This is a genomic window from Mediterraneibacter sp. ICN-202921 (assembly GCF_037890075.1).
GTDB classification, from domain to species: Bacteria; Bacillota; Clostridia; order Lachnospirales; family Lachnospiraceae; genus Mediterraneibacter; species Mediterraneibacter massiliensis.
Genome location: NZ_JBBKBE010000001.1, coordinates 1 through 57,671, shown reverse-complemented (window position 1 = coordinate 57,671; position 57,671 = coordinate 1). Strand labels below are relative to the sequence as shown.

The following is a 57,671-nucleotide window of genomic DNA, read 5'->3' as shown; positions in this document are numbered from 1 at the left end:
CCTCTGCAAGTGCCTGTCTGACAGAATCGTCATGACTGAACAGCAATGTGAATTCTGCTTTTACGCCATCTTTTTCCCGTATACCATCTTTACTTTCCTTCCAGCCAGCTTCTTCCAGTATTTCTTTTGCTTTCTCCGGGTCATACTCTATCTGCGCTGCTTCATTATACCAAGGAAGCTTGTCACATACACTATAGGCAGGTGTGCCATATCCGTTTAATACATTTGTGATCATTTCCTCTCTGTCGATTCCTATATTGATTGCCTTTCTGATCGCCGCATCACTTGTCACATTATTTCCCTTTTTCATCCCGTCATCTTCATAAGCCGGTACTGCCGGAAGATTAAATCCTCTATTATCTACCGTTTCAACCTCCAGTAGTCCATATCCTTCTACTTCCTGTTCTGCATAGGAGGCAGAGGTATATGCGACGTCTACCTGTCCGCTCATTGCCGCCGCGAGAGAAGCATCCTCTTCCATAAAGAGTATGGTGACTTTTTTTATCTTAACTTCGCTGCCATAATACTCTGGGTTTGCCTCTAAGATCACTTGCTGTCCTTTATCCCACTGTTTTAGGATATAGCGTCCTGAACCAATGGGATTCTCTCCATAAGTTTCATCATAGGCATGCTCTGGTACGATACCTACCGTTGCCATCGTATAAGGCCAGATCGAATAGGGCGTATTCATATAGAATTTGACCGTATCCTCATCCACTGCTTCTGCTCTGTTGAGCATAGTAAAATCATTGACACTGCTTTTCTCTTTGCATAAATTATAAGTAAAAGCAACATCTCCTGCCGTCAGCGCTTCCCCATCTGTAAAAAACACATCTTGTTTAATGTCCACAGTCCAGGTCAGTCCATCCTCACTGACAGAATATCCCTCTGCCAGATCATTTTCCACTTCCAAGTCTTCTGTTGTCACCGTAAGCGTACTCTGTATCAAAGGCTCATGCACATGCTCGCCGGCTCCCCAGCCATAGGCAGGATCAAACCCGGCTTCCGGTTCTGATGTAACAGGCATGGTCACGATAACCTCATTTTCTCTTCTCGTTTCTTTTTCCTGATTGGCCGTATCTGCTTTTTCCCCTCCCGCACATCCTGTCAACATCATAAAGGCTGCGAGAATGCAGGCTGTGGCTATATTCCTTCTTTTCACTCTGTCTTCCTGCCTTTCCATGTACATATATTCTTCCATAAGATATTTTTATCTGTTTCCTGTTGCTTCTATTGTATCATCTGTATAGATATGTACAAGCCCTGGGTGGGGATACGTATACGGCTGTATCGATATAACTGAAGGAAAGTTTAGGGTTTTTCTACTCTCAATTTTACAAGACTGTTGGCCTTCTTTTTCAGATTTTCTCTGTATCCTATTGCCCGGTAACGATGGATCTGCTGTGTGGTACGCCCCATCTGATCTGCCGTCTGTTCTTTCGTTGCGCCATACGCGAACAAATTGTATGCGCAAGTATTTCGCACATCCTGCGCACTATAAGACGGGAGTCCTGCCAACTGTGTATACTTTTTCATCATACGACTTATATACATGCTGTTCAGTCTGCGCTTGCTTCGGTTATAAAAAAGACTCTGGCATCGTTCTCTGCCCTCCATATATATTGCCAGAATCTCCCACGCATCCTCTGGAATATAACAGGGGTCTTCTCTCCCCTGCAGCAGCGAATAGACACCATCCTCATATATTAAAAAATCTTCTTCCCCGTTTAAAGAAATAATCTCACTGGAAGAAAGTCCCGCCCGGTACAAAAGTGTCAAGATTGTATATGCCATTCTGTCTTCTCTTGCCGCGTCCAACAATGCATCCATATGCTCTACAGGAACAAATCGGGCAAATTTCTCTTCTTTAGCCATCTCTTTTAAATATGGATAAAAGTAATCTTGGAATGTCTCGTTTGCCGTCTCATCCTTTTCTTCTGTAAATACTGCAAATGAATGTAGTTCCCGGAATTTTTTCGTGGCAGTAAGCGCGCTGATCTTCCTTTCTTTTATATTTTTTTTCAGGAACAAAAAATAGGATTCCACATCTTCTGCCTCAGTCTTTACAAAAGGCTTTTTTGTATAACGACAAAATTCTTGTATATCTGACCAATAGGAAAAAGAAGTCGTATGGCTTTTAAAGTGCATACAGAATAAATCCCATATTTTCATATTGACAAATTCCTCTTGAACGTTTTGGATCATTAGCTGCGCCCTCCCAGCCTTGTTTATATTTTTTATATGTTATTTATATTATTCATACTATAACATTTTTATGTTTTTCTATCAACCTCTTATTTACTTTTCTTTTATAATTACTCTCCTTTGTCTTTTTAAATATGCTATAATGTTAAAAATAAATAAGAAAATATAGCGAGGATTTTATATGGAATTTCAAAAGATCAGCTCTCCTTCTCTTAAGGAGCTTTTTATAGAACAATTAGAGCATATGATACTCTCCGGCAAGTTGAAGATTGGAGAAAAACTGCCGCCGGAACGCCAACTCTCAGAAATGATGCAGGTCAGCCGTGCCGTTGTGAACAGCGGTATAACGGATCTTGAAAAGAAAGGGTTTCTTATCGTAAAACCAAGAAGTGGAACTTACGTGGCAGATTATCGCAGAAAAGGAACGCTTGATACATTGATGTCTATTATGAAATATAATGGCGGAAAGATCCGCAATGAGGAAATACGTTCCATTTTTGAAGTCCGCACTGCCCTGGATACGCTGGCTGCAAGACTGTGCATTGATCGGATCACGGATGAAGAAGTGCAAAGTCTGTTTCAGATCGTAGAACATATCCGCACTTCCCAAACAGTATCTGAAGCAATCCAGTATGCCTTTGACTTCCAGCATGAATTTGCCCTTCTCTCCAAAAATACGCTCATCCCTTTGATATTTCAGTCTTTCCGCGCCCCAGTATTTACTATGTGGGAACGATTCTGTGATCTATACGGTATAGAAACGCTCTATGAAAGTAATCTTACGATGTGGACCTATATACGTGATCGGGATACAGAAGGCGCAGTCAACTGGATCGAACAGTCTATGCAGCAATGCATTGATGGAAACTGGAAAATCTATTATGACTAAACTTGTTTTCTAAATACAGACTGCCGCATCTAATTTTTTACTCTTAGATGCGGCAGTTTTTAGTATGTCTACTCCGGCAAACTTACCTGTATTTATTTCATTACTTCAGCTCTTGCTATCGCCAGCTTAAAGTCTCTTTGATCTGTAAATATTTCATTTTTATATGGATTCTTTCTCTGCTCTTTCGCCCGTTTGATGATCACCGCCAGAACGATCACATTTGCCGCAAGGGCAAGGATCGCGATGATTCCCTGCATAGTCGGATCCGCAGATGTCGGTCTTACAGCGGCATCCATCACACCATCCGTATATACAGAAGAGATTGTCGTAAATTTACTGTTGTCCTGGAACAATGGAAATACCTGGGCAAACATACACCATAACGCCAGCGTATTCGCACGGTTTTGGATCCAGCCGCCTTTATTCCACAAGGCATTGGCAAAGGTTGGCGCCAGAAGAAGCGCAAGCCCACAATACCACGCATGCGTAGGTAGATTGTTATACGTGTATTCAAAATTCCACAGATCATAGGCAATAATAAAGCAGAATGTCATATCCGGCCACAGCATATCCTTTTTATCTTTTGAAGAATAGATTCCCCACCAGCCAGTCATACATAAAATATTTAAGATACCTGCAATTCCATTTACCCAGTTCCACCATCCGCCGTAAAGCCATACATTTTCTGAGGAAAGCCACCAACGGTCCCCATGTTCTGCAAGCGCCATAGCGCCTCGGATCCCCGACTCAAAATCACTGGCTACCGCAATTAGAATATTGATTGCTACGATCAAAAAAGGAAAGATTTTAAACCACTCCTTTTTCCCTATGCTCCATTTATATTTCAGCATCATAAATCCGATACATCCCGCTGTAGCCGCATATAATTTTGCATAATGGAACCAACTGTTCATATGCGTATACGTAGGATTATTCAGCGCCCACTCTGCTCCTCCTGCCGCGCCCACATAAATCGCGATGAAATATATCGTCAAAGCCGCCGGCAAGATCAAAAAACAGAAGATTCCACCTGCTTTTGTGCGTCTGGCAATTTCATTTGCCAAGATCAATCCCGCAAACACCAACAGCCAGCCTAAAAGCTGCCAGCCTGCATTATCCCCATAAATCTGAAATAACATCTTTCATTCCTCCTTCTTTTTTGCTCTCATGCCCGTTTTCTTGCTTTTAGCGGGCTTCTATTTCCTTGATATTAAACTCATTTCCCACTGCCAGATACGTATGCCCACTCTGACAGTATGGGCAGATCTTACCATATTTCACAGTACTGTATGTACTGCCGCAGTCTTCGCAGAAAGTCACCGCTTCTATTGTCTCTGTAATAAGTTCCGCCTTTTTTAATAAATCGGACTTTCGAACTGCCCATTTCCAGCAATCTTTTAAATAGGCATCTACGACCCCTGACACCTCGCCAATCTCCAATGTCACATTTGCGATCTCACTTAATTGATTTTCCTTGCCAATCTTCTCCAGACTGTCCATAATATGAAATACGATTCCCAACTCATGCATTTTATTTTTCCTTATCTTTCCTGCCGAACCTGATCTTTACTTCTCGCTTCAGCATATAAGGCAGGATTGCTTTCATCTTATCTTCTGCCTTGTACATCTTACTGCACTCTGGATGCTCTCTGTACAGATGGATCGCATCAAATTCACATTTTGTCGTACAGACTCCGCAGCCGATACATTTATTTTCGTCTACAACCGATGCGCCACAGCTTAAACATCTTGCAGTCTCTGCTTTCACCTGCTCTTCCGTAAATGTTTTCCGTATATCTCTAAAAGAATGTCTGCTGTCGGTATCTGTGTCTTTTCCGGGTATCTGCCTGGAAGAAGTATCATAAGTATCCAAAAGAATATTTTCTTTATCCAGTTCCTTGAATTTTCTGCGGTTTCTTCCTATCGTCAGACTGCTGTTAGGCTGTACAAAACGATGGATAGAAACTGCTCCTTCTTTTCCTGCAGCGATCGCGTCAATGGCAAATTTAGGTCCCGTATAGACATCGCCGCCCACAAAAATATCCGATTCTGCAGTCTGATAGGTAAGTTCATCAGCTATCACTTTATTTCCTCTTCCCAGTTCTACTTTGGAATCTTTCAGAAGATCTCCCCAGACGATACTCTGTCCGATACTCAAAAATACATGCTCACATTTCACTGTGATCGTTTCCTTTTCATCATATGTAGGTGCAAAGCGCCCATTCTCATCAAACACAGAAACACATCTTTTTAAAACGATCCCACAGACTTTTCCGTTTTCCTGCAAAATCTCTTTCGGTCCCCATCCACAGTTTACTTCCACACCGTCTTCTTTTGCTTCACCTATTTCCTCGTCAGACGCCGGCATTTCTTCTTTGCTCTCCAGGCTAAACATTTGCACCTGGTCAGAACCACAGCGGACACTGGTCCTCGCCACATCCACCGCTACATTGCCGCCTCCAATGACAACCGTTCTGCCTTTGACTTCCATTGGCTGTTCTGCAACTGTTTTCAGGAAATCCACTGCCGTCATGACACCTTCTGCATCTTCACCCGGTATCCCGGCCATACGGCCACCCTGGCAGCCGACAGCGATATAAAACGCCTTATATCCCTGTTTTCTAAGTTCTTCTAACGTGACGTCTCTGCCAACTTCTACACCGCAGCGGATCTCCACACCCATCTTACGTATCACATCGATCTCTGCCTCTACGACATCTTTCTCTAATTTAAAAGATGGTATTCCATATACCAACATACCGCCGGGACGTTGATTTTTCTCAAACACAGTCGGTTTATATCCTTTTTCGGCCAAATAAAATGCACAGCTTAATCCCGCAGGTCCTGCTCCGATGATCGCGATCTTCTCCGTAAACAACCTTCCTGTTGTAGGCGGTACGATAGGAGGGATATAGCGTTCTTTTTCATCCAGGTCTTTTCTTGCGATGAATTTCTTCACTTCGTCGATCGCCACCGCTTCATCCACCGTACCTCTTGTACAGGCATCCTCGCACCTTCGATTACAAACATGCCCGCATACCGCCGGAAATGGATTTTCCTTTTTGATCAATGCAAGTGCATCTGTATATCTTCCTTGGGCAGCCATTTTCAAATAGCCCTGCACGGCAATGTGCGCAGGACAGGCTGTCTTGCAGGGAGCTGTTCCGGTATCGTAACAGTTGATCCGGTTGTTGTCCCGGTAGTCTTCATCCCATTTTTCCGGTCCCCATTTTACGCGATCCGGCAATTCCTGTTTCGGATAAATCACAGGTCCATCCTTTGTGCACAGCTTCTGCCCCAACTTGACCGCTCCCGCCGGACAATATTCCACACAGCGTCCGCATGCCACACAATCCTCTGCCGTTACCCGTGCCACATAAGCAGAACGAGAAAGATTTGGCGTATTAAAAAGCTGCGAGGTCCGCAGTGCATAACATACATTCACGTTACAATTACAGATGGCAAATATCTTGTTTTCTCCGTCAATATTGGTGATCTGATGTACAAAGCCATTGTCTTCTGCCCTCTTTAAGATTTCCATTACCTCGTCATATGTAATGTAGCGGCCGCCCTTATTCGTCTCTACCACATAATCCGCCATATCGCCTACAGCAATGCACCAGTCCGCCGGATCATCGGCGCATCCTTCATCAAATGTCTGGCGGGACATTCTACAGGAACAGGGGCTTGCAGCATATTTTCCTTCATACTTTTTCAGCCAGTGTGAAATATGCTCAATATCCACAGACTGATTTTCCATCTCGATCGCCTTTTCCACGGGAATAACATGCATACCGATCCCGGCTCCGCCCGGCGGCACCATAGGCGTTACTTTTTCAAGCGGCAGACGAGACATACGCTCAAAGAAACGGCCCAATTCCGGATGCTTTTCCAGCTGCTCTTTATTCATATTGGTAAACTCTGCGCTTCCCGGCACAAACATAGGCAGTACATACTGCTTTTCATGTGCCGGATTTTCCCAATTATATTCCAAAAGTCCCACAACACACATTTCATGCAGCAGTTTTTCTAGCTCTTTTTCCTCTTTTTTTGTTGCCTTCAATAATTGCCGGAAAGTCATAGGCTTACGGACTTTCATCTTCAGCGCCACTTCTGCCATCTCGTCTGTCACTACACTGGCAAGTCCCCAATATTCCGGATCCTCTACCGTCACCTTATGTCCGATCCGGTCCGTAATCTTCTGCCCTAATTTCAAAATCAGTGTCCGTTCTTCACTCATCCCTCTGCTCCCTCCTGAAACATTCTTACTTCTCTTTCAAGCCATTCACACCATTTATCTATTCCCTCTTTCGTCTTTGCAGAAATGGGAATAATCTCTGCCTCCGGGTTTCTCATCCTGATATTTTCTTTACATTTTTCCATATCAAAATCAAAATACGGCATCACATCCGTCTTATTGATCAGCACTACATCACAGACAGAAAACATAAGCGGATACTTTAACGGTTTATCGTCACCTTCTGGTACACTTAAGATCATCACGTTTTTTATCGCTCCGGTGTCAAACTCCGCAGGACAGACCAGATTTCCCACATTTTCCAAAATCACCAGATCCGTTTCCTTCGTTGTAAGTCCCTCTAACCCCTGCATTGTCATATCTGCATCCAGATGACACATACCTCCCGTATGCAGCTGGATTGTTCTGACCCCCATACTAGCAACTGCCTGAGCATCTACATCTGAATCTATATCTGCCTCCATAATACCGATACGCATCTTTTCTTTCAATTGTTCGATCGTACGGAGCAGTGTCGTTGTTTTACCAGCGCCCGGCGACGCCATCAAATTCAAAAGAAATACTTTTTCTTCTTTTAATGTATTTCTGACTTCTTCCGCCCGTCTGTCATTATCCGCAAAAACACTCTGTTTGATCTCCAGGACTCTAAATTCTTCCATTTTCTCATCCCTCCTCTTCATAATTGGTCATACCAGATTTTGTTACTTTTTTATCATTATACTATTCCGTATAAATTATGTCAATTATACAGATAAATATTGTGCAATTATACAAACAAATATTGTGTAATTATATTGAATATTAAACTTTTATAAGTACTATTATAAAATTATCAGCTTGGTATCTGGTATATCCAATTCCATTTATTGTAAACCAATACTATGTCTTCATACTTTTCATATCAAAAAATTTGGTAGCGTATGATACAACACCTCTGTTGGAAATAAAAAACACCGTATTACTACGATGTTTTTCTGTCTTTCATATAGATTTTCGCATTCCACAAACTGGCAATTTTCGAGTTCGTTTACTTAAAAATATCTTTATAATTGGGATGGTAATACACCTATAAGGTATCCGGTATCGCTGTTATCTCCAACATATTTCAACATTATACAACAAATTAACTACCTGAACGGGCTCTTAATTGGCTTAGAAATGAAATAGAAAAAATAAAATAGAATGTAATCTGTGTTTTTAGATGTAGACTTGTGGGTGTAGACTTAGTGTAGGAATAATGTAGGAGTGGTCTGTATTTCCATACATCGAACCACTCCTTACTGCTCTTAAAACTCTTTATTTTACGCTGTTTCTTAGAATTTACCTTCCTTTGCTGCTTCCTCGATACTTACAGCTACTGCAACAGTCATACCAACCATCGGGTTGTTTCCTGCTCCGATCAGACCCATCATCTCTACGTGAGCCGGTACGGAAGAAGAGCCTGCGAACTGCGCATCAGAATGCATACGTCCTAAAGTATCTGTCATACCATAGGAAGCCGGACCAGCAGCCATGTTGTCCGGATGCAGTGTACGTCCTGTACCACCGCCGGATGCAACGGAGAAATATTTCTTTCCTGCTTCAATACATTCTTTCTTATATGTTCCTGCAACCGGATGCTGGAAACGTGTCGGATTTGTTGAGTTTCCTGTAATAGAAACATCCACGCCCTCTTTCCACATGATTGCTACGCCTTCACGGACATCATTTGCTCCATAGCAGTTTACTTTGGAACGAAGTCCGTCTGAATAAGCCGTTCTGGATACTTCTTTAAGATCTCCTGTATAATAATCATATTCTGTCTGTACATAAGTAAAACCATTGATTCTAGAAATGATCTTTGCGGCATCTTTGCCAAGACCATTCAGGATAACACGAAGTGGTTTCTTACGTACTTTATTCGCCTTCTCTGCGATACCAATCGCACCTTCTGCTGCCGCAAAGGATTCATGCCCTGCCAGGAATGCGAAACAGTCTGTTTCTTCTTCCAAAAGCATTTTTCCAAGATTTCCATGTCCCAGACCTACTTTTCTCTGATCTGCAACAGAACCAGGAATACAGAATGCCTGCAGTCCTTCACCAATAGCTGCTGCTGCGTCTGCTGCTCTTGTACAGCCTTTCTTGATCGCGATCGCAGCGCCTACGATATATGCCCAGCATGCGTTTTCAAAACAGATCGGCTGAATCCCTTTGATCTGATTGTAAACATCCAGTCCAGCATCTTTTGTGATCTTCTCCGCTTCCTCCAGAGAAGCAATGCCGTAACTGTTCAATACTTCATTGATTTTATCAATTCTTCTTTCATATGATTCAAATAAAGCCATTTACTTGTCCTCCTCGTTATGAACACTTAGCATGTGTATTTTCCATGCTTACGTGCAATACATGTCGCCGCTGTCAGCAAACTCTTGTACAGGTTTGCATAACGACGCTGTCATTTTTATTGATACTGCCTGTATGTAATTACTCTTTACGCGGATCAATGATCTTCACTGCGTCATCTACACGGCCATACTGTCCCTTTGCTTTCTCCCATGCATCGTTCGGTGTATCGCCTGCTTTAATAAAATCAGTGAATTTTCCAAGGCTTACGAACTGGTATCCGATGATCTCATCTTTATCATCCAGTGCAATACCTGTTACATATCCCTCTGCCATTTCCAGGTAACGAGGACCTTTTGCCAATGTTCCATACATTGTTCCCACCTGAGAACGCAGTCCTTTTCCGAGGTCTTCCAAGCCGGCACCTATCGGAAGTCCATCCTCAGAGAATGCACTCTGTGTTCTTCCGTATACGATCTGTAAAAACAATTCTCTCATTGCTGTATTGATCGCATCACAGACAAGGTCTGTATTCAACGCCTCTAAAATAGTTTTTCCCGGAAGGATCTCAGATGCCATAGCAGCAGAATGTGTCATTCCAGAACATCCAATCGTCTCTACCAGAGCTTCCTGGATGATACCATCTTTTACATTCAGAGTCAGTTTACATGTTCCCTGCTGCGGAGCACACCAGCCGACACCATGTGTCAGACCGGAAATATCTTTGATTTCCTTTGCCTGTACCCATTTTGCTTCTTCCGGAATCGGAGCTGGTCCGTGATTAGCACCTTGAGCCACCGGACACATCATTTCTACTTCATGTGAATAAATCATGTTAAAACTCCTTTCAAATATGTATACTTTTCTACCTATACGGTACGTTGCATTTTCCGCGCAAAAACGGACGACCTTACGCCTTCTGTCGCGAAAGGTCAGCCCTGCACCATATAAAGGTATTTTCGCACAATTTTCGACATTCGTCAATCGGTACTTTATACAAGTTTGCCCTCTATCCAGGCACTTTCTCTAACATTTCAAGCAGCATTTCCAAGGCAGCCTGCACCGTTCTTTTTCGGTTTTCCATACGATCCCCTTTGAAATGACACTCCTTCACTGCTGTTTCGCCATTTACGAAACAGCCTATATAGACGAGCCCTACTGGCTTTTCTTTACTCCCGCCTCCCGGCCCTGCGATCCCTGTTGCGCTCAGCGCCGCATCTGCACCTGCCGCCTTTGCCGCTCCGCATGCCATTTCTTCTGCTGTCTGTGCGCTCACGGCGCCATAGACTGCTAATGTGTCATGCCGAACTCCTACCAGACGCTCTTTTGCCTCATTAGAATACGTCACATACCCTTCGTTTAAAACTTCTGACGCGCCTGCCGCATTGACCAATGTCCCTGCGATAAGTCCTCCGGTACAAGACTCTGCCGCAGTCACCGTCATATGCCGCCGTGCAAGTACTTCTACTACGCGTTCTTCCAGCTGCACTTTACATTCCTCCCTGGGTCAATACCTGTTTATTTTTCACAATATAATCAATCAAGGAGATCACCGTCAGCGCTAATGCTGCCCAGATAAGAACTTCCCCGATCACGTCAAATACGCCGCCGAAATCTGCGATCAAGACAATGATCATCATCATCTGAAATACCGTTTTAAATTTTCCCCAGTAACTTGCAGCGATCACAATCCCATTGTCGGACGCCACCAGGCGAAAACCACTGATGATAAATTCTCTTGCAATGATCACAATAACAATCCAAGCAGATAGTTTTTTCTGTGGGATCAGACAGATCATAGCGGAACACACAAGCAGCTTATCCGCAAGCGGATCCATAAATTTTCCGAAATTTGTCACTAGATTATACTTTCTCGCAATCTTCCCATCCAACATATCCGTAAGACTGGCGATGGCAAAAAGCGCAAGAGCAATCCATTTATTTGCATCTCCCCCTACGTCCGTCAGCATAAAAAACACAAAAAAAGGAACCATGATCACTCTCAATACTGTTAATTTATTTGGTAGATTCATTCTACTAATCCTCCTATCAAATCATACTCTACAGCGCCTGTCACCTTCACTTTCGCAAAGTCTCCGGAGAGCATTATCTCCTCTGTGTTAATAAAGATCAGACCGTCCACATTCGGAGCGTCCCGATATGTACGTCCCACATAGGCATTTTCATCTGCTACTTTGCCTTCTATCATGACCAGCACTTCTTTTCCTATCATCGCTTCTTCATTTTCAAAAGCAATTTCCTGCTGCAGCTCCATCAGCTGTGCCTGCCTTTCTTCCTTGATCTCCTCTGGGATCTGATCTGGCATAGAAGCAGCAGGTGTATCTTCTTCGGCAGAATACGTAAAGACTCCCAATCTGTCGAATTCCATCTCATCCACAAACTCCATCAGTTCTTCATGCTGTTCTTCTGTCTCCCCCGGAAAGCCTGTGATCAGCGTTGTGCGCAGACAAATATCCGGGATCTCTTTACGAAGTTTTCCAATGATTTCTTTGAGTTCTGCCTTTGTGGTTCTTCTTCCCATGCGCTTTAGCACCGCATCACTGGCATGCTGTATAGGCAGATCCAAATAGTGACAGATCTTCTTTTCTTTCTTGATCACCTGGATCAACTCATCCGTGATTTCCTCCGGGTAACAATATAACAGACGTATCCACCGTATCCCCTTGATCTCACATAATTTCTTTAAAAGCAAAGGAAGCGTTTTCTGCCCATACAGATCTTTTCCGTAAAGTGTCGTCTCCTGCGCCACTAAAATGAGTTCCCTCACTCCTTGCTCTGCCAGATATTCTGCCTCTCTTATCAGACGTTCCATCGGGATACTCCTGAAATTACCGCGTATTTTAGGAATGATGCAGTAAGTACAGTGTTTATCACACCCTTCCGCGATCTTCAAATAAGCAAAATGTCCGCCTGTAGTAACCAGACGCTTTGTGTCGACCAGAGGCAATGCGTCTTTATCTTCTAGGATCAGCTCACTTTTCCCTTGCAGAGCCTCCTCCACAGCCTCTAATATTTTATCATATGCAGTAACACCGAGTACCACATCTACTTCAGGTATCTCTTCTAAGATTTCCTGACGATATCTCTGCGCCAAACATCCTGTCACGATCAGCGCCTTTAATCTACCTTCTTTTTTGTACCTTGCCATATCCAAAATATTCTGGATGCTTTCTTCCTTCGCGTCATGGATAAAGCAGCAGGTATTGACCACGATCACATCCGCCTCTGTCTCATCATCGGTCATCTGGTACCCTTTTTCATGCAAAAGTCCAAGCATAACCTCTGTATCTACTAGATTTTTATCGCAGCCAAGAGAAATAAATAACAGCTTCATCTTCTTCTCCTTCATAGTGGAAAGGACAGATACCACATGTGCATCTGCCCTTTCTTTTTATTCTTCTGCATTTTCAGCGATAATCTTCAACTTTCCTTCATTCAGTTCTTCAATTGCTATGGAAAGCGGTTTTTCTCCGTCTTTTGCATGAACAAGCGGAAGCTCTCCGTCTATCAGTTGTCTTGCCCGTTTTGATGTCGCAAGGACGATCGAGTAACGGCTGTTTACGATCTTTGTCTCTCCTTCTTCAACATCTTTATTTACCACTTTCATCAAATCTGTATAAGATGGGTGCAGCATATTTTGTCTCCTTTCTTACTTCTTCTCAAATTTCATTCAATTCAGCTTTAATTTCCTGTATAAATTCCATGTTACGGTCACTGCGCAAATGCTCTCCCTGTATGATAGAGTGCATCTTCTCGGCACATGCTCTTAAGTTGTCATTGATGATCAAATAATCATAACACTCCATTTTTTCCGCTTCCTGTGCGGCACGCTTCATACGAGATTCTATAATCTCCATAGATTCTGTTCCTCTGCCGATCAGACGTCGTTTCAATTCTTCTATAGACGGAGGTGTAACAAATAAAAGCAATGTGTCCGGGAACTTTTCTTTCACCTTCAGAGCGCCCTGGATCTCTATCTCCAAGATCACGTCTTTTCCGGCGTCCAACATTTTTTCTACGTATGCTCTTGGTGTACCGTAATAATTTTCCACATACTTAGCATACTCTATCAGTTCTTCTTTCGCAATCATTTTTTCAAATTCATCTTTTGTTTTGAAGAAATATTCTCTGCCCTCCTGTTCGCCCGCTCTTGGTTTACGGGTCGTTGCAGACACAGACAGCGCATAGGTTTCACTGTAATTTGAAAGCAATTCCTTCATAAGTGTCCCTTTTCCAGAACCGGAAAATCCAGAAACAACGATCAAAATTCCTCTTTTTCTCATATCTTTCTCCAACTTATCTATTCTATATTTTGTATCTGCTCTCTGATTTTCTCAATCTCTGTCTTTAATCCGATCGCATAATTAGATACTTCCAGATCATTTGCCTTCGACAAGATCGTGTTTGCCTCACGGTTCATCTCCTGTGCAAGGAAATCTAACTTTCTGCCGATCCCCTCTTTTTCCTCCAGTGTATTTTTCATGTGTGAAACATGGCTTCTTAATCTGACTACTTCTTCATCCGTACAGATCTTATCCGCAAATAAAACAACTTCTGCCGCGATTCGGCTTTCCTCTATCTGTGTATCGGCAAGAAGTTCTTTGACTTTATTTTCCAATTTTTCGCGATATTCTGACACAATCTCAGGCGACCTTTCCTCAACAGATGAGAGGAGGCTCTCCATACCGACCAGTTTTTCCAATATATCTTTTTTTAAATGACGTCCTTCTGCCTCTCTTGTCTCCACCAACTGTGCAAAAGCACCGGTAAGCGCCTCTTTTAAGCCTTCCCACAATTCCTCTTCATCTTCACACTGTTCTTCCAAAGTCAATACTTCTGGATACCGCGACAATGCAGATACCTTTATATCATTTTCCAGAGAAAAATCTGTCTCCATCTGTTTTAAATACTTCAAGTATTCACCCGCAAGAGCCTGGTTATACTTTAAAGCGCCTTCTCCTTCTGACAGATTTTCATAAGAAATAAATATATCTACTTTTCCCCGGTTCGCATACTGCTTCAGCAGATTCCGGATAGCCGTCTCAAAAAAGTTCAGTTTCTTAGGCATACGGATATTGACATCCAGATAGCGATGATTCACGCTTTTTAATTCTACCGTATATTTTCTGGAGTCTTTTTGTATCTCACATCTTCCATAACCAGTCATGCTTTTTATCATATATATATCCTCTGTTTTCCTATTTTAAATTTGCGTAAAACCCCTTTCTACACTTACGATATTATACCCCCTGTAATAGGATACGGTCAACCTTCTAAAAATCTTTTTTAGTATTTTCAAAAAATATGGCTGTACACAGATAAATTTTATGCTTTTCTGATGAAAATCCAAATTTCTTATGGTATCATTTGTAGGTATAATATGAAACCTTAACCCAAAAGGCAGCCTGTAACTCTTATGAGGCCCGGCATTGTCTAATACTATATGAATTGAGGATACTATATGGCTTTTGATGGAATCGTCGTGGCAAACCTTGTCCACGAATTAAAAACAGAATTACTTAATGGAAGGATCGCGAAAATAGCACAGCCGGAAACCGATGAACTGCTTCTGACGATAAAATCTCTTGCAGGGCAAAAACGGCTTTATATCTCTGCAAGCGCCTCCCTTCCATTGATCTATCTTACTGAAACAACAAAAACAAGTCCCATGACAGCGCCCAACTTCTGTATGCTCTTGAGAAAGCATATAAACGGAGGCAGAATTGTAGATATACGACAGCCCAATCTGGAGCGTATCATCTGTTTCACAATCGAGCACTTAGACGAATTAGGCGATCTGTGCCGAAAAGATCTGATCGTAGAGATCATGGGAAAACACAGCAATATCATTTTTTGTGACGGAGACGGCAGGATCATCGACAGTATCAAGCACGTTCCTGCCCAGATGAGTTCTGTCCGTGAAGTTCTGCCCGGAAGGACCTATTTCATTCCCGATACAATGCAAAAAGCAGATCCTTTGCATATAGCAGAAAAGGAATTTATCTGTCTGCTGGCAGAAAAGCCTATGCCTCTTTCCAAAGCAATATATACTAGTTTTACAGGCATCAGCCCCGTAACAGCAGAAGAGATTGCTTTTTTATCCGGCATAGATTCCAGACTTCCTGCCAAGGATCTTTCTACGGACATCCTGCATCATTTATACACCCAGTTTTCCATTTATTTTTCTGATGTAAAAAATAAGAGTTTCACTCCCGCGATCTATTACGACGGGGAAGAGCCAAAGGAATTCTCCGCACTGCCGCTGACACATTTTTCTGCCTTAAACCGAAAAGAGTTTTCCTCTGTTTCTGCTGTATTAGAAACCTACTACGCTCTGCGCAACACACGTACCCGTATACGCCAGAAATCTGCCGATCTGCGCCATATCGTGCAGACTGCTCTGGAAAGGAACCGCAAAAAATATGACTTGCAGCTCAAGCAATTGAAAGATACGCAAAACCGTGATAAATACAAAGTATACGGAGAACTCATCCACACATATGGATACGGTCTGAAAGAAGGCGCGGAAAAATTGGATGCCCTAAATTACTATACGAATAAAATGGTATCCATTCCTCTCGACACTCAAAAAACGCCCGCTGAAAACGCACAACACTATTTTGATAAATATAACAAACAGAAACGCACCTTTGAAGCGCTCTCTCACTTGCTTAAGGAAACAAAAGAGGAGATTTTATATCTAGAGTCTATCCAGACTGCACTGGATATTGCCCTTACCGAAGAAGATTTAGCTGAGATCAAAGAAGAATTGATCCGTTCCGGTTATATGCGTCGTAAATTTACAAAGAAAAAAGTAAAGATCAAAAATCTGCCGCTCCACTATATATCCTCCGATGGTTTTCACATGTATGTGGGAAAAAACAATCTGCAAAACGACTGGCTGACCTTTGACTTTGCCGTTGGAAATGACTGGTGGTTCCATACAAAGAACGCGCCCGGTTCCCATGTGATCGTCAAATCAGAAGGACAGGAACTGCCAGATTCTACTTTTGAGGACGCAGGCCGTCTCGCCGCTTATTATTCCAGTATGAAAGGCGGAGAAAAAGTAGAAATCGACTATGTTGAGAAAAAACATGTGAAGAAACCCAAAGGCGGAAAACCCGGCTTCGTTGTCTATTACACAAATTATTCCCTCGTAATCGACAGCGACATACGAAACATTAAAAGGGCGGAGTAACATTTACTCCGCCGCTTCTTTCACTTCCACAGGCACCTGTATTTTTTCGATTTCTCCATACTTTCTGAAGACAAGTTCAATCGTAAAATCTTTTACATTTTCCCCCTGCCCATAGGAGTCATACAGACCATCCACCGCTTCTTTCATGTCTACGATCATCCTTGCCGGAAGCATTTCTTTTTTATATACATCAAAAGTCACAGGAATTTCCATATTTTCTATTGTTTCCATGTCCGGCAGTTCCAAAAGTCCAAACGCATAGATCATTTCTTTCCCCAAAAAATCTGTCAATTCTTTGCATGGAATATTTCCATACATCTGATAGCACTCTTGTCCCTCCACCTCCACAGTCTCTCCAGACAGATGAAATTCTTCCATGTGTTCTTTTGCAGACTGAAAAAAACTTTCATTGACTCCGATCTGCGCAGAAGTATCTGCTTCTTCTTTCATCCACTCTCCATAAATACTGCTGTATGTTACGTGTTTTTCTCCTTCTGTCACCTGATAAATTTCTATATCGCTGGCAACCTCCGCGCCTTTTACATGCACTTTTGCGGTTCCCTTTGCATGTCCCGCTTTTGGACGGGCAGTGGACTCCATATCCATCTCCATGGATATCCCCCTGCTGTCTACTACAGTTTCCACTCCTATATCCAGCTTCACCGTATTTGCAAAAGATTCCTCTTTCTCCATGTTTTTTGCCGCGCTGTCTACCAGCTTTTTCGATGTTTCCTGCCTGCAGCCTGTCAGGATTGTCACTCCTGTGCATAATAAAACGATCATACAAAGGACTGAAGCAATGTGTTTTTTCTTTCTATTTTGCTTCATATACTCTCTCTTTTCTAATTTCTGACAGTTTCTTGTTCCTGTCCAAGCAGATAATCAATAAACTGCTGGGCTGTCCTGCCTGTCATTCCTCCATGGGATAATTCCCACTTATTCGCTTCTAGAAGAAGCTTTTCCTCCGCCATAGTGATATTATTTGTCTTCGCCAGTTCTTTTACGATCCTCTGAAATTCTTTTTTATCCGGAGAACCAAAATAAATCGTTACGCCAAACCTTGCCACTAAAGACAGCTTTTCCTGTACTGTATCATTCGTGTGAAGTTCTTCATCTCTGTCTGCTTTATCTCTGAAAGTCTCTCTTACAAGATGCCTGCGGTTCGAGGTGGCATAGATCAAGACATTTTCCGGTTTTCGCTCCAATCCGCCTTCGATCACAGCCTTCAGGTATTTGTATTCGATTTCAAATTCTTCAAAAGACAGATCATCCATATAGATGATAAATTTATAATTTCTGTTTTTAATCTGCGCGATCACATCGTTTAAGTCTTGAAACTGATGTTTATAAACTTCGATCATACGCAGTCCCTGATCATAATATTGATTTAAAATTGCTTTGATAGAAGAAGATTTCCCAGTCCCCGCATCGCCGTAGAGGAGACAATTATTTGCGCGGCGCCCCTCCACAAACGCTTTCGTATTATCGATCAGCTTTTTCTTGGCAATCTCATAACCGACCAGATTGTCCAGATGTACATGTGCAATATTCGTGATCGGAACGATCGATGGCTTTTCTCCTTCTTCATGTTCTATCCGAAACGCCTTGTGAAGTCCTAATTTTCCTACACCGAATTCTTTGTAAAACTCCGTCAGTTTATCCTGAAATGCTTCTATTGACTCTGCTTTTCCAAGAGATCGGCTAAGGTCGCAGATCCTGTCCCGGATACGGCGGTTAAAAATCTTGCCTCCGTTATTTCCATTTTGATAAGAAAACAATACTGACAGGCACTCTGCCTTCAGCGCATTCTCCATGGGCTGAAAATCATAATCAAATAATTCTTTAAAAATAGCGAAGTCATGTTCCGCGATCGTATTGATACTGCCCTTAACTTTACCGACAATTTCGCATGAAGTGCTGTAGGCATTCTCATCATTTGCCAGCAGAAAAGTAAGATATGTATGCCATAAGTTACCCTCAAATCCATGACTTGTAGAAATTTCTAAGATTTCATTCATGCAGTCAAAAAGAAGCCCTCGCAGATCCTCTATATTATAATAACTGTTATGATAATTCTCCATTAAAAAAGTCATATCTTTTAAGACTTTTTCATAATCCATATGCTTGTACAGCATTAGTTCGTTTGTTCTCATTGTTCTTCCTCACCTGTTAATAATTCCCCAAAATTTTTAGATTTCTTGCTTCCTCTCTGAGTCCCCGGATCGCGTTCTTCACAGCCGGTTCTGCCATATTTCCCTCAAAATCAACAAAAAAACGGTATTCCCAGTTTCTCCCTTCCATAGGACGAGATTCGATCTTTGTCATATTTAAATCGTTATATATAAAATGAGAAAGGATCGTATACAGCGACCCGCTTTCATGGGGCAATTCAAAACAAATACTGATCTTATTCGCTTCTTTTAAGAATATTTTCTGATTTGTGACCACGATAAAACGCGTCGAATTATTTGGTTCGTTATTTATTTCCTCTATCAAAGATGACAGACCGTATATCTTAGCCGCATATGCGCTGCATACAGCCGCCTGTGTTTTATCCCGATCCTCCAATATCTTTTTCGCTGCGATCGCCGTATTGACCACACTGATCTGCTGCCAGTCTGCATGTTTATCCAGAAATCTGGAAGTCTGCATCAAAGCCTCTGCCTTAGAATATACTCTCTTTATATCTGTAAGAGAAGCGCCCGGCACTCCTGCAAGAGTATTGGTAATGGGGATGACCGTCTCTGCCACAATATAATTTTCAAATTCATCCAACAGATCATACATCTCGTTTACTGCTCCCGCGGAAGAATTCTCAATAGGTAACACTGCATAGTCTGCGGCACCTTCCTCTATCGCCTCCATTGCATCACGAAATGTCCGCACATGAAAACTATTTACGTTTTTCCCGAAATATTTCTGCATTGCTGCCTGTCCATAAGCCCCTTCCACCCCTTGAAAAACAACTCTGGCAGAATCTTTTTCAAGGGAATCCACCTGAATAAACGGCAATCTTCCAAGTGCCCCTGCCGAAACAAGCTGCTGATACTGCAGTTTTCTGCTCATGGACATAAGCTGTTGATACAGCTCCTGGATTCCTTTTTTATTAAATTCCCCGGATACTTTGGACGCCACATCTGTTAGTTTATTTTTCTCCCTTGTACGGTCAAATACCTTTCGTCCAGACTGGATCTTAAATTCCCCGACTTCACTGCAGACCTGCATCCGTTTTTCATATAATTGAACGATCTCATCGTCGATCTTATCTAATTGATCTCTTAATTCCTCAAGTGTTGCCATCCTTTTTCTCCTTTTTCAAAAACTAAATCACATTATAATACATTTCAGGCATAAAATCTACGTTTCTAACTCATACTTTTTCTTATGAAGAATAAATTTATCTTATGCGGCACCCTTGGATGGTGCATGGAAATCCTTTTTACAGGGCTTCATTCCCTGCAAAACAAAGAGCATACCCTTACGGCGCATACTTCTATCTGGATGTTCCCAATCTATGGCATGGCATGTCTTTTAGCGCCTGTCTGTCGTCTGTTAAAAGGGAGAAATCCCCTCCTGCGCGGAAGTATATATGCCTGCTGTATTTTCGCCGGAGAGTATACGACCGGTATGATCTTGAAAAAGCATCACGCCTGTCCCTGGGATTACACAGACTCTCGTTTTAATGTAAACGGCGTGATACGCTTCGACTATGCCCCGCTTTGGTTTGGAGCCGGTCTTATTTTCGAGAAATTCCTGTCCTAGATCTTGTAAATCCCCTGTTCTGAAGCTTGAAAATTTCCAGTTGAAAATCTTTTATAGATAGTATATTATTAGAGGAAGGAAATTTTCCCGCAGGTCTTTCTTCTAAGACTTGTGTTTTCAGACAGGGAGGTTACATATATGAATATCACGGAATGTATTAAAACTCGAAGAAGTATCCGCAGATACAAACCGGATCAGATCGATCATTCTATTATGGATTCTATTATTTCAACTGTTTCTTATTCCCCTTCTTGGAAAAATACCCAAATCACCCGTTATATTTTAATTGAAGACACTTCTATTTTAAAGCAGATTGCTGATCAGTATATGCCTGCATATAATTCTAAAATCATCAGCCAGGTCCCTATGCTGGTCGCACTGACTTTTATAAAAGGGCGTTGTGGTTATGAACGGGATGGTTCTTTTTCTACCCAAAAAGGAGACCGCTGGCAGATGTTCGACGCAGGTATATGCGCGCAGTCCTTCTGTCTCGCCGCAAAAGAACAGGGTCTGGGAACTGTGATCATGGGAATTTTCGATGAAGATGGGATTGCAAGCCTTCTTGACATTCCTAAAGAACAGGAGCTGGCTGCTCTGATCGCAGTCGGATATCCAGCCATAGAACCTGAAGCTCCTCAACGCAGATCCCTGGAAGAATTGCGCACATACAGATAAAAAACTACCGGCTGTTACCGGCAAAAATAGGAGGATATTTTATTTATGAGACATTTAATGAGTCCATTGGATTTTTCTGTGGAAGAACTGGACAAACTGTTGAATCTGGCACAGGATATTGAAAAACATCCTGAAAAATACGCACATGCCTGCGCCGGAAAGAAACTTGCCACACTGTTTTATGAACCGAGTACACGTACTCGTTTGAGCCACGAGGCGGCTATGCTGAACTTAGGCGGCAGTATCATGGGTTTTTCTTCTGCTGACTCCAGTTCTGCCGCAAAAGGGGAAAGTGTGTCTGATACGATCCGCACAATTTCCTGCTATGCAGATATATGTGCTATGCGTCATCCTAAAGAAGGTGCCCCAATGGTAGCCAGCCAACATTCCTCGATCCCAGTCATCAATGCCGGGGATGGCGGACATCAGCATCCTACGCAGACCCTGACTGACCTCTTGACAATCTTAAACGTCAAAGGACGGCTTGACAATATGACCATCGGTCTGTGCGGCGACTTAAAATTCGGACGTACCGTTCATTCTCTCATCCATGCTCTTGTGCGCTATCCCGGCATCCGTTTTATTCTTATTTCACCAGAAGAGTTGCGCCTGCCTGGATATATGCGTCACGATGTATTGGATAAACTGAACATTCCTTATAAAGAGGTTGTCCGTCTGGAAGAAGCTATGCCTGAACTTGATATTTTATATATGACACGAGTCCAAAGAGAGCGCTTTTTCAACGAAGAAGATTATGTTCGCATGAAAGATTTCTATATATTGGATCAAAAGAAAATGCGCCTGGCTCCTTCTGACATGTATGTTCTCCATCCGCTTCCGCGTGTCAATGAAATAAGCGTTGAAGTGGATGACGATCCCAGAGCAGCATATTTTAAGCAGGTGCAGTACGGCGTTTATGTGCGCATGGCTTTGATCCTCACTCTGCTTGACATTCATGTAGACTAACGTAAAGGAGATAATTATGGTTAAAAATACTTTAAATGTAGGACGTATTTCTGAAGGTTTTGTACTCGACCATATTGAGGCCGGCAAAAGTATGGAAATCTACAAATATTTGCATTTGGATAAATTAGACTGTTGTGTCGCGATCATTAAAAATGCAAAAAGCACAAAAATGGGAAAAAAGGATATTATGAAGATCGAATGCCCCATTGACTTCATGGATCTGGATATACTTGGATTCATCGATCATAACATCACAGTAAACATCATTGAGAATGAAGAGATCGTGTCTAAAAAAGAACTTCATCTTCCAAAAGAGATCACCAATGTCATCCGCTGTAAAAACCCGAGATGCATCACTTCCATTGAACAAGGCCTAGATCATGTTTTCGTCCTGACAGATGAAGAAAAACAGACATACCGTTGTAAATACTGCGAAGAAAAATATAGTTTGTAATTATATATTTAACGAAGCAACAAGAAGTGAGAAAAGAACAGCTCATACCCTGTTTACATGCAAGCATGACACAGGGTATGAGCTGTTCTTTTTCATTCGGCGATAGCCGATAGCAAAATGAAGCGTAAGCGGAATTGAGCTAACACTACGGAAGTATTCGAAAGAATGATTGTGTGATAACTGTATATTAAGCAAGACGATAAGCCGGGTTATGTCGTTGGACAATCATCTATCTAGGCCCAGCGTCGCCGCGGGGCTCAAGCGACTTACCTGAAGCGTGACGGGCCGCCACATCGCTTCTGTCTAGTCTTGCTTCGGATGGGGTTTACATATGCCCTTCCTGTTACCAGCAAGGCGGTAGTCTCTTACACTGCCTTTCCACCCTTACCAGCTGACAGTTCCCAGGTATACCCTGAAAACGCTCACTGGCGGTTTATTTCTGTTGCACTTTCCTTGGAGTCACCTCCACCGGACGTTATCCGGCATCCCGCCCTATGAAGCCCGGACTTTCCTCGTCTGCTGCCTGCGCAGTCAGCCGCGATTGTCTGTCTTACTTAACACAATTTCAAATTATACTATAACTTCCTCTGCATGTCTACCCCTTCATCCACGATCAATGCTGTTCCGTCCGCCGCTGTCGTCGCCAGTGTATCACAGCGTTCATTCTGTGGATGTCCGTCATGCCCCTTTACCCAGCAAAAACGCACCTGATGCTTCTCCTTAGCAGACAGCAGCCTCTTCCACAGATCTATATTTTTTACCGGTTCATTTTTTCCTCGTTTCCAGCCCTTTTTCAGCCAACTGTCCACCCAGTGCTGATTAAAAGCATCTACCACATATTTTGAATCCGAATATACCTCCACTTCACACGCACGGTTCAGTGCCTCCAGTCCGGCGATCACCGCCATCAGTTCCATCCGGTTATTGGTCGTGCGGACATACCCCTGCGATAACTCTTTTATATGCAATTCTCCTTTTGTATCTACATACTCCAGTACGGTTCCATATCCCCCCGGTCCATCTGGGTTCCCCCGTGCAGCGCCATCTGTATATATTTTCACAAGCATACGCTTTATTCCTTTCTTTTCACTGATTCATTCTACAGTTCATTCTCTATTCTAAAGAAAATGTCTGTCCTTCTTTTTCTATGATCTGGATCTTATCCAAATACTCCTTTGTGCACTGCTCAAGAGACAGCCTGTGAAAAATATCATACTCTTCCCAAAAATGCATCGGGAATACCACTTTTGTATCTGTTCTTTTCATAAAGCAGTCCAATCCTAAACAATACTGTTCTCCTAGTCTGGGATCCACTGGTACAAAGGCAACATCTATTTTCTCTTTCTGCAGTTTATTAATCTCCTGCTGATAAGATCTTCTCATCTGTGTGTTATACTTCTGGGTTTCTCCTTCCCAATGCCACCAGTTTAAATCCCCTGCATGATAGATCGTTTTCCCCGCATAATGGAGCAGAAAAGCCACCCCTTCATCTGTAGAACGCAGTGTCTCTATCCTAAGTCTTCCTATCCTTCTTTGCTCTCCCGGACTTACAAAGAGAATGTTGCCTTTCTCATTTACCTGTATATCGGCAGAAAGAATATACTGGATCTTCGGAATCGTTTCCTGCAGTATAAAAATCTCTTTCTGAAAATGATCGTAATGCGCATGGCTTGCAAATACATAGAACTCCTTTTTCGTATCGATCTTCGGAAGCTCCCCCTTATAATAATCAAACAGGAAATACGCTGTTTCCATTTCAACAAGAAAACCACTGTGTGCTAAATATAGTACTTTCATCATATCTTCATTGTCTCCACTATCTGCACCAATTCCGGAAGGATATATTCCAATCCTTCTTTTGCTGCTTTTGCACTGTCCGGAAGGTTCACGATCAGCGTCTTTTTTCTGATGCCGGCAGCACTGCGATCTAACAGCGCTTTTTTGGAATATCGGATCATATATGCCCGTACCGCTTCCGGTATTCCGGGGAGCAGCCTGTCCGCAGCCTCTGCCAGGGCATCCGGCGCACAATCTGAAGCCCTGTATCCGCAGGCTCCCGTTGTCAGTATCAGATCTACGGCTCCTGTGTCCGCAAGCTTGCGCAGGACAGATGACACTAACGCTTTTTCCTGTGGAAGGGCTCCCACTGCTTTTACTTCAAACCCCACCTGAACAAGCATTCTCTTCATCGCTGCTGCTGCCGCACTTTCTGCCTTTGCTTTATACATACCTGTATCCACTATAAATATTGCTGCTTTCATCTTTTTGTACCCCTTTCTATACTTTTGTTCTCCCCGTTTGTCTGTCTTCACTCTCCCAAGATCCGTCTGACCGTCTTTTCTGCCTCTCTGTATATTTCATCCCTCGATGAGTCCAGATAAAACTCTCCGTCTCGATACAGTACTTTTCCCGCGATCATTGTCATCTTTACATTCTGCTTGCTGCCGCTGTATACCAAATTTTTCTCGATGTGCTGCATAGGCTGCATGTTCGGCTGTTTTAGATCGATCAAGATCATATCTGCCTTTTTCCCGACTTCCAGTGTATCACATTCCGTCAGCCCCATAGCATGTGCTCCATTTACAGTCGCCATTTTAAGCACTTCCAACGCAGGCACCGCCTCTGGATCCTCACAGACAACTTTCTGCAGCCCCGTTACCAAAAACATCTCCCGGAACATATCCAGGCAATTGTTGCTTGCCGGTCCGTCTGTCCCGATAGCAATAGGAATCTGCATATCAAGATACTTTTTGATCGGGGCAATACCGCTTGCCAGCTTTAAATTAGATGCCGGATTGGTCACGATATAGAGCCCTCTGTTTTTTACAACATCAAAATCCGCATCTTCCATATGCACGCCATGAAAAAGTCCGCCACCGTACTGGAACAAGCCTAAAGAATCCATATAAACAGGAGGGGTCATCCCCGTTCTGTTTTTACAGTCCTCGACTTCCTGCTTTGTCTCCGAACAATGAACATAAACAGGCGCTTTATACTTAGCGGCAAGGGCTGCGATTCCTTCCATCTTCTCCCTGGAGGTCGTATACTCTGCGTGAAAACCTAACTGATAAGAGATGAGCCTGGACTTGTCCTGATTATATGTCAGATAGTCTGCTTCCACCTGCTCTATTGTCCCGCCAAAATCATTAATGCTTTCGCAGAATACATTTCGAAAACCTGCATCCTGCGCTGCGCGTGCACCGTCTGCCCGGTACATGTACATATCGAACATGGCGGTTATCCCGCTTGTCAGATATTCCAGGATTGCCAGTTTAGTAAGCCAGTATACATCTTCCCCCGTAAGGCACGCCTCCGCCGGAAAAACCTTCTTATGTAGCCAGTCATCCAGCTTCATATCATCTGCATGCGATCTTAAAAAAGTCATCGCAGAATGTGTATGTGCATTTTTGAATCCCGGCATCAATAGATTCTGCTCCCCATCGATCTCCAGATCCCATTTTCTGTTTTCTTCGTTCCTAGGCTGTCCTACATAAACGATTCTATCGTCTTCTATCCAGACTTCTCCGACTATCCTCTTCCTGCCTTCCTCCATCGTCAAAATCTGCACATTATAAATTCTTGTGTTCATCTTCATTTTCTCCCTCATGCAGCTTTATAATAATCTTTGTCACGAGCCGTTCAAATTCCTCTGCTCGCTTATCCGCCACTGCCTGTACATCCAGATGACTCAATTCTTCTGTCGAAATCCCGCTCGCCATATTGGATATGCAGGATATGCCGCACACACATATACCTGCATGCCGTGCCGCCAGCGCCTCGCATGCAGTACTCATTCCCACAGCATCCGCACCAACGGCAGCATACATTTTGATTTCCGCCGGACTCTCAAAATTAGGGCCGCTCGTCTGTACATACACTCCTTTTTGAAGTGGAATCTTTTCTTCTTTTGCTGTCCTTGCGATCACTTCCTGTAATTCTTTATCATAAATCTGTGTCATATCCGGGAAACGCTCGCCTAATTCTTCTATATTTGCTCCAATCAAGGGAGACGGTACAAAGCTAGATATCTGATCTGTTATCATCATGAAATCGCCGACTGAAAAGTTCTGATTGATCCCGCCTGCGGCATTTGTCAGAAATAAAGCTTTTATGCCCATCATCTTCATCAGGCGTACAGGCAAGACAACTTCCTCCATGGAATACCCTTCATAATAATGTACTCTGCCTTTCATCACCATAGCCGGAGTATCTCCTATGTAGCCCAAAAGGAATCTTCCGTCATGTCCCTGCACTGTAGAAACTGGGAACTCCGGGATATCTCCATATGGTATCTCGCATTCTACTTTCATATTTTTTGCATATCCACCAAGTCCGGAACCGAGTATCAGCCCCACTTCCGGTTTAAAATCTGTCACTGACCTACAGTATTCATAGCAACGTTTTATCCGTTTATATTGTCTGCTCATGTGCTTTCACTCCTTTTTTCAGCTTATAAGTATTGTACTACATAATGATCATTTTCACCATAAAAGTTTTTGTTTTCCTTTTCCTGGACACCTCATATGATGATACACACAAGCCCTCCATTGCTGTCATTGACGATCTTCTGCATGGAATCTTGTAATTTCACTTGACTTTCCTCGTTGATCATCGTGATTTTGTTTCTCATCCCGTCCATAACAAGTTCTTCGATCGACTTACCAAAAATATTTGTTCCCCATATTCCTTGTGGTGTCTCACTCTCCGTTTTAATATATTCGACCAGATCTTCGGCTTGTTTTTCATTGCCGACGATCGGTGCGATCTCCGTCTCTATGACTGCACGGATCATATGAATAGAGGGCGCTTCTGAATGAATCTTTACACCGTACTTACTTCCCTGTTTTATAATAACCGGTTCATCCAATATAATATCTTCCTTTTTCGGGCTTACAACCCCATATCCCTTCCGCTTCACATCTGCAAACGCATCTTTGATCTGCGTATATTCTTCCTTCATCGCTGAAAGTTCTTTCATCGCCGCGATCAATTCATATTCTCCTTTGATCTGGGCACCTGTCAGTTCACTCAGCACTTCATAATAGTACTGTTGTTTGAAATCAATCCGTATGCGGATACAGCCTGTATCCATTTCTACTTTCTCTATCGCGGCTTTCTCTATGTATGCACTCTCCTTAAGTTCCGGCTGGCTAAGAGCACTTCGTATATCCTTCATACCTTGCATAAATGCCTGCGCATTTTCCAAGACATCTTTCTTGATCTTATGTTCTCTGGAGAGCATCTCTACCCATTTAGGGATAAAAAATTCTACTTCCGAGATTGGAAATTCATAGAGCACCTGCTGCATGATATCATGAATATCCTCTGCTTTTAGCTGTTCACAATTTACCGGTACAACTGTAACTCCATACTTCTGGCTTAATTCTTCTTTTAACTCCTTTGCTTCCTGGGTATAGGGCTTTAAACAATTCAGCAAAATAACAAAAGGCTTCCCAATACTTTTCAATTCCCGGACTGTCTGTTCTTCTGCGTCTATATAATTTTCTCTGGGAATCTCCCCAATACTGCCATCCGTAGTCACCACGAATCCTATCGTCGCATGGTCATGGATCACCTTTTGAGTGCCGATCGCCGCCGCCTTAGTAAACGGGATCTCATACTCAAACCAAGGTGTCTTAACCTGACGTTCTTCACCTTTTTCAGTATGTCCCGACGCTCCCTCTACCATATATCCCACACAGTCTATAAGACGGATCTTCACTTGTACGTCTTCCGAAAGATCTACGGTGGCCGCCTCTTTAGGCACAAACTTAGGTTCTGTCGTCATGATCGTCGCACCGGAAGCTGACTGCGGCAGTTCATCCTGTGTTCTTTCCTTTGCGTGTTCATCCGTCATATTGGGGAGCACCAAAAGATCCATAAACCTTTTAATAAAGGTAGATTTTCCTGTCCTTACCGGCCCTACTACCCCAATATAGATTTCTCCGTTTGTCCGTGCTTTCATATCTTTGTATACTTGAAATGAATCCATAAAAATACCCCCTTATTCTGCTGATAACAATCTATGCTTACAAGGGGGTATTTATTCTGCTTTTTTATTCTTTACAAAATTCTTTCTTTATTCTTCCCAGGGTAATTCTTCATGTTCGCTCTTTGATGCTCTCTGCATCAATTCATCTACTGCCTGTGCAGGATCTTTTCCTTCAAATAACACGGCATTGACCTGCTCTACGATCGGCATGGACACTTCGTATCGTTCCGCCAGTTTTTTTGCCGCTTTTGCGGAATAAACACCTTCCACGACCATCTTAACTTCCTCACATGCCTCCTGCATAGTTCTTCCCTGCCCGATCAAATATCCTGCCTTTCTGTTTCTGCTGTGTACACTGGCACAGGTCACAATGAGATCTCCTATTCCGGTCAGACCAGTGAAACTTTCTATCTTACCGCCCATCCTGACACCTAGTCTTGCAATCTCTGCAATTCCTCTTGTGATCAAAGCCGCCTTTGTATTGTCTCCGTATCCCAGTCCGTCCGCAATGCCGGCCGCAAGAGCAATGACATTTTTCAGTGATCCACCCAGCTCAATTCCTAAAATATCCGGACTTATATATACCCGGAATACCCTGCTGATAAACATAGACTGTAAATACAGCGCTGTCTGCTTTGACTTTGCGCCGATCACACAGGTCGTCGGGAGCTTTCTCCCTACTTCCTCCGCATGGCTGGGTCCTGACAATACAGCGACATCCGCCTGCGGTATTTCCTGTTCAATCTGTCGGGACAAAGTCAACAATGTAGTTTCTTCAATTCCTTTTGCTACATCTACGATGATCTGATCTTCTTTGACATATGGGCACATCTTCTTTGCAGTTGCCCGCGTAAAAGGAGAAGGCACGGCAAGGACGAGAAAATCTTTGCCAATGATCCCTTCTTCCAGACTATTTGTAATGCGCATGCTTTCCGGAAGCTTGACACCTGGCAGCTTTGCTTTATGTTCCCGCTCTTGCTGCAGCATCTTTACTTCTTCTTTATCAATAGACCAAACAGTGACCTGATGTCCATTGTCACTTAAAAGTACCGATAAGGCTGTCCCCCAGCTTCCTGCTCCAAGAATTCCTACATTTGCCATCTTTTTACTCCTTTTTCTTTGAACCAAATTTATTCTCTGTCCCTGCCAGCAGTCTTTTGATATTATCCTTATGCCTGTACCAGGCGAGAACCATCAGCGCAAACACAAGTATATACAATTCATACAAATACATAGCTTCCATGTCAAAGCATCCCAGTTGTCCGCAGACTACAACCTCTAAAAAAAACATGGACGATGCCAGAAGGGAACCTAGAGATATGTATCTTGTGAAAAGCACGGCGATCAAAAATGCAGCCAGTGGGATCAAAGCCATCCAAACTTTCGTAGAAATGACAAGTCCTGCCAGCACAGCGATCCCTTTTCCACCTTTAAATTTTAAATAAAAAGGAAAATTGTGCCCCAACGTTGCTCCAACCCCTGCATACATTGCCAAAAGTGGAAGGCACTCGCTTCCTCTGTATAGATAACGCACGAGCAAGATTGCTATCACACATTTTAGTACATCCCCTGCAAAAGTCATAAGCCCTGCTTTCCACCCCAGAACCCGCAGGGCGTTGGTAGAGCCGGCGTTTCCACTTCCTTTCTGCCGGATGTCGATATGGTTCATTTTTCCTACTAAATATCCTGTCTGCAAAAGTCCGCACAGGTATCCAATCACAAGACAAATTAACCGCTCCATTCTCTACTGCTCCTTTTCCTTTCTTTCTCTGATAAAAAATTTTAAGGAAGTACCTCTGAAACCAAAGGCCTCTCGAATTTTATTTTCCAGATACCTTGTATAAGAAAAATGCATCAGTTCCTTATCATTTACAAAAATAACAAAAGTAGGCGGTTTTACGGAAACCTGTGTAATATAGTACAATTTTAGACGTTTTCCTTTGTCTGAAGGCGGCTGCTGCATTGCCACTGCTTCTGTCATGATCTCATTTAATACTCCTGTAGCGATCCTAAGGGTCTGATTCTGTATCACCATATCGATCGTATCAAAAAGTTTATGCAGACGCTGTCCTGTTTTGGCAGACACATACAAGATTTCTGCATAGGACAGATAAGATAATGTCTGTCTGACACGAGCCTCAAATTCCCGCATTGTTCTGTCATTTTTCTCGATAGCGTCCCACTTATTGACAACTATGATGATCCCCTTTCCTCTTTCATGTGCGATTCCGGCAATTTTTGCATCCTGCTCGGTCACTCCTTCTGAAGCGTCGATCACCACAAGGACCACATCTGCTCGCTCCACAGCGGTCACAGTCCGTATGATACTATATCTTTCTAATTCTTCTTTGATCTTATTCTTACGGCGCAGCCCGGCAGTATCTATAAAAACGTACTCCTGTCCGTCATGTATGACCTCTGTGTCCACGGCATCTCTTGTCGTACCTGCTATGTCGGATACGATCACGCGGTTTTCCCCTATAAGCTTATTGATAATAGAGGATTTCCCCACATTTGGCTTTCCTACAATCGCAATACGCGGACGATCATCTTCTGTTTCTTCTTTCACATCATCTAAAAAATGGGAAACCACTGCATCTAGCATATCGCCGATCCCCAGACGTGATGCTGCTGAGATCGGAATCGGATCTCCGATCCCAAGGTTATAAAATTCATATACATCTGGCATATATTTTTCAAAGTTATCTACTTTATTTACACAAAGAAGTACCGGCTTGCCTGAACGGCGCAGCATATCTGCCACTTTAGAATCTGCGTCTACAACTCCCTGTCTCACATCTGTAATAAAGATGATGACATCCGCCGTATCGATCGCGATCTGTGCCTGCTCCCGCATCTGTGAAAGGATGATATCCTTACTGTCCGGTTCTATTCCTCCTGTATCAATCATTGTAAATTCCCAATCCAGCCAGGATACGTCTGCATAAATCCTGTCTCTTGTAACACCGGGAGTATCTTTTACAATAGAGATCATTTCCCCTGCCAGGGCATTAAATAATGTAGATTTTCCTACATTTGGTCTGCCTACAATCGCAACTACTGGTTTACTCATGATTATTTATTACCTTCCTGATCCAAATTATCTCTTCACCTGTTCTCTCTTTCTTGTGCAGCCTCATTCTTACAGAGTACTGCGGCAAGTAAATCCTGTCCGCTTGATTTTACAATATATACCGGAACTTGTAAAGCATCAGCCACTTCTTCTACTGTAAAATCATCTAAAAAGGTATTTTCCTGCACCCGCAGCATATTACAGGGCAGAAGCAGCCTTTCTCCCAACCTTTTTCCCTTTAGCTGCGCCACCAGATCCTGACCTGTTATAAGACCTGATACCGTGATGCGCTCCCCAAAGAAATCATTGCGTATAGGATAAATATGGATATCTTTATTAGGAAATTTTTCCTTTACTTTTTCCATCATTGCTTCCAGATACGGCGCCATCAATTTTCCTGTCGCGATAGAAAGTTCCCCTGTCTCTTCATCTCCTTCTATATATGCCAGCTCCTTGTCAAACTCATTTAGAAGAAGCCTGACCATCCCCACTCCGTTTTCCAGCTGCGGATAGCCGTCATAGCGTTCTTCCTCCGGTAATTCCTTTTCCGCAAGAAGATACCATTCATCTCCTGCATGGATAAAGTGTGTGCCGTATTCCTCATATAGCTTTTTCTGCCAGCAGTGAATGAGCTCCAGTACCTGTCTGGCATCCTCCTTTTGAAATGGTTCCAAAGGATACAGACCCTCTCTGTATTTCGTGAGCCCTACGGGTACGACAGATACACTCTTAAGCTGCGGCATATATCCCGTCAAATCCCGGATCGTGCGTTCTAATTCTGCCCCGTCATTGATGCCTTTACACAGTACGATCTGTCCGTTCATCTCGATATCCCCTCTGCAAAGTATATCGACCTTTTTCAATGCCTCCCCGGCAAATCGGTTGTGCAGCATCTTACACCTCAGCTGTGGATTCGTCGTATGAAATGAAATATTAACCGGACCCAACCTGTATCTGACAATCCTCTCTACATCTTCTTCACTCATATTTGTAAGTGTAATGTAATTTCCCTGCAAAAAGGAAAGTCTGGCATCATCATCTTTAAAATATAATGTTTCCCTCATCCCTTTTGGCATCTGGTCGATAAAACAAAACATACACTTATTTCTGCAGGATCGGTATTCATCCATCAGCCCCTGCTCAAACTCAATCCCCAGTTCTTCGTCTGCTTCCTTTTCAATTTCCAGTTCCCATTGTTCTCCATTCATCTTTTCGATCAAGAGAACGATATTTTCTTCTCCTGTCAGAAAATAATAATCAAATACATCCCGGATCTCTTGTCCATCTATTGCGAGCAGTTTATCTCCTGATCCAATCTGCATCTCCTCTGCGATACTGCCCGGACGTACGGCTTTTATTCTATGTTCGTGTTTCTCTTTTTTCAATTTCTAACGTTCCTTTCCCGTCACCTGTGCTGCTGTCTAACCTTTCCATTTATACAGCCGGCTTTTCAAAAGTACTATATAGCATAGTATGCCCTTTCTTTATACGTTAAACAGTATAACATAATTCCTCTTCCATTCAAAGCAATGCTTGAATTTACCGTAAAAAAATGATATAAACATATATGATATGTAAAATATATAAACATAGGAGAAGATCATGCCAAATATAGAATTATTAGAAAAAACCCTTCCTATCGCTCCCTTAAAGATCGTAGCAATGGAAAGCTGCAGAGCATTAGGTCAGAAAGTCAATGATTATATTGTCTCTTTCCGGGCAGATACCATCAATGAAGTATCCGAGTCCCCTTTGTATGTCAATTACAGATCCAATAATTATCTCGTAGACTGCTCCTGTCCTCGTTTCGGAACCGGAGAAGCAAAGGGAATGATCAAAGAAACAATCCGCGGTACAGATTTATTTATCATGACAGATGTCTGCAACTACAGTCTGACTTATACCGTCAATGGTCATGTAAATCATATGTCCCCGGACGATCATTTTCAAGATTTAAAAAGAGTCATCTCTGCCGCAAATGGAAAAGCTCGCCGTATTAACGTCATTATGCCTTTCATGTATGAAAGCCGCCAGCACAAACGTACAAAGCGGGAATCTCTGGACTGCGCGATCGCGCTGGAAGAGCTGACTGCTATGGGTGTGACAAATATTATCACTTTCGATGCTCATGACCCACGTGTACAAAATGCAATTCCTTTAAAGGGATTTGACAGTTTCAATCCTCCGTACCAATTCATGAAAGCACTGTTTCGTGATGTACCAGATTTTATTGCAGATAAAGAACATTTGATGATCATCAGTCCTGATGAAGGAGCAATGCACCGCGCCGTTTATTTTTCCAACGTACTTGGCGTAGATATGGGAATGTTCTACAAACGCCGTGATTACTCCACTGTAATAAACGGGAAAAATCCAATCGTAGCTCATGAATTTTTAGGAGACGACGTAACCGGAAAAGATGTGCTCATCATTGACGATATGATCTCATCAGGAGAAAGCATGCTTGATGTGGCAAAGCAGCTTAAAGAACGTAAAGCGGCACGTGTATTTGTCTGCTCGACATTCGGACTCTTTACCGATGGTCTGAAGAAATTTGACGAATATTACGAAAAAGGATATATCTCAAAGGTGATCACGACCAATCTCACCTATCTGCCACCGGAATTGTATGAAAAACCTTATTTCATTAAGGCCGACATGAGTAAATTCCTCGCCTTGATCATTGACTCCTTAAATCACGACGTCTCCATCGGAGCAGTCTTAAATCCAACCGATAAAATACACACGCTGCTCGAAAAACGTGCCAAAGGAGAAATATAACTCCAACTGATGAACTGCCTGTTATAGAGAAAGTAAAATTTATCGTAAAAGGTACGTAAACAACGAAAGCGTATGTGTGAAATATGCGCTCATCAGAGCATACCGCAACACACATTTCATACGTCCTTTTCTAATAAATTTAGCGAAACAACAAACAGCGTGAAAAGAACAGATCACACCATGTTTACATGTAAACATGGTGTGATCTGTTCTTCTTCATTCAGCGATTGCCGAAATTCCCCGCTTTTGCAGCATACCGTTATCACACTTACGTTTATATTTACGGGATCAGCATAATCTGTGCTGCTTTTTTTATTCCTTTCCACATCGCGAATCCCCATGCAGGAGTGGTTTCCATATATTCTATCTGTCTTTTACTTAAATCCACGACGATCGGAAGCTCAAAGGCCGCATAGTGCTTATTGGGTTTTTTCTTTGTATAGGCAACTGCGTTTGGATCTGCTTTTGTCTGACACATCACTGCATAGATGCCGACACCTTTTTGAAGTCCTCGCGGCAGTCCCTTATAATTATCCAGCGCATACTGCACACAGGCTTTTGTATAGTTTTCCATAATTTGATAATCGGCGTTATCATTTTGTGTAATGAAAAAATATTGATGCATATTTACAAGCGCTGCCGACATTCTTTTTGATATATACAGATAACTGTGCAAAGAAGATACAAATTCAGCCTGTTCTTCAAATCTTGTATTTAATGTGTTTAAATATCCGGTTAATGCCGGGAAATACATATTTTGACTGTTTTCTGTATTGCTCACTGCCGTCTGATATAGTGCGGCGGATTGGTTATTTTCCGGAATATCAAACGCTTTCTTTCCACAAGACGGGCAAAAGACATAACCGTCTTCCAGTTTTTTTCCACAATTCCCACAAAACATACTCTTTTTCCTCTTTTTATTCTTGAATTTTTTACGTGTATTTTACCGTAATCTGCTTCTTTCATACTTTATTTTCGTTTTTAAAAACTTAAGCATATCTTGATAGCGTTCTTCCAATGTACCTTTTTTCTCCACATATTCCAAGCTTTCTGCTGCCGCGGTCAGAAACGTATCGTTCAGTTTTCGTTTATTCCTCTGGAGGAATTCTATCCTTTCCTCATTTCTGTCAAGTTCCAAAAATACAGGAAGAAGATGCGGACCACTTGCTTCTGTTATATCCTTCTTTTCCTCCTTAACAAGTTCAAACCGGTATTTCTGTCTTGCCTCCGGATACTTTTCTAGGTCTACCGGACTTAGAAACATATCTAATGGCCTAGCATAGATCCCCCTGTTTCCATACAGCGCCTGATACACGACCAGTTCTTCTTCCGTCTCGGTATGCATGGCAATGCAAATGATCTGATACTGTTTCCCCTTAAAATGTATATAGACATCGCCCTTTTGCGGTCTTTTTCTATCCATATCGTCGCCTCTCTATTTGTTTCTTTTCACTGCTGTCTGTATATATCCGGTTATGCCCCTGTGCAAATCCATTAATACAATTTTGCGCTGATCAACTTAGGACGGAATCCTTTCTTTTCCAAGGCATCCAATATTTTCTTCTTATGCTCTGTTCCAAAAGCTTCCATTGTAATACGTAGTTCTACTGCTGCATTACGGTTTGTGCTTACAAACTGATTGTGTTCCAGTTTGATCACATTGCCCTTTGCCTCTGCGATCGTCGCCGCCACACTCACCAGTTCACCTGGCTTGTCCGGCAAAAGTACGGATACAGAAAAGATCCTGTCTCGCTGGATCAATCCATGCTGCACGATAGATGCCATTGTGATCACATCCATATTACCGCCACTCAAAATACACACTACTTTTTTTCCTTTTAAATCCATCTGCTTTAGTGCAGCTATAGAAAGCAGACCAGAATTTTCCACGATCATCTTATGGTTTTCCACAAGATCTAAAAAGGCTCCGATAAGCTCATCATCCTCTACAAGCAGAACATCATCTACATTTTCCTTTACGTAGGGAAATATCTTCTCTCCTACTTTCTTCACCGCGGTTCCGTCTGCGATCGTATCCGCACTGTCTAATTCTACGACCTCGCCTGCTGCAAGCGCTGCCGTCATGCTTGCCGCCTCGGCAGGTTCTACACCGATCACTTTAATTTTGGGATTGAGCATTTTTGCCAATGTGGAAATCCCTGTCACAAGTCCGCCCCCTCCGATCGGAACAAAGATATAATCTACTGTGGGTAACTCCTGGACAATCTCCATAGCGATCGTCCCCTGTCCGGTCGCTACATCCAGATCATCAAACGGATGAACAAATGTATACCCGTTCTTTTCTGCCAATTCCATGGCATACGCACATGCATCATCATAGACGTCTCCATATAAGATGACTTCTGCCCCATAATTTTTTGTTCTGTTTACTTTGATAAGAGGTGTTACAGTCGGCATAACGATCGTTGCCTTGCATCCATATTTCTGCGCCGCATAGGCAACTCCCTGGGCATGGTTGCCTGCGGAAGCTGTGATCAGTCCTCTTTCTCTTTCTTCCTCTGTCAGTGTACTGATCTTGTAGTAGGCGCCTCTCACTTTATAGGCCCCTGTATACTGCATATTCTCCGGTTTTAAGTAGACTTTTCCTCCAGTCTGCGCACTTAGATAGTCACTGTACACCAATTTTGTAGGATTCGTCACCTGTTTTACGATATCACTTGCTTTTTCAAATTTTTCCAATGTCAGCATTTTTCACCCTTCTTTCTCGTCTGCCGTATAAAATAGCGCGTTTACAAACTCGTCTGCATCAAATTTCTGGAGATCTTCTATCTTTTCTCCCACTCCGATATATTTTACAGGAATACCAAGTTCTGCCTGAATTGCAACAGCGATCCCGCCTTTGGCCGTTCCGTCCATCTTTGTCAAGATCACTCCTGTAATCTCTGCCGCCTCGTTGAATTCTTTTGCCTGTGCAAGTGCATTCTGCCCTGTAGTCGCATCTAATACGACCAATGTCTCCCGGTAAGCTTCTGGGTATTCCCGATTGAGCACGCGGTCAATCTTTTTAAGTTCTTCCATCAGATTCTTCTTATTATGAAGTCTTCCTGCTGTATCACAGAGCAATACATCTGCCTTTCTTGCTTTTGCAGCTGCTACTGCATCATAGACGATCGAGGCGGGATCGGATCCTTCTTGTCCGCCGATCAGTTCTGCGTTGGACCGATTTGCCCATTCTGTTAGCTGTTCTTTTGCCGCGGCACGAAATGTATCTGCTGCCGCTAGGATCACTTTTTTCCCCTGAGCGTGCAGTTTTCCTGCCAGTTTTCCGATAGTCGTCGTTTTCCCGACACCATTTACTCCTATCACAAACACCACAGAAGTTTTCTCTTCAAATTCGTATGCAGTCTCACCCACATACATCTGTTCCCGGATACTGTCTATCAACAGTTGTCTGCACTGTACAGGCTCTTTTATATGTTCGCTGCGCACTTTCTCCTTCAGATTGTCTATGATCTCCATCGTTGTCCGCACACCTAGGTCTCCCATGATCAAAGTTTCTTCCAATTCTTCGTAAAAATCATCATCTATCTGGGAGAATCCGTGAAATATGCCGTCTATACCAGAGACAATATGATCTCTCGTTTTTCCAAGTCCCTCGACGAGCCGTTTAAAAAAGCCTTGTTTTTCTTCCATTTTCTGCCTCCTTCTATTGTTCCAGTTCTTTTTCCAATAAATCTACAGATACAAGAGTAGAAACCCCCTTCTCCTGCATCGTGATCCCATACAGTCTGTCCGCAGATGTCATCGTCCCTCTCCGGTGCGTGATCACAATAAACTGTGTACTCTTTGTCAGCTTGTGCAGATACTGTGCAAAACGTTCTACATTGTTATCATCTAACGCCGCTTCTATCTCATCTAAGAGACAGAATGGGGACGGCTTCAAATTCTGGATAGCAAATAGCAAAGCGATTGCTGTCAGAGCCTTTTCCCCGCCGGAAAGCTGCATCATATTCTGTAATTTTTTTCCCGGAGGCTGTGCAATGATGCGGATCCCTGCTTCCAGTATATCTTCATCCTCCATCAGTTCCAGTGTCCCTTTTCCGCCCCCGAACAACTGCTTAAAGACATGATCGAATTCCTCTGAAATACGCGCGAACTGTTCTTCAAACTGCTTTCGCATAGCAACGTCCAATTCCCCGATGATCTGCTGCAAAGATTTTTCTGCTTCTACCAGGTCATCGTGCTGATTTTTCAGAAAAGAATATCTCTCCAGCAGATTTTTATAATCTTCGATAGCATTGACATTAACACTGCCTAATTTGCGTATGTCGTTTTTCAGCGATTGGATCTGCCGTTTCATATGCGCCAGATCTGTCAGGTTCTCATTTCGAAGTTCTATTGCGTGATTATATGTGATCTCATATTCTTCCCACATATAATTCATCAATTTTTCCGAGGCCTCTTCATAAGATTCTTTCTGGCTGTTCAAGCGGAAACATTCTTTATCCAAGTCTGCCATATGTTTCGATAGTTCCTCTCGTTTTTCCAAAAAATCTTTATGCTTTTGGTTTAATTCTTCCCGCTTTTTCACCTGCACCCGGATCTCTGTTTCTATCTCAGCAAATAAATCCTTGGAATTTTCAATCGTATCTTTCAGTTCTTTTATTTCCTTCTCTTTCTTCTCTATATCTTCCGCTGCGTTTCCCTTATTTACATCTAATTCCTTTAATTCTGCGGAAAACTTCTCTATTTCTTCTTCGATACGGCTTACATTTTCTAAAATAAATGCATTTTGCTGTTCCAGGCCTGCAAGAGATAAGTGTACTTCCTCCACTGTACGTATCTGTGCCGCTTCCAACTCTTTATCTTCGGAAAGTGCAGCATTTAATTTTTCAATCACCGCATTTAATTCTTGTTCCAGATCTTCAGAAGTCTCTAATTCCACTTGAATAGAATCTTCATTTTCCACAATTTCCGCCAGATCATTTTCCAAATTTTCCTGTTCTTTCGCATAAGAGAGCACGCGGTTTGCTATCTCTTCCTGCCGGCTTTTGATCTGCTCGATGTACATTTTTACCGTATTTTCAATGACCGATGCTTTCCTGAGTTTTTCCTGTATTTCATCAATCTCGTTATAACATACTGTACGCTTTTGTTTCACACTGTTGACAGATTGTTCCATCTCGTCCATATCTGCTTTGAGCATGGAGACGGTTTTCTCAAACTCCTCGATTTCTCTTCGCCTGCTTAACAAATTGCTCGAATTCTTGAAAGCGCCGCCTGTCATAGCGCCGCCCGGATTGATCAATTCTCCTTCCAGCGTCACAATACGCAGAGACTGCCGATACTTCTTAGCAAGCTGTATTCCATGGTCGATCTTCTCTACCACGATCGTTCGTCCCAAAAGCTGATCTGCCAGGGCTAAAAACTTTTGATCCACCTGCACCAATGTATTGGCAAGTCCGATCACGCCCTTCTCTTTTAAGGCTTCCGGCGTGCGTATCCCACTTCCTTTTGACATACTGGTAAGCGGAAGAAAAGTAGCACGCCCGAATTTATTCTGTTTCAGATAGGATATCATTCTTTTTGCTGTTTCTTCATTATCTGTTACAATATTCTGGATATTGCCTCCAAGTGCGGTTTCTACAGCAATTTCGTATGTTTTCTCCACTTTGATGATATCTGCCACAACGCCTAACAGTCCTTTTTCCTTTTCTTTGTTCGCCATTACTTTCCGTATACTGTTTCCATATCCATCGTAACGTTCCGTAATATTTTTCAAGGAATCCAGGCGTGAAGATTCTCTGTGATAAGCTGTCTGTCCGATCCGGAGCTTTTCCTGCTTTTCTGATAGTTCTCTTTTGAGCTGGTCGATCAACTTCTCATTTTCTTCTATCTGCATTTTATAGCTGACAATCTCTCCATTGATCTGGTTTTGTTCTCTCTCACGGGCATGCAATGTCTCTGTTTGTCTTTCTTTTTCTTCTTCCAACTCCTTTAGGCTGGCCGCCAGTATCTCTTTTCTTGAGGCGATCTGCTGCTTTGTCGTATCATAATGCTGTATCTTCGCTTTAGTAGTAGCTCTATTGTTCAAAAGCTCCATGATCTCTTGTTTGTTCTGCTCGATCTGATCTGTACGCTGCGCAATCCTTGTTTGCACTTCGATCAGAGCCTTCTTAGCCTCCGTATCCTGCCCTGAGATCTCGCTTAATTTCTCATGCACCTTTTCTTTCTCATGATACAGCTTTTCTTTTTGCGCTTCTCTTGTCTCTATCTCTACACCTATCGTACGCAAACGATTATCATAGTGTTCGTCATTTATACGTGCTGTATTGATCTGCTCCTTTAAAACATTGATATTTCCCTCCAGCTGTTGTTTTAACAAAGTCGTCTTATTCAGTTGATTCTTTGCCTTCTCGATAGAATAATCGATTTCATCTACTTCTTCTTCAATCGCCTCATATTCAGACTTCATCTTATCATAGCGGGAATTTACATCTTCTAATTCTTCCGAAGCAGTTTCGTATTTTTCGTCTATCCCTTGTATCTGCTCTTTTACTCGTTCAGCTTCCAACAGGAACATATTGATATCGTAGGTTTTTAACTCTTCTTTTTTCTTTAAATACTCTTTTGCTATCTCCGACTGTTTTTCCAGAGGACCAAGCTGCTGTTCCAGTTCTGAAAGAATATCATTTACACGCGTTAAATTCATCTGTTCTTCTTCTAATTTTTTCACAGACATATTCTTTCTTCTCTTAAATTTTACGATACCGGCAGCTTCATCAAAAAGTTCTCTTCTTTCTTCTGGCTTTCCACTTAAGATTTTATCAATCTGTCCTTGTCCGATAATGGAATAGCCTTCTTTTCCGATCCCCGTATCATAGAACATTTCATTGATGTCTTTTAATCGGCACATGGATCCATTGATCAGATACTCACTTTCTCCCGAACGATAGAGTTTTCTCGTCACTGTCACTTCTTTATACTCTACCGGCAGCTGCTGATCAGAATTATCCAAAGTGATCGCGACAAACGCATAGCTGAGCGGCCTTCTATTTTCTGTTCCGGAAAAAATCACATCCTGCATGCTGCCGCCTCTTAGCTGTTTTGCCCTCTGCTCTCCGAGTACCCAGCGTACCGCATCGGCTACATTGCTCTTGCCGCTTCCATTTGGCCCCACAATCGCTGTAATGCCATTGTGGAACTCAAATTTTATCTTATTGGCAAAAGATTTGAATCCCTGTACCTCTATACTTTTTAAATACATACATTCCTCGCTTTATTTTTCTTTTTTCATTCTTAAGATTGCTTCATAAGCTGCTTTTTGCTCCGCTGCTTTCTTTGTCCTGCCTTCTCCTATGCCAAATACTTTTGTGCCTATTTTTACCTCTACAAAAAAAGATTTATTGTGATCCGGACCTTCTTCTTTTACGAGCTGATAACAGATTTTTTCATCTGCCTGTGCCTGTACTATTTCCTGCAAAATAGTTTTACTATCATAAAAGAGTTTTTTGTTCTCCAAATCTGTTAAAATAAACCGATGAACGAACTCTTTTGCATTAGTAAAACCACCGTCCAGGTAGATGGCTCCAATCAAAGCCTCCATAGCGTCTGATGTGATAGACTCCCGTTGTCTTCCGCCTGTCGCTTCTTCTCCCCTGCCTAAAAGCAGATACTCTCCTAATCCAATTTCCCGCGCGCAAAATGCAAGCGCAGGCTCGCATACCATACTGGCTCTTGTCTTTGTCAGTTTTCCTTCTGAAACTTTAGGTTCATTTAAAAATAAATATTCACTGGATACCAATTCCAAGACTGCATCTCCCAAAAACTCCAGCCTTTCATTACACAAATATTTTTCCATATGCTTTTCATTTGTATAAGAACTATGCATCATCGCGCACTGTAGGAGAGAAAAATCATGAAACTTATATCCGATTTGTTTTTCCAATTTTCTTAGCTTTTCATTCATATGGCATTTTCCTCTTAAAACGAAAAAGCCCATAGGGGCTTTTTCATTTCTTCCATTCCTATTATTCAACAGCCTTTTTTATCTGATCTACCGCATCCTGTACGGTCGTAATTTTCTCTGCCTCGTCATTGTCAATCTCAATGTCAAATTCTTCTTCAATCCCCATGATAATCTGGAAAATATCCAATGAATCTGCCCCTAGATCGTCCACGAACGTAGTCTCCGGTCTGATATCTTCTTTTTGTACATTTAATACGTCTGCAATAATTTCCTGTAATTTTTCAAATTCCATAACTTTTTTCCTTTCTTTCCTGCTTATTCTTCTTTTTCTTCATTCTCTGTCCTCTGGATCGCTTCTTTTATCTTCTCATTGATCCTTTGTTCCTTAAATGTAAGACATTGGATGATCGAATTGCATATCTCTTTTGAAGTCGAACTTCCATGGGTTTTGACAACCAGTCCATTTAATCCCAGCAGCGGAGCTCCGCCATGTTCACTGGAATCAAAATCTTTTAAAGTAGCTTTCAGTGCCGGTTTTACCAGAAGCGCCCCTATTTTGCTTCTCATGGAACTCATCATACCTTTTTTAATCTTCTTGACTAACGCAGCGCCTACACCCTCGTAAAGTTTAAGAATCACATTTCCTACAAAAGCCTCACAAACGAGTACATCTGCCGCTCCGTATGGAATATCTCTGGCTTCTACACTTCCGATGAAATGAATGTCTTTGCATGCCTTTAAAAGTGGAAATGTCTCTTTTACAAGTGCGTTTCCCTTTTCTTCTTCCGCACCTATATTGACGATTCCTACGGTCGGATTCTTTTTCCCAAGTACATTTTCCATATAAATGGTCCCCATCTTCGCAAACTGTACCAGATGAGACGGACGAGCATCTACATTTGCCCCACAGTCAATCAACAAGGATACACCGTTTAATGTAGGCAGGAGCGGTGCTAATGGCGGTCTCTCCACACCTTTGATCCTCCCGACCAGAACCTGTCCTCCTACCAGAACAGCCCCGCTGCTACCAGCCGACACAAAAGCATCTGCCTCTTTCTTTTTCACAAGATTCATTGCAACTACGAGTGAAGAGTCCTTCTTCCTGCGGATCGCCATTACCGGCGGTTCTGCCGTTTCGATCACTTCTGTAGCATTGACGATCTCAATCTGGTCCTGCGGATAGGTATATTCTGCTAATTCTTTTTTCAGCACTTCCTCCTGTCCGGTCAGCAAGATATGGATATCCTTTCTTGCCTTCACAGCCTCTACTGCCCCTTTGATGATTTCTTTCGGCGCATTATCTCCGCCCATCGCATCCAGGGCTACTCTTGTTATATCAGACATGATCTCTCCTCCTATCGCTACTGACAATTATTCTACTGGAAAACATATGAAAAATCAATAAAAAAAGACGTAAAACACAAAGTTTTTACGCCTTTTTTCATTTCTGATCAATCTACAGAAATGATTTCTTTTTTGTTGTAAGAGCCGCACGCCTTGCACACTCTGTGAGGCATCATGAGTTCTCCGCATTTGCTGCATTTCACCAGGTTGGGAGCGCTCATCTTCCAGTTTGCTCTTCTTTTATCTCTTCTTGCTTTTGAAGATTTATTCTTTGGACAGATTGACATAGGTTACACCTCCTTAAAATTCTTAAATAGGTCACGGACAACCGACATTCTAGGGTCAAGCCCCGTATCTTCACAGTTACAAAAACCCTCGTTCAGATTCTGACCACATGTACTGCAGATTCCCCGGCAGTCTTCCCTGCACAGGACTTTCACCGGCCATCCTATCAAAATCTCATTATAGAGTAATTTCTCTATGTCAAGGTTACATCCGTCAATAATAAAGTTGGACTCATCCAGTTCTTCTGTCAACTCTGCATCCGGCACATCCAGATCTACATGCTTTTTTATATCCAGCACAAATTCCTGCCGGACATTTTCCAGACATCTGTCACAGGGAATCTCTATAACAAGACTCGTCTGTACACATAGGAACATCTCTTTTCCTCTGACATGTTCTGCCTTTACATGCACCGGAGTCTTCTCCGCAATGGAAAATTTTCCTGCTTTAGACTCGAACACATCCATCTTAAGTTCCACTGTTTTATCCAACGTCTCATGCCGGTCCGACATTACGTCTGACAGGTTGATTAACATAACTGATACTCCTATCCACACCTAAACTATTATAGCATGTAAATATCGTTTGTCAAGAGGTGTATTCTATACTATTTTACGAGCGCCATCGTTTCTCTTGCAATTGCCAGTTCTTCGTTTGTAGGAATTACAAATACTTTTACCTTTGAGTCCGGTGTAGAAAGCACTTCTTCTTTTCCTCTCAAGCCTTTGTTCTTTTCTTCATCAAATGTAATCCCCAGATAACCAAGATAGCTGCACACCTGACTTCTGACAATATCATCATTTTCGCCGATACCTGCTGTGAATACAATATCGTCCACACCGTTCATAGCCGCCGCATATGCCCCAATATATTTTGCCACACGGTAAGAGAATACTTCCATCGCCGTCTGTGCTTTTTTATCTCCTGCCAGAGACGCATCCGTCAGATCACGGAAATCGCTGGAGAGCCCGCCTGAAAGTCCGTACACACCGGAATCCTTGTTTAGGACTTTCATCATTCCGTCTATATCGAGTCCTTCTTTGTGCGCAATAAATTCCATGATAGCCGGATCGATATCACCGCTTCTTGTTCCCATTACCAGACCTTCAAGAGGTGTAAGCCCCATAGATGTATCAACAGACTTTCCATTGAGTACTGCTGTCACACTTGCGCCGTTTCCAAGATGACACACGATCGTTTTCAGATTCTCATATGGTTTCGCCATCAATTCAGCTGCTCTTTTGGATACAAAGCTGTGGCTTGTCCCATGAAAACCATAGCGTCTTACTTTATATTTTTCATAATATTCATAGGGAAGTCCGTACATATATGCTTTGGCAGGCATTGTCTGATGGAAGGCTGTATCAAACACAGCGACCATCGGTGTGCCCGGCATCAATTTTTCACATGCCTCAACACCGATCAAATTTGCTGGGTTGTGAAGCGGCGCCAACTCATTACATTCTGCCACCGCATTTTTCACTTCTTCCGTGATCACAACAGAAGATGCAAACTTTTCTCCGCCGTGCACCATACGGTGTCCTACTGCGCCAATCTCATCCAGACTGCTGACAACACCTGTTTTCTCATTTGTCAGTGCCTCCAGCACATACTGGATCGCCTCTGTATGTGTCGGCATTGGTTTTGCGCTCTTTTCCTTTTCTCCGCCTGCCGGCTGATAAGTAAACTGCCCGTCTATCCCGATTCTTTCACAGATTCCTTTTGCCAAAACTTTTTCTGACTCTGCATCAATGAGCTGAAATTTCAAAGATGAACTTCCACAGTTGATTACTAATACATTCATTTCCTTATTCCTCCTAAAGATTTCCTGTAATATTTTAGCGTACGCCTTCTCCTGAAACACCGCGAAACACTTTTATTTTTTATTGTGCCTGTGCCTGCACTGCTGTAATGGCAACAACTCCTTCGATGTCTTCCGCGCTGCAGCCGCGGGAAAGATCATTGACCGGAGCTGCGATTCCCTGTGTAAGTGGTCCATACGCCTCTGCTTTTGCCAGTCTCTGCACAAGCTTATATCCAATATTTCCTGCATCCAGATCTGGGAAGATCAAGACATTGGCATGTCCGGCCACAGGACTGCCCGGTGCTTTTGACTCTCCGACTGAAGGAACGATCGCAGCATCCAACTGCAGCTCTCCATCCAATTTCAGTTCCGGAGCCATCTCTTTTGCCAGTTTTGTGGCTTCTACCACTTTATCTACATCTGCATGCTTTGCGCTTCCTTTTGTGGAATGAGAAAGCATAGCGACGATCGGTTCTTTGCCTGTCAATGTACGGAAAGATTCTGCGGAAGAAAGTGCGATGTTTGCCAGTTTCTCCGGATCTGGATTCTGCTCCAGGCCTGAATCTCCGAAAATAAATGTCCCATCTGCTCCCATATCGCAGTCCGGCACGACCATTAAAAAGAAAGCGGATACCAGCTTTGTCCCCGGCTTAGTTTTCAGGATCTGCAGGCATGGACGCAATGTATCTGCCGTAGAATGGCATGCCCCTGAAACCATACCGTCTGCATCTCCCATTTTCACCATCATAACGCCGTAGTAGAGATAATTGGTCAAGAGCAGTTCTCTTGCCTGTTCTTCTGTCATACCTTTTTTCTGTCTTAATTCTACTAATTTCGCGATATAAGCTTCCGTTTTTGCATTTGCTGCAGGATCTACGATCACAGCTCCGGAGATGTCATATCCTTTCTTATTTTTCTCGATTTCTTCTTTGTTTCCTACTAAAATAAGATTTGCTGTTCCTTCTCTTAAAACTGCTTCTGCAGCTTTATACGTTCTTTCGTCCTCTGTCTCAGGAAGAACGATCGTTTTTTTGTCAGCTTTCGCTCTTGCTTTGATTTCATCAATAAATCCCATGGTTTACAGCCACCTTTCATAATTTCTCACTGTCTTCTATTATAGCGCAAATGTTTTTTGTATACAAGGGAATTTATAGGAATTCTATGTGTATTTTTAAGTACAATCTCACACATCTGACAGTGTGCTCACAATCCAAAAAAGACTGTTACGATATTGAAATATACGAGTATTGTACACGTATCCAATATCGTCGTGATCAAAGGCGCCGCCATGATCGCCGGATCCAGTCCCAGCTTCTTTGCCAGAAGCGGCAATGTACAGCCGATACATTTTGCCATCACCACCACTGCAATCATCGTAAGTCCAAGCGCCAGTGAAAGCATGATATTCTGCCCATACATGATATAGATACGGATACCGTTTACAAAAGCAAGCATCATACTGACGATCAAAGCAATCCGTATCTCTTTAAATATCACCCGAAAAATATCTTTAAACTGAATCTCTCCTACCGCAAGTCCGCGTATGATCAGGGTAGAACTCTGCGAGCCGCAGTTTCCCCCCGTTCCCATAAGCATAGGGATAAAAGTGATCAGAACCGGCATGATCGCCATCGCTTCCTCATAATATCCAAGAATCTCCCCCGTCACAGTAGCGGAAAGCATAAGCAGCATAAGCCAAGGAGTACGATTACCCGCATGTTTAAAAACAGAGGTACCAAAATAGGAATCTTCATTTGGACTGACACCTGCCATGATGCTGATATCTTCCGTTGTCTCGTCCTGCAGGACAAGCATAGCATCATCTACTGTTACAATCCCCACCAGACAATTTTCATGATCGATGATCGGAATTGCTACAAGACCATATTTCTTGATCGTTTTTGCCACATCTTCCTGATCGTCCAGTGTCCGGGCATAGAGCACATTTTCATCCATAATTTCTTCGATCAGTCTGGATTCTCCGGCTGTCAGCAAATCTTTTACATCTACCATACCGATCAAATGCCGCTTTTCTGTTACATAGCAAGTGTAGATCGTCTCTTTGTTGATGCCAACCTGCCGTATTTTCAAGATTGCGTCTGCCACTGTCATTTCTCGCCTAAGGCTGATATATTCCACATTCATTATACTTCCGGCGCTGTCCTCCGGGTATTGAAGCAGAGCATTGATCTTTACTCTTGTATCTTCATCTGTCGCAAGAAGCAGTCTGTCGACTACATTTGCCGGCATTTCTTCCAATACATCCACTGTATCGTCTACATACATTTCTTCCATGACTTCTTCAAGTTCGGAATCTGTCAGCGCATTGATCAGATCTTCCCTCATATCACTGTTCATGTCTGTAAATACTTCTGCCGCTTCTTCCTTCGCCAGCAGACGGAATATCAAAATCATCTGCTTTTCATCCAGTTCTTCTAATATCTCTACTATATCGACTGGGTGCATGTTCTCCAGTTCTTCTTTTAGTTCCTTGTAACTGTGTTTTTCCAGCAGATCCATGATTTTCTCTTTTTCCATTTCTGCCGCACCCTCTTTCTTTCATGATTTTACTGACAAAAAGCCTTCTTTTTATAGTATAATAGTTCATATATTGATATACAAGGAGATTATTATGAAAATTGTCGGTTTGATCACAGAATACAATCCGTTTCACAATGGACACCGCTATCACATCGAAGAGGCCAAGAAAGTGACAGGCGCCGATGCGGCTGTCGTCATCATGAGCGGCGATTATGTGCAAAGAGGTATACCTGCCATCATGCCTAAACGCCTGCGCGCAAAAATGGCGCTCAAATGCGGAGCAAGCGCCGTCTTCGAACTTCCCGTCTGCTATGCCACAGGAAGCGCAGAATTATTTGCCTATGGCGCTGTTTCTTTTTTAAACAGTTTAAATATAGTAGACTGTCTTTGCTTTGGAAGCGAATGTGATGATTTAAACAGTTTAATCCGGATCGCCCACATTCTTTCAGAAGAACCACCTGCGTACCGACAGGCTCTGCAGGCTTCCTTAAAAAGAGGAAATTCTTTTCCTGCCGCAAGGCAAGAAGCACTCTTTTCTTATACAGGCTTACAAAAGGAGGCTTCCTTGTTAAATGATCCGAACAACATACTCGGCATAGAATATCTGAAAGCACTGATAAAAACCAAAAGTTCTATTTGTCCTTATACGATCAAACGTCAAGATTCTCACTATCATGATACTGCACTGACAGACGGCTATAGTTCTGCTTCAGCTATCCGCTCTTTGCTTGCCTACTCCAGTGCCTCCATCCACACAAGCCATTATGGAGAAACCTTTGACAACACTGCTTTTTCCAATATATTAGGGCAACTGGAAAACCAGGTCCCTTCCTGCTGCCTGGAACTTTTGAAAGATTATCACCGTGTTCTCTACCCAGTATATCAAAATGATTTTTCTCTTATCTTAAAATATAAACTGCTAAATAAAAATTCTATGGAATTTCTTCGTTATATGGATGTATCCGAAGAACTTTCCAATCGTATCTGCGCGAATTTAAACAACTTTTTTAATTATAAACAGTTCTGCGAACTTTTAAAAACAAGAGAAGTCACGCAGACACGCATCAACCGTGCTCTTCTTCATATTATGCTGGGTATAAAAAAAGAAAATGTAAAAGGAACTGCTGTACTCGGCGGACATTTATATGCCCGTCTTTTGGGGTTTCGCAGAGACAAAGAAAAGCTTTTGTCCCTCATATCAGAACATTCCAAACTGCCTCTTCTTATTCGTTCAGCTGATGCAGAAACCCTCTCAGAAACTGCCAAAAAAATGCTCACCCAGGATATACTGGCATCGAACCTTTATACTTCTGTTATAACCGACAAGTATAAAACCGCATTCGCAAACGAATATAATCAACCTGTCATAAAAATATAGACAGACAAATCTGCCCTTAAAATACAAAAAGACAACTGTACACTGCTGTGTATCCGGTTGCAGGCAGTTCTCTGCCTCTGCCCGAAGATATACAGCCATGTGACGTCGTCTTTTTATCTTAGGATATAACACTGCTCCTATATATTACATCACTTTCTTGGTACATGTAACTGCCAGTGCCCCCGGCCCGATATGGCATGCCACACTTAGAGATAAAGGCGCCTCCATGATCTCGTACTCCGGAAATCTGGCATGTATTTCTCCCTTCCATTCTTCCGCCGTTTCCGGACTGCATGTGTAGGCCATTCCGAGCACCAGCTGTTCTTCTTTGCCTGCGAAACGGGTGTTTATATCCTGTTCGATCGCACTGAGCATGGTACGTTTCGCTGCTTTCCATCCTCTCACTTTCGCATAAGCATCTAACTTTTCTCCCTGTATCTGCAAAACGGGTTTTAAATTGAGTACCGTTCCCAGCGCTGCCGCCGCTGGCGTGATCCTGCCGCCCTTTTTCAAATACTTCAATGTATCTACTGTAATATAAATACTGGATTCTAATTTTTCTTTTTCCAGAATTTCTTTTATTTCTTTTGCGTTCTTTCCCGTATCTCTCAAATATAACGCATCCAGCACAGACTGTTCCTGCGTGACAGAAATCCTCTGATTGTCTACAACCTGCACTCGGCCTTCATAATTTTCTGCCAGCGTGACAGAAGTATCACAGGTACTGCTCAGACCGCTGGACATCGGAATATGCACGATCTCGTCATATTCCTTCAAAAGGCTCTCCCACAGCTGCAGCACTTCTCCTGGTGCCGGCTGGGAAGTAGAAATAGCAGAATCCTCTGCCAGTTTTTTATAAAATTCTTCCTGTGTAAGAGTAATGTCCTCCTGAAACAGTTCTCCGTCTATAAAAAACGGCATCGGGATAACAGAAATGCCTAGTTCTTCTCCCTTTTTCTGTGTAATTCCACTGTTACTGTCAGTTACAACCGCAATTTTTCCCATAATTCTTTCCTCGCCTTAGTTTTTAAAACTGTGGATTGGAGCAGGTATACGACCTTTTCTTCCAACAAATGCCTCGCATCCAAACTCGTTTACAGGCATGATCGGAGCATACCCCAAAAGGCCGCCAAATTCCGCCGTATCTCCCACATCTTTCCCAATAACAGGGATCAGCCTGACCGCCGTTGTTTTTTGGTTGACCATACCGATCGCCATTTCATCTGCTATAATTCCCGCAATCGTACTTTCTGATGTTCTTCCCGGAATCGCGATCATATCCAGGCCCACAGAACATACGCATGTCATCGCTTCTAATTTTTCCAGCGTCAGCGCCCTTGCATTGACCGCATCAATCATTCCTTGATCCTCACTGACCGGGATAAACGCGCCACTCAACCCTCCCACATAGGAAGATGCCATCACGCCTCCTTTTTTCACCTGATCATTGAGCATAGCAAGAGCTGCCGTTGTTCCCGGAGCCCCAACTCTTTCCAAACCAATCTCCTCCAGTATTTCCGCTACGCTGTCTCCTACCGCTGGGGTAGGCGCAAGCGAAAGATCTACGATGCCAAACGGTATTCCCAGTCTTTCTGACGCTTCTTTTGCCACCAGCTGTCCGACCCGTGTTACTTTAAACGCTGTCTTTTTGATCGTCTCGCATAGTTCCTCAAATCCTTTTCCCCGCACCTTTTCCAGTGCCTTCTTCACAACTCCCGGTCCGCTTACACCTACATTGATCACCGCGTCTGCTTCCGTCACGCCTAAAAAGGCACCTGCCATAAACGGATTGTCATCCGGAGCATTACAGAAGATCACCAGCTTCGCGCAGCCCAAAGAATCCTGCTCTTTTGTAGCCTCCGCCGTCCTCTTTACAATCTCCCCGCTTAAACGGACCGCATCCATGTTAATGCCTGTTTTTGTCGAACCTACATTGACGGAACTGCAGATCCTCTCCGTCTGCGCAAGAGCCTGCGGAATAGAACGGATCAAATATTCATCGCTCTTTGTCATCGCCTTGGACACTAAGGCTGAATAGCCGCCGATAAAGTTCACGCCCACTTCTTTCGCCGCCTTATCCAATGTTTTCGCAATGCTCACAAAATCTTCCGGACTTTTGCACGCTGCTGCCCCTACAAGTGAAATCGGCGTGATAGAAATTCTTTTATTCACGATTGGGATCCCAAATTCTTTTTCAATATCTGCCCCTGTATCTACTAACTTTGCCGCCGTAGAAGTAATCTTTTTATAGATCTTCCGATTCACTTCTTCCAGATTAGAATCTATGCAGTCTAAAAGGCTGATGCCCAGTGTAATGGTACGCACATCCAGATTCTCATGCTCGATCATCTTATTCGTTTCTGATACTTCGTACATATTAATCATGTCGTTTTTCCTCGCCTTCGTAAACTTTTCTACAGTCTGTGCATCTTTTCAAAGATTTCTTCTCTCTGGCAGTGTATTTTCACCCCAATCTGCTCTCCCATCTCTGCAAGTTCATCGCAGACCACTTTAAAATCTTTCTCTATGCCTGTCACATCCACGATCATCATCATATTAAAATATCCCTGTATGATCGTCTGTGAAATATCTAAAATATTGATTTGATTCTCCGCAAGGTACGTACATACCTTTGCAATGATTCCCACCGTATCTTTCCCCAAAACTGTCACAATACATTTCTTCATATTTTTTCCTCCTATCTCTTTCTAAACTGTCACAATTTTTGAAACAGTATCTCTTTTTGCCACAAACATATCCAAGTCATCCCCTTTATATGCATTATCCGCAAGCGTTACTTCTAGTTTTACAGTTTCATATGCCAATTTTGCATAATTATTCTCTTTGCTTAAATGCCCCAGAATGATCTGCTTCAAATTATCATGTAGTATATCACAAAGAAGTCGTCCTGACAATTCATTTGAAAGATGCCCTTTTTCCCCAAGGATCCTTTGTTTCAGATAGTAGGGATAGGCGCCGACCTCCAGCATATGTATGTCATGATTCGCCTCCAAAAGCACTGCATCCAGATTTTTCAGATTTTCTACTGTATATGCGTCATACGCCCCCAGATCTGTCGCCACCGCCACTGCTTTGTCTCCACATTCCATACGATATCCGCATGGTTCATTCGCGTCATGTGAAATAGCAAATGGGTGAATACGCATATCACCCAGGCAGAGTTCTTCATCCGTGTAGATCAGATGAAATAAATCCTTAGGTACTTTCCCCAGCCCCGAATAGGATAAAATTCCCTTGATCGTTCCCGGTGTAGCATATACCGGAATCTCATATTTTCTGCTGAACACGCCCAGCCCTTGTATATGATCCGAATGCTCATGTGTGATCAGGATCCCGTCCAATTCTCCTCCTTTTATTTCCAGTTCTCTTAAGCCTTCGTCGATCCTCTTTTTGCTGATTCCTGTATCTACAAGCAGATGCGTACGGTCACTTCCCACATAAATACAGTTTCCGCTGCTTCCACTGGCAATACTGCACATTCTCATAATACTCTGTCTCCTATTTGTCTCTCTGTATTTTCAAATGTTCCGCTGTTGTCGATCACAGCCGTACATCTTTCTCTAAACATTTCTTCATCAAGCTGAGAGGCTACTATCTTTTCCGTCTTTTCCCTCGTATATCCGCGGGATTCTTGGAGCCTCTTTATACGCACTTCTTTTGGCGCATAGACATACCATATTTCATCGCAGAGCGGCTCATATCCCGCCTCTAACAGCAATGCCGCCTCCATGACATACAGTTTTCGGTCCTCTTTTTTCCGGCGTTCTATATCTGCGCAGACCCACGCCTTCACCTCCGGATGTACGATCTCATTAAGTCTTTTTAACTTTTCTTGATCTCCAAATACTTCTCGGCTCAATTTTTGTCTGTCCAGTTTGCCGTCTTCCCTTAAAATTCTTCTTCCAAACAGCGCGACTATTTTTTCCAGGCATGTACTCCCCGGTTTCTGCAGTTCCTTTGCCACCGTATCCAGCTGACATACATATGCGCCATACTTTTCTTCTAAAACTGTGAGCACAGCGCTTTTTCCACTGCCTACTCCACCCGTTACTCCGATGATCTTCATATCTTCTCTGTACCTCTTGCTTGATCGCTTCCCAGTCATCCTTTACTTTGCCTCATACCAACTCTGTCCTGTATGCATGTCCACAATGAGCGGTACCTGCAAATCTGCCGCCTTTTCCATCTGTTCTTCCAATATATCTTCGATTTGCTCCAACTCCTCTTTTTCTGCTTCGATCAGTAATTCGTCATGCACCTGCAAGATCAGTCTGGATCTTAAATTCCGCCGCTTTAATTCCCTATCTACGCCTATCATTGCCATCTTGATGATATCTGCCGCGCTTCCCTGTATCGGCGCGTTCATCGCCACTCGTTCCCCAAAAGAACGCTGCATAAAATTGCTGGATCTAAGTTCAGGCACGGGTCTTCGTCTCCCAAACAGCGTAGACACATACCCCTTTTCCTTTGCCTGTTTTACCGTATCATCCAAAAATTTCTTCACGCCCGGATACGTCTCAAAATAATGTTCTATATATTCCGCAGCTTCTTTCCTCGTGATACTTAAGTCTTGGCTCAGACCAAAAGAACTGATTCCGTACACGATACCAAAATTTACCGCCTTCGCATTTCTTCTCTGTACATCCGTCACCTCTTCAAATGGCGTGTGAAACACCTGTGACGCCGTCATCCTGTGAATATCCTTCGCTTCTCTGTACGCCTGGATCAACTGCGCGTCTCCTGAACAATGTGCGAGGATACGCAGTTCAATCTGAGAATAATCTGCATCCACAAAAACACAGCCTTCCTTTGGGACAAACACTTTTCTGATCAGCCTGCCTAATTCCATGCGGACCGGTATATTCTGCAAATTCGGCTCTGTACTGCTGATACGCCCCGTCGCTGTGATCGTCTGATTGAAAGTTCCATGGATCCTCCCGTCTCGTCCGATAAAATTTGCCAGACCGTCGGCATACGTAGATTTCAATTTTGTAAGCTGCCGATACTCCAATATTTTCGCCACGATCGGGAAATCTGGCGCCAGCTTCTCCAACACATCAGCGGCAGTAGAATATCCTGTTTTGGTCTTTTTGGCATGCGGCATTTTCAATTTATCAAATAAAATAACACCCAGCTGTTTTGGAGAATTAATGTTAAATTCTTCTCCTGCCGCCTCATAGATTTCCTGTTCCAGCTGCACGATCTGCTCCCCCAGACGCCCGCCGTACTTTTTTAATTCTTCTGCTTCTACTTTGATACCGGCCTGTTCCATAGCATACAGTGTAAACAAAAGCGGCATTTCGATTTTCTTAAACAACTGATACATATCCGCTTCTTTGAGCTTGTCTGTCAATGGCTTTGCCGCTTTCAGACAGGTGTATGCTTCATAACACGCCTTGACCGGCGCTGCTGCATTCGCATCTATCATAAAATCCAACTGCTCTCTTGCGATATCTTCATACGTATAATCATTTTTAAGAGGATTTAATAAATAGGCCGCAACGACTGCATCAAAACATCTTTCTTTGTTTATCTCCGAAAAAAACGGAAGATATCGCTTCAGATCACACATCACAAACGTTCCTGCCTGCCGAGCGATCTTCGAAAGACCGGCAAAAAGATATTCCATATCCGTCTGCATATCACAGGGGATCGAATACACCTGATCTTCTCCAAAGGCCAGCGCAATTCTTCCATAACCTGACGGATGGGCAAACAAAGGCAGTACATTCCCGTCATCTTTTAAGATAGCCGCCCCTACCACCTCTGCCATGCATGCCTCTTCAAAAATCTTTTCCATCTCTGTCCTGTCTGTAATTTCTTTAAACTTCTTTTCTATATCATTTACAGATGCCTCCACGTCAAAACGCCGGAGCAGATTTTTAAACTGCAGTCTCTGAAAATACGTATATGCTTCCTTGGTATAAATATTCCCATGTTTTGCCGCATCCAGATCAAAAGAAATAGCCGCATGTGTTTGGATCGTAGCAAGCGTTTTGCTCATCTGCGCCTGCTCCCAGTACTCTTCCAGATTTTTTCCGGCTCTTGGCGGCTTTAAATTTGCCGCATGGGCATAGGCCTCCTCTATCGTTTTATATTCTTGTATGATCTTTGTCGCCGTTTTCTCTCCGATTCCCGGCACACCGGGGATATTGTCAGAAGTATCTCCCATCAATGCTTTTACATCGATAAATTCCTGCGGCGTCACTTTATATTTTTCTAGGACATCCGCAGCATAGTAATCCTCCACTTCCGTCCTGCCTTGTTTCGTCTTTGGAATCCGGATCTTTACATGTTCTGTAGCAAGCTGCAAAGTGTCCCTATCCCCGGAAATAATAGACACATCCAGTCCTTCTGCCTCACATTTGACAGAAATCGTGCCAAGCAGATCATCCGCCTCAAGTCCTGCCTGTTCAACAATCTCTATCTGCATTGCCTTTAATACCTCTTTTAGTACGGGCACCTGCTGACGTAGTTCTTCTGCCATCGGTTTTCGAGTCCCCTTATACTCTGCATACATCTCATGTCGGAAAGTAGGTGCGTGCACATCAAATGTAACCGTCAGATACTGCGGTTTTTCCTCATCCAAAATCTTAAAAAGGATCGTTAAGAATCCGTAGATTGCATTCGTATGCAGCCCTTCTGCGTTTGTCAGATCCGGAAGTCCATAAAATGCTCTGTTTAAGATACTGTGTCCATCTATCAATACGATTTTTTCTCTCATGATCTATCTCCATTATATCTATTTTCACCACGAAACAAGTATACACTAAAATCTTTCTTTTTAAAAGGCTCTTTTTATGTTATGATAACGGTGTATACAGTAAGACAGCAGAAAGGAGTTTACAACATACATGACTGCAAATGGAATTATATTTGACGTAGACGGCACTCTGTGGGATTCTACCGATACAGTGGCAGAGGCCTGGACAGATGCGATACAGCATCACACACAGCTCGATATGGAGATCAATGCAGAAATCTTAAAAAATGTATTTGGAAAGACAATGCGCGAAATCGCCAACACCCTTTTTCCCACTCTGTCGGATAAAGAAAAAATGACTATTCTTGATATATGTTATGAATATGAAAATCAACTTCTGAAGACAAAGCCGGGCAAACTCTATGACAAAGTATATGAAACCTTGAAAACACTTTCAAAAGAGCACCCTCTTTTCATTGTCAGCAACTGCCAGTGCGGATATATTGAACTCTTGCTGGAAACAACCGGCATCACACCTTTTATTCAGGATACCCTCTGTTTTGGCCAGACAAATACATCTAAAGGGCAGACGATCTTGACACTCATGAAAAGAAATCATTTGGAGAAAGCGGTATATGTAGGAGATACACAGGGCGACTGTGATGCCTGCAAAGAGGCAGGAATCCCCTTTATCTATGCCGACTATGGATTTGGTGAAGTAAAAGAGGCGCCTGTGCGTATCCACGCTTTTTCCGAATTACTCACACTGTCTCCCAACTTCTTTCGTTAAAAACCTGTTTTCATCCAGATTGAAAAAGGCAGGAAGAAATCTATCCAGACGACGGATTTCTTCCTGCTTTATTTACATAAAAAGAGCGGCAGTTCTGCCGCTCTCACATACTGCGGATGGTGGGACTTGAACCCACACGTAGTCACCTACGCAAGATTTTGAGTCTTGTGCGTCTGCCATTCCGCCACATCCGCATATGCGGCTTCTATCAGAAGCCGAAAATAATTATATCACAGCATTTTCCATAATGCAAGCCCTAATTAAAGCAATTTTTTTCCT

General features: G+C 42.8%; 55 protein-coding genes, 1 tRNA gene and 1 other RNA gene (1 of these 57 running past the window's edge). 9 read left to right on the top strand and 48 right to left on the bottom strand.

Features of this window, described 5'->3' with window-relative positions; genetic code table 11:
* Positions 1 to 1,183, bottom strand: partial view of an ABC transporter substrate-binding protein gene (locus WKT01_RS00285; RefSeq protein WP_445299679.1) — the 5' portion only. It extends 449 nt beyond the left edge of the window; the window shows 1,183 of its 1,632 coding nt (coding positions 1–1,183); its start codon is at positions 1,181 to 1,183; the stop codon falls past the left edge of the window.
* A gap of 128 nt (positions 1,184 to 1,311) precedes the next feature.
* Positions 1,312 to 2,205, bottom strand: coding sequence for a tyrosine-type recombinase/integrase (locus tag WKT01_RS00280; RefSeq protein ID WP_340311288.1), 894 nt, complete (start codon positions 2,203 to 2,205; stop codon positions 1,312 to 1,314).
* A 181-nt stretch (positions 2,206 to 2,386) separates the two neighbouring features.
* Here WKT01_RS00280 and WKT01_RS00275 point away from each other — a divergent pair, with 181 nt between their 5' ends.
* The gene (locus tag WKT01_RS00275; protein WP_059069376.1) at positions 2,387 to 3,094 is read left to right on the top strand and encodes a FadR/GntR family transcriptional regulator; all 708 of its coding nucleotides are present in this window, start codon (positions 2,387 to 2,389) and stop codon (positions 3,092 to 3,094) included.
* Between the two features lie 92 nt (positions 3,095 to 3,186).
* On the opposite strand, the gene WKT01_RS00270 is transcribed toward WKT01_RS00275, so the two are convergent.
* The 12 genes from WKT01_RS00270 to WKT01_RS00215 all read right to left on the bottom strand — a co-directional run bounded on the left by WKT01_RS00270 (position 3,187) and on the right by WKT01_RS00215 (position 14,874).
* The gene (locus tag WKT01_RS00270) at positions 3,187 to 4,233 is read right to left on the bottom strand and encodes a DUF5692 family protein (RefSeq protein WP_117974298.1); all 1,047 of its coding nucleotides are present in this window, start codon (positions 4,231 to 4,233) and stop codon (positions 3,187 to 3,189) included.
* Positions 4,234 to 4,279: 46 nt separating this feature from the next.
* Entirely contained in the window at positions 4,280 to 4,624 is a 345-nt protein-coding gene (locus WKT01_RS00265) for a hydrogenase maturation nickel metallochaperone HypA (protein WP_059069373.1), read from the bottom strand.
* A 1-nt stretch (position 4,625) separates the two neighbouring features.
* Positions 4,626 to 7,334 carry an FAD-dependent oxidoreductase gene (locus tag WKT01_RS00260; RefSeq protein ID WP_059069370.1) on the bottom strand — a complete coding sequence of 903 codons (2,709 nt, stop codon included), beginning with the start codon at positions 7,332 to 7,334 and terminating at the stop codon, positions 4,626 to 4,628.
* Entirely contained in the window at positions 7,331 to 8,011 is a 681-nt protein-coding gene (hypB, locus tag WKT01_RS00255) for a hydrogenase nickel incorporation protein HypB (RefSeq protein ID WP_059069369.1), read from the bottom strand. Before hypB ends, WKT01_RS00260 begins: the two co-directional genes overlap by 4 nt.
* 654 nt (positions 8,012 to 8,665) lie before the next feature.
* Positions 8,666 to 9,676, bottom strand: a complete 1,011-nt coding sequence (locus tag WKT01_RS00250) for a GGGtGRT protein (RefSeq protein ID WP_059069367.1) — start codon at positions 9,674 to 9,676, stop codon at positions 8,666 to 8,668.
* A 139-nt stretch (positions 9,677 to 9,815) separates the two neighbouring features.
* Positions 9,816 to 10,508 (bottom strand): iron-sulfur cluster assembly scaffold protein, encoded by a 693-nt coding sequence (locus tag WKT01_RS00245; RefSeq protein ID WP_059069365.1) that lies wholly within the window; start codon positions 10,506 to 10,508, stop codon positions 9,816 to 9,818.
* A 175-nt stretch (positions 10,509 to 10,683) separates the two neighbouring features.
* Positions 10,684 to 11,163 (bottom strand): CinA family protein, encoded by a 480-nt coding sequence (locus tag WKT01_RS00240; protein ID WP_059069364.1) that lies wholly within the window; start codon positions 11,161 to 11,163, stop codon positions 10,684 to 10,686.
* Between the two features lies 1 nt (position 11,164).
* A complete protein-coding gene (pgsA, locus tag WKT01_RS00235) occupies positions 11,165 to 11,707 on the bottom strand; it encodes a CDP-diacylglycerol--glycerol-3-phosphate 3-phosphatidyltransferase (RefSeq protein ID WP_117974300.1) in 543 nt (180 codons plus the stop codon).
* Positions 11,704 to 13,029 carry a 30S ribosomal protein S12 methylthiotransferase RimO gene (rimO, locus tag WKT01_RS00230; RefSeq protein ID WP_059069361.1) on the bottom strand — a complete coding sequence of 442 codons (1,326 nt, stop codon included), beginning with the start codon at positions 13,027 to 13,029 and terminating at the stop codon, positions 11,704 to 11,706. Before rimO ends, pgsA begins: the two co-directional genes overlap by 4 nt.
* A 57-nt stretch (positions 13,030 to 13,086) precedes the next feature.
* Positions 13,087 to 13,329, bottom strand: a complete 243-nt coding sequence (gene rpoZ, locus WKT01_RS00225; RefSeq protein WP_059069359.1) for a DNA-directed RNA polymerase subunit omega — start codon at positions 13,327 to 13,329, stop codon at positions 13,087 to 13,089.
* 25 nt (positions 13,330 to 13,354) lie between these two features.
* The gene (gene gmk, locus WKT01_RS00220; protein WP_059069357.1) at positions 13,355 to 13,978 is read right to left on the bottom strand and encodes a guanylate kinase; all 624 of its coding nucleotides are present in this window, start codon (positions 13,976 to 13,978) and stop codon (positions 13,355 to 13,357) included.
* A gap of 17 nt (positions 13,979 to 13,995) precedes the next feature.
* Positions 13,996 to 14,874 (bottom strand): YicC/YloC family endoribonuclease, encoded by an 879-nt coding sequence (locus WKT01_RS00215; protein WP_270395957.1) that lies wholly within the window; start codon positions 14,872 to 14,874, stop codon positions 13,996 to 13,998.
* A 282-nt stretch (positions 14,875 to 15,156) separates the two neighbouring features.
* On the opposite strand from WKT01_RS00215, the gene WKT01_RS00210 reads away from it, so the two are divergent.
* Positions 15,157 to 16,893: an Rqc2 family fibronectin-binding protein gene (locus WKT01_RS00210; RefSeq protein WP_270395959.1), complete on the top strand. Its 1,737-nt coding sequence runs from the start codon at positions 15,157 to 15,159 to the stop codon at positions 16,891 to 16,893.
* A gap of 3 nt (positions 16,894 to 16,896) precedes the next feature.
* On the opposite strand, the gene WKT01_RS00205 is transcribed toward WKT01_RS00210, so the two are convergent.
* Genes WKT01_RS00205 through pheA form a run of 3 tightly spaced genes read right to left on the bottom strand, consistent with a single transcriptional unit; the run spans position 16,897 to position 20,193 of the window.
* Positions 16,897 to 17,721 (bottom strand): DUF6612 family protein, encoded by an 825-nt coding sequence (locus WKT01_RS00205; RefSeq protein WP_117974308.1) that lies wholly within the window; start codon positions 17,719 to 17,721, stop codon positions 16,897 to 16,899.
* 14 nt (positions 17,722 to 17,735) lie between these two features.
* Entirely contained in the window at positions 17,736 to 19,046 is a 1,311-nt protein-coding gene (locus WKT01_RS00200) for an ATP-binding protein (RefSeq protein ID WP_270395961.1), read from the bottom strand.
* A gap of 16 nt (positions 19,047 to 19,062) precedes the next feature.
* Positions 19,063 to 20,193, bottom strand: coding sequence for a prephenate dehydratase (gene pheA, locus WKT01_RS00195; protein WP_117974312.1), 1,131 nt, complete (start codon positions 20,191 to 20,193; stop codon positions 19,063 to 19,065).
* An 84-nt stretch (positions 20,194 to 20,277) separates the two neighbouring features.
* Between pheA and WKT01_RS00190 the strand changes: the two genes are divergently transcribed.
* The 4 genes from WKT01_RS00190 (at position 20,278) to WKT01_RS00175 (ending at position 22,750) form a co-directional block, all read left to right on the top strand.
* Positions 20,278 to 20,655 (top strand): putative ABC transporter permease, encoded by a 378-nt coding sequence (locus tag WKT01_RS00190; RefSeq protein WP_082667535.1) that lies wholly within the window; start codon positions 20,278 to 20,280, stop codon positions 20,653 to 20,655.
* 138 nt (positions 20,656 to 20,793) lie between these two features.
* Positions 20,794 to 21,330, top strand: a complete 537-nt coding sequence (locus WKT01_RS00185) for a nitroreductase family protein (protein WP_340311287.1) — start codon at positions 20,794 to 20,796, stop codon at positions 21,328 to 21,330.
* Between the two features lie 45 nt (positions 21,331 to 21,375).
* Positions 21,376 to 22,296 (top strand): aspartate carbamoyltransferase, encoded by a 921-nt coding sequence (pyrB, locus tag WKT01_RS00180; RefSeq protein WP_059069342.1) that lies wholly within the window; start codon positions 21,376 to 21,378, stop codon positions 22,294 to 22,296.
* Positions 22,297 to 22,312: 16 nt separating this feature from the next.
* Positions 22,313 to 22,750 carry an aspartate carbamoyltransferase regulatory subunit gene (locus tag WKT01_RS00175; RefSeq protein ID WP_059069339.1) on the top strand — a complete coding sequence of 146 codons (438 nt, stop codon included), beginning with the start codon at positions 22,313 to 22,315 and terminating at the stop codon, positions 22,748 to 22,750.
* A gap of 184 nt (positions 22,751 to 22,934) precedes the next feature.
* Here the strand turns inward: WKT01_RS00175 and rnpB are convergent.
* The 11 genes from rnpB to WKT01_RS00120 form a co-directional block, all read right to left on the bottom strand.
* Positions 22,935 to 23,307, bottom strand: an RNA gene (gene rnpB, locus WKT01_RS00170) — RNase P RNA component class A.
* A gap of 18 nt (positions 23,308 to 23,325) precedes the next feature.
* Positions 23,326 to 23,817, bottom strand: a complete 492-nt coding sequence (gene rnhA / locus WKT01_RS00165) for a ribonuclease HI (protein ID WP_340311286.1) — start codon at positions 23,815 to 23,817, stop codon at positions 23,326 to 23,328.
* A 46-nt stretch (positions 23,818 to 23,863) separates the two neighbouring features.
* The gene (locus tag WKT01_RS00160; RefSeq protein ID WP_340311285.1) at positions 23,864 to 24,550 is read right to left on the bottom strand and encodes an MBL fold metallo-hydrolase; all 687 of its coding nucleotides are present in this window, start codon (positions 24,548 to 24,550) and stop codon (positions 23,864 to 23,866) included.
* On the bottom strand, positions 24,547 to 25,011 hold the full coding sequence (locus WKT01_RS00155; protein ID WP_117974351.1) for a MogA/MoaB family molybdenum cofactor biosynthesis protein: 465 nt from the start codon (positions 25,009 to 25,011) through the stop codon (positions 24,547 to 24,549). Before WKT01_RS00155 ends, WKT01_RS00160 begins: the two co-directional genes overlap by 4 nt.
* A gap of 47 nt (positions 25,012 to 25,058) precedes the next feature.
* Entirely contained in the window at positions 25,059 to 26,339 is a 1,281-nt protein-coding gene (locus WKT01_RS00150) for an amidohydrolase (RefSeq protein ID WP_117974318.1), read from the bottom strand.
* Positions 26,320 to 27,177, bottom strand: coding sequence for a purine-nucleoside phosphorylase (locus WKT01_RS00145; RefSeq protein WP_340311284.1), 858 nt, complete (start codon positions 27,175 to 27,177; stop codon positions 26,320 to 26,322). The genes WKT01_RS00150 and WKT01_RS00145 overlap by 20 nt, the downstream gene beginning before the upstream one ends.
* 92 nt (positions 27,178 to 27,269) lie before the next feature.
* A complete protein-coding gene (spoIVA, locus tag WKT01_RS00140; RefSeq protein ID WP_117974321.1) occupies positions 27,270 to 28,742 on the bottom strand; it encodes a stage IV sporulation protein A in 1,473 nt (490 codons plus the stop codon).
* Between the two features lie 87 nt (positions 28,743 to 28,829).
* Positions 28,830 to 29,843: an NAD(P)H-dependent glycerol-3-phosphate dehydrogenase gene (locus WKT01_RS00135; RefSeq protein WP_117974323.1), complete on the bottom strand. Its 1,014-nt coding sequence runs from the start codon at positions 29,841 to 29,843 to the stop codon at positions 28,830 to 28,832.
* 4 nt (positions 29,844 to 29,847) lie between these two features.
* Positions 29,848 to 30,483, bottom strand: a complete 636-nt coding sequence (plsY, locus tag WKT01_RS00130) for a glycerol-3-phosphate 1-O-acyltransferase PlsY (RefSeq protein ID WP_059069325.1) — start codon at positions 30,481 to 30,483, stop codon at positions 29,848 to 29,850.
* Positions 30,484 to 30,486: 3 nt separating this feature from the next.
* Entirely contained in the window at positions 30,487 to 31,815 is a 1,329-nt protein-coding gene (der, locus tag WKT01_RS00125; RefSeq protein WP_059069323.1) for a ribosome biogenesis GTPase Der, read from the bottom strand.
* Positions 31,816 to 31,850: 35 nt separating this feature from the next.
* Positions 31,851 to 33,200, bottom strand: a complete 1,350-nt coding sequence (locus tag WKT01_RS00120) for a DUF512 domain-containing protein (RefSeq protein WP_117974325.1) — start codon at positions 33,198 to 33,200, stop codon at positions 31,851 to 31,853.
* Positions 33,201 to 33,417: 217 nt separating this feature from the next.
* On the opposite strand from WKT01_RS00120, the gene WKT01_RS00115 reads away from it, so the two are divergent.
* Complete coding sequence (locus tag WKT01_RS00115; protein WP_117974327.1) at positions 33,418 to 34,596, top strand: ribose-phosphate pyrophosphokinase; 1,179 nt, start codon at positions 33,418 to 33,420, stop codon at positions 34,594 to 34,596.
* A gap of 280 nt (positions 34,597 to 34,876) precedes the next feature.
* On the opposite strand, the gene WKT01_RS00110 is transcribed toward WKT01_RS00115, so the two are convergent.
* The 13 genes from WKT01_RS00110 to mgtE all read right to left on the bottom strand — a co-directional run bounded on the left by WKT01_RS00110 (position 34,877) and on the right by mgtE (position 48,497).
* The gene (locus WKT01_RS00110) at positions 34,877 to 35,497 is read right to left on the bottom strand and encodes a zinc ribbon domain-containing protein (RefSeq protein ID WP_117975858.1); all 621 of its coding nucleotides are present in this window, start codon (positions 35,495 to 35,497) and stop codon (positions 34,877 to 34,879) included.
* Positions 35,498 to 35,539: 42 nt separating this feature from the next.
* Positions 35,540 to 36,019, bottom strand: a complete 480-nt coding sequence (locus WKT01_RS00105; protein ID WP_059069314.1) for a DUF1653 domain-containing protein — start codon at positions 36,017 to 36,019, stop codon at positions 35,540 to 35,542.
* Positions 36,020 to 36,090: 71 nt separating this feature from the next.
* Positions 36,091 to 37,305: a threonine ammonia-lyase gene (gene ilvA / locus WKT01_RS00100; RefSeq protein WP_059069312.1), complete on the bottom strand. Its 1,215-nt coding sequence runs from the start codon at positions 37,303 to 37,305 to the stop codon at positions 36,091 to 36,093.
* A 3-nt stretch (positions 37,306 to 37,308) separates the two neighbouring features.
* Positions 37,309 to 38,250 carry a signal recognition particle-docking protein FtsY gene (ftsY, locus tag WKT01_RS00095; protein WP_059069310.1) on the bottom strand — a complete coding sequence of 314 codons (942 nt, stop codon included), beginning with the start codon at positions 38,248 to 38,250 and terminating at the stop codon, positions 37,309 to 37,311.
* Positions 38,251 to 38,263: 13 nt separating this feature from the next.
* Complete coding sequence (smc, locus tag WKT01_RS00090) at positions 38,264 to 41,824, bottom strand: chromosome segregation protein SMC (protein ID WP_270395976.1); 3,561 nt, start codon at positions 41,822 to 41,824, stop codon at positions 38,264 to 38,266.
* A 12-nt stretch (positions 41,825 to 41,836) separates the two neighbouring features.
* Complete coding sequence (gene rnc, locus WKT01_RS00085; RefSeq protein WP_270395978.1) at positions 41,837 to 42,526, bottom strand: ribonuclease III; 690 nt, start codon at positions 42,524 to 42,526, stop codon at positions 41,837 to 41,839.
* Positions 42,527 to 42,587: 61 nt separating this feature from the next.
* Complete coding sequence (gene acpP / locus WKT01_RS00080) at positions 42,588 to 42,818, bottom strand: acyl carrier protein (protein WP_059069304.1); 231 nt, start codon at positions 42,816 to 42,818, stop codon at positions 42,588 to 42,590.
* 23 nt (positions 42,819 to 42,841) lie between these two features.
* Positions 42,842 to 43,870 (bottom strand): phosphate acyltransferase PlsX, encoded by a 1,029-nt coding sequence (gene plsX / locus WKT01_RS00075; RefSeq protein ID WP_117975860.1) that lies wholly within the window; start codon positions 43,868 to 43,870, stop codon positions 42,842 to 42,844.
* Positions 43,871 to 43,977: 107 nt separating this feature from the next.
* Positions 43,978 to 44,157: a 50S ribosomal protein L32 gene (gene rpmF / locus WKT01_RS00070; protein WP_004068723.1), complete on the bottom strand. Its 180-nt coding sequence runs from the start codon at positions 44,155 to 44,157 to the stop codon at positions 43,978 to 43,980.
* A gap of 3 nt (positions 44,158 to 44,160) precedes the next feature.
* Positions 44,161 to 44,691 carry a YceD family protein gene (locus WKT01_RS00065; RefSeq protein WP_270395983.1) on the bottom strand — a complete coding sequence of 177 codons (531 nt, stop codon included), beginning with the start codon at positions 44,689 to 44,691 and terminating at the stop codon, positions 44,161 to 44,163.
* Positions 44,692 to 44,762: 71 nt separating this feature from the next.
* A complete protein-coding gene (locus WKT01_RS00060) occupies positions 44,763 to 45,959 on the bottom strand; it encodes an acetate kinase (RefSeq protein ID WP_059069297.1) in 1,197 nt (398 codons plus the stop codon).
* A 79-nt stretch (positions 45,960 to 46,038) separates the two neighbouring features.
* The gene (pta, locus tag WKT01_RS00055; RefSeq protein WP_059069295.1) at positions 46,039 to 47,034 is read right to left on the bottom strand and encodes a phosphate acetyltransferase; all 996 of its coding nucleotides are present in this window, start codon (positions 47,032 to 47,034) and stop codon (positions 46,039 to 46,041) included.
* Positions 47,035 to 47,162: 128 nt separating this feature from the next.
* On the bottom strand, positions 47,163 to 48,497 hold the full coding sequence (gene mgtE, locus WKT01_RS00050) for a magnesium transporter (protein ID WP_059069292.1): 1,335 nt from the start codon (positions 48,495 to 48,497) through the stop codon (positions 47,163 to 47,165).
* 94 nt (positions 48,498 to 48,591) lie between these two features.
* On the opposite strand from mgtE, the gene WKT01_RS00045 reads away from it, so the two are divergent.
* On the top strand, positions 48,592 to 49,878 hold the full coding sequence (locus WKT01_RS00045; protein ID WP_340311283.1) for a nucleotidyltransferase: 1,287 nt from the start codon (positions 48,592 to 48,594) through the stop codon (positions 49,876 to 49,878).
* A gap of 144 nt (positions 49,879 to 50,022) precedes the next feature.
* Here WKT01_RS00045 and WKT01_RS00040 read toward each other — a convergent pair whose 3' ends face one another.
* From WKT01_RS00040 to polA, 6 genes are read right to left on the bottom strand one after another with little or no spacing between them, the layout of a single operon-like run.
* Positions 50,023 to 50,883, bottom strand: a complete 861-nt coding sequence (locus WKT01_RS00040; protein WP_117975864.1) for a DegV family protein — start codon at positions 50,881 to 50,883, stop codon at positions 50,023 to 50,025.
* 15 nt (positions 50,884 to 50,898) lie between these two features.
* Entirely contained in the window at positions 50,899 to 52,263 is a 1,365-nt protein-coding gene (locus WKT01_RS00035; RefSeq protein WP_059069285.1) for a PFL family protein, read from the bottom strand.
* A gap of 29 nt (positions 52,264 to 52,292) precedes the next feature.
* Positions 52,293 to 52,565, bottom strand: a complete 273-nt coding sequence (locus tag WKT01_RS00030; protein WP_059069283.1) for an ACT domain-containing protein — start codon at positions 52,563 to 52,565, stop codon at positions 52,293 to 52,295.
* Positions 52,566 to 52,586: 21 nt separating this feature from the next.
* Entirely contained in the window at positions 52,587 to 53,384 is a 798-nt protein-coding gene (locus WKT01_RS00025) for an MBL fold metallo-hydrolase (RefSeq protein ID WP_270396335.1), read from the bottom strand.
* On the bottom strand, positions 53,381 to 53,965 hold the full coding sequence (gene coaE, locus WKT01_RS00020; RefSeq protein WP_059069279.1) for a dephospho-CoA kinase: 585 nt from the start codon (positions 53,963 to 53,965) through the stop codon (positions 53,381 to 53,383). The genes WKT01_RS00025 and coaE overlap by 4 nt, the downstream gene beginning before the upstream one ends.
* 42 nt (positions 53,966 to 54,007) lie before the next feature.
* Positions 54,008 to 56,623, bottom strand: a complete 2,616-nt coding sequence (polA, locus tag WKT01_RS00015; RefSeq protein ID WP_270396337.1) for a DNA polymerase I — start codon at positions 56,621 to 56,623, stop codon at positions 54,008 to 54,010.
* A gap of 130 nt (positions 56,624 to 56,753) precedes the next feature.
* Here polA and WKT01_RS00010 point away from each other — a divergent pair, with 130 nt between their 5' ends.
* A complete protein-coding gene (locus tag WKT01_RS00010) occupies positions 56,754 to 57,392 on the top strand; it encodes an HAD family hydrolase (protein ID WP_059069275.1) in 639 nt (212 codons plus the stop codon).
* A 111-nt stretch (positions 57,393 to 57,503) separates the two neighbouring features.
* Here the strand turns inward: WKT01_RS00010 and WKT01_RS00005 are convergent.
* Positions 57,504 to 57,586, bottom strand: a tRNA-Leu gene (locus WKT01_RS00005).
* Positions 57,587 to 57,671: the final 85 nt, after the last annotated feature.

Bases quoted from the DNA above. Each gene is read 5' to 3' on its own strand.
- plsY (WP_059069325.1), bottom strand. From the start codon at position 30,483: ATGGAGCGGTTAATTTGTCTTGTGATTGGATACCTGTGCGGACTTTTG.
- der (WP_059069323.1), bottom strand. From the start codon at position 31,815: ATGAGTAAACCAGTAGTTGCGATTGTAGGCAGACCAAATGTAGGAAAA.
- smc (WP_270395976.1), bottom strand. From the start codon at position 41,824: ATGTATTTAAAAAGTATAGAGGTACAGGGATTCAAATCTTTTGCCAAT.
- WKT01_RS00250 (WP_059069367.1), bottom strand. From the start codon at position 9,676: ATGGCTTTATTTGAATCATATGAAAGAAGAATTGATAAAATCAATGAA.
- WKT01_RS00110 (WP_117975858.1), bottom strand. From the start codon at position 35,497: ATGTTTTGTGGGAATTGTGGAAAAAAACTGGAAGACGGTTATGTCTTT.
- acpP (WP_059069304.1), bottom strand. From the start codon at position 42,818: ATGGAATTTGAAAAATTACAGGAAATTATTGCAGACGTATTAAATGTA.
- rnc (WP_270395978.1), bottom strand. From the start codon at position 42,526: ATGAATGAAAAGCTAAGAAAATTGGAAAAACAAATCGGATATAAGTTT.
- WKT01_RS00155 (WP_117974351.1), bottom strand. From the start codon at position 25,011: ATGAAAGCAGCAATATTTATAGTGGATACAGGTATGTATAAAGCAAAG.
- spoIVA (WP_117974321.1), bottom strand. From the start codon at position 28,742: ATGGATTCATTTCAAGTATACAAAGATATGAAAGCACGGACAAACGGA.
- WKT01_RS00215 (WP_270395957.1), bottom strand. From the start codon at position 14,874: ATGATAAAAAGCATGACTGGTTATGGAAGATGTGAGATACAAAAAGAC.
- coaE (WP_059069279.1), bottom strand. From the start codon at position 53,965: ATGAAGATCATCGGAGTAACGGGTGGAGTAGGCAGTGGAAAAAGCGCT.
- WKT01_RS00265 (WP_059069373.1), bottom strand. From the start codon at position 4,624: ATGCATGAGTTGGGAATCGTATTTCATATTATGGACAGTCTGGAGAAG.
- WKT01_RS00270 (WP_117974298.1), bottom strand. From the start codon at position 4,233: ATGTTATTTCAGATTTATGGGGATAATGCAGGCTGGCAGCTTTTAGGC.
- WKT01_RS00105 (WP_059069314.1), bottom strand. From the start codon at position 36,019: ATGGATAGAAAAAGACCGCAAAAGGGCGATGTCTATATACATTTTAAG.
- polA (WP_270396337.1), bottom strand. From the start codon at position 56,623: ATGAGAGAAAAAATCGTATTGATAGATGGACACAGTATCTTAAACAGA.
- WKT01_RS00025 (WP_270396335.1), bottom strand. From the start codon at position 53,384: ATGAGAATGTGCAGTATTGCCAGTGGAAGCAGCGGAAACTGTATTTAT.
- WKT01_RS00260 (WP_059069370.1), bottom strand. From the start codon at position 7,334: ATGAGTGAAGAACGGACACTGATTTTGAAATTAGGGCAGAAGATTACG.
- WKT01_RS00035 (WP_059069285.1), bottom strand. From the start codon at position 52,263: ATGATTAATATGTACGAAGTATCAGAAACGAATAAGATGATCGAGCAT.
- plsX (WP_117975860.1), bottom strand. From the start codon at position 43,870: ATGTCTGATATAACAAGAGTAGCCCTGGATGCGATGGGCGGAGATAAT.
- WKT01_RS00190 (WP_082667535.1), top strand. From the start codon at position 20,278: ATGAAGAATAAATTTATCTTATGCGGCACCCTTGGATGGTGCATGGAA.
- rpoZ (WP_059069359.1), bottom strand. From the start codon at position 13,329: ATGCTGCACCCATCTTATACAGATTTGATGAAAGTGGTAAATAAAGAT.
- WKT01_RS00185 (WP_340311287.1), top strand. From the start codon at position 20,794: ATGAATATCACGGAATGTATTAAAACTCGAAGAAGTATCCGCAGATAC.
- WKT01_RS00145 (WP_340311284.1), bottom strand. From the start codon at position 27,177: ATGAGCAGACAATATAAACGGATAAAACGTTGCTATGAATACTGTAGG.
- rnhA (WP_340311286.1), bottom strand. From the start codon at position 23,817: ATGCTTGTGAAAATATATACAGATGGCGCTGCACGGGGGAACCCAGAT.
- WKT01_RS00245 (WP_059069365.1), bottom strand. From the start codon at position 10,508: ATGATTTATTCACATGAAGTAGAAATGATGTGTCCGGTGGCTCAAGGT.
- WKT01_RS00115 (WP_117974327.1), top strand. From the start codon at position 33,418: ATGCCAAATATAGAATTATTAGAAAAAACCCTTCCTATCGCTCCCTTA.
- pta (WP_059069295.1), bottom strand. From the start codon at position 47,034: ATGGGATTTATTGATGAAATCAAAGCAAGAGCGAAAGCTGACAAAAAA.
- WKT01_RS00135 (WP_117974323.1), bottom strand. From the start codon at position 29,843: ATGGCAAATGTAGGAATTCTTGGAGCAGGAAGCTGGGGGACAGCCTTA.
- WKT01_RS00280 (WP_340311288.1), bottom strand. From the start codon at position 2,205: ATGATCCAAAACGTTCAAGAGGAATTTGTCAATATGAAAATATGGGAT.
- WKT01_RS00040 (WP_117975864.1), bottom strand. From the start codon at position 50,883: ATGGGAAAAATTGCGGTTGTAACTGACAGTAACAGTGGAATTACACAG.
- WKT01_RS00045 (WP_340311283.1), top strand. From the start codon at position 48,592: ATGAAAATTGTCGGTTTGATCACAGAATACAATCCGTTTCACAATGGA.
- WKT01_RS00210 (WP_270395959.1), top strand. From the start codon at position 15,157: ATGGCTTTTGATGGAATCGTCGTGGCAAACCTTGTCCACGAATTAAAA.
- WKT01_RS00175 (WP_059069339.1), top strand. From the start codon at position 22,313: ATGGTTAAAAATACTTTAAATGTAGGACGTATTTCTGAAGGTTTTGTA.
- gmk (WP_059069357.1), bottom strand. From the start codon at position 13,978: ATGAGAAAAAGAGGAATTTTGATCGTTGTTTCTGGATTTTCCGGTTCT.
- rpmF (WP_004068723.1), bottom strand. From the start codon at position 44,157: ATGTCAATCTGTCCAAAGAATAAATCTTCAAAAGCAAGAAGAGATAAA.
- ftsY (WP_059069310.1), bottom strand. From the start codon at position 38,250: ATGGAAGAAAAACAAGGCTTTTTTAAACGGCTCGTCGAGGGACTTGGA.
- rimO (WP_059069361.1), bottom strand. From the start codon at position 13,029: ATGAAGCTGTTATTTATTTCTCTTGGCTGCGATAAAAATCTAGTAGAT.
- WKT01_RS00010 (WP_059069275.1), top strand. From the start codon at position 56,754: ATGACTGCAAATGGAATTATATTTGACGTAGACGGCACTCTGTGGGAT.
- WKT01_RS00275 (WP_059069376.1), top strand. From the start codon at position 2,387: ATGGAATTTCAAAAGATCAGCTCTCCTTCTCTTAAGGAGCTTTTTATA.
- WKT01_RS00200 (WP_270395961.1), bottom strand. From the start codon at position 19,046: ATGAGAACAAACGAACTAATGCTGTACAAGCATATGGATTATGAAAAA.
- ilvA (WP_059069312.1), bottom strand. From the start codon at position 37,305: ATGCTGACATTGGAAAAATTTGAAAAAGCAAGTGATATCGTAAAACAG.
- WKT01_RS00060 (WP_059069297.1), bottom strand. From the start codon at position 45,959: ATGAATGTATTAGTAATCAACTGTGGAAGTTCATCTTTGAAATTTCAG.
- pyrB (WP_059069342.1), top strand. From the start codon at position 21,376: ATGAGACATTTAATGAGTCCATTGGATTTTTCTGTGGAAGAACTGGAC.
- mgtE (WP_059069292.1), bottom strand. From the start codon at position 48,497: ATGGAAAAAGAGAAAATCATGGATCTGCTGGAAAAACACAGTTACAAG.
- WKT01_RS00030 (WP_059069283.1), bottom strand. From the start codon at position 52,565: ATGAAGAAATGTATTGTGACAGTTTTGGGGAAAGATACGGTGGGAATC.
- WKT01_RS00160 (WP_340311285.1), bottom strand. From the start codon at position 24,550: ATGATGAAAGTACTATATTTAGCACACAGTGGTTTTCTTGTTGAAATG.
- pheA (WP_117974312.1), bottom strand. From the start codon at position 20,193: ATGGCAACACTTGAGGAATTAAGAGATCAATTAGATAAGATCGACGAT.
- WKT01_RS00150 (WP_117974318.1), bottom strand. From the start codon at position 26,339: ATGAACACAAGAATTTATAATGTGCAGATTTTGACGATGGAGGAAGGC.
- WKT01_RS00065 (WP_270395983.1), bottom strand. From the start codon at position 44,691: ATGTTAATCAACCTGTCAGACGTAATGTCGGACCGGCATGAGACGTTG.
- pgsA (WP_117974300.1), bottom strand. From the start codon at position 11,707: ATGAATCTACCAAATAAATTAACAGTATTGAGAGTGATCATGGTTCCT.
- WKT01_RS00205 (WP_117974308.1), bottom strand. From the start codon at position 17,721: ATGAAGCAAAATAGAAAGAAAAAACACATTGCTTCAGTCCTTTGTATG.
- hypB (WP_059069369.1), bottom strand. From the start codon at position 8,011: ATGGAAGAATTTAGAGTCCTGGAGATCAAACAGAGTGTTTTTGCGGAT.